The 54,094-nt window shown below is 69.5% G+C and carries 64 protein-coding genes (1 of these 64 cut by a window edge); 34 read left to right on the plus strand and 30 right to left on the minus strand.

Annotated features, from left to right (window positions below; genetic code table 11):
• Positions 1-146 precede the first annotated feature (146 nt).
• On the minus strand, positions 147-1,292 hold the full coding sequence (locus ACFWV3_RS37945) for an Mrp/NBP35 family ATP-binding protein (protein WP_382418760.1): 1,146 nt from the start codon (positions 1,290-1,292) through the stop codon (positions 147-149).
• A 103-nt stretch (positions 1,293-1,395) separates the two neighbouring features.
• Between ACFWV3_RS37945 and ACFWV3_RS37950 the strand changes: the two genes are divergently transcribed.
• Positions 1,396-1,863, plus strand: coding sequence for a MarR family winged helix-turn-helix transcriptional regulator (locus tag ACFWV3_RS37950; protein WP_382418844.1), 468 nt, complete (start codon positions 1,396-1,398; stop codon positions 1,861-1,863).
• Positions 1,860-2,258 carry an NUDIX domain-containing protein gene (locus ACFWV3_RS37955; protein WP_382418761.1) on the plus strand — a complete coding sequence of 133 codons (399 nt, stop codon included), beginning with the start codon at positions 1,860-1,862 and terminating at the stop codon, positions 2,256-2,258. Before ACFWV3_RS37950 ends, ACFWV3_RS37955 begins: the two co-directional genes overlap by 4 nt.
• A gap of 17 nt (positions 2,259-2,275) precedes the next feature.
• Here ACFWV3_RS37955 and ACFWV3_RS37960 read toward each other — a convergent pair whose 3' ends face one another.
• Genes ACFWV3_RS37960 through ACFWV3_RS37975 form a run of 4 tightly spaced genes read right to left on the minus strand, consistent with a single transcriptional unit; the run spans position 2,276 to position 5,188 of the window.
• Positions 2,276-2,761 carry a DUF1003 domain-containing protein gene (locus tag ACFWV3_RS37960; protein WP_382418762.1) on the minus strand — a complete coding sequence of 162 codons (486 nt, stop codon included), beginning with the start codon at positions 2,759-2,761 and terminating at the stop codon, positions 2,276-2,278.
• Positions 2,754-4,007, minus strand: coding sequence for a magnesium transporter MgtE N-terminal domain-containing protein (locus ACFWV3_RS37965; RefSeq protein ID WP_382418763.1), 1,254 nt, complete (start codon positions 4,005-4,007; stop codon positions 2,754-2,756). Before ACFWV3_RS37965 ends, ACFWV3_RS37960 begins: the two co-directional genes overlap by 8 nt.
• Before the next feature lie 15 nt (positions 4,008-4,022).
• Entirely contained in the window at positions 4,023-4,856 is an 834-nt protein-coding gene (locus tag ACFWV3_RS37970) for an aminoglycoside phosphotransferase family protein (RefSeq protein WP_382418764.1), read from the minus strand.
• A complete protein-coding gene (locus tag ACFWV3_RS37975; RefSeq protein ID WP_382418765.1) occupies positions 4,853-5,188 on the minus strand; it encodes a hypothetical protein in 336 nt (111 codons plus the stop codon). The genes ACFWV3_RS37970 and ACFWV3_RS37975 overlap by 4 nt, the downstream gene beginning before the upstream one ends.
• A gap of 110 nt (positions 5,189-5,298) precedes the next feature.
• Here ACFWV3_RS37975 and ACFWV3_RS37980 point away from each other — a divergent pair, with 110 nt between their 5' ends.
• Both ACFWV3_RS37980 and ACFWV3_RS37985 read left to right on the plus strand, forming a co-directional pair.
• Positions 5,299-6,258: an HpcH/HpaI aldolase/citrate lyase family protein gene (locus ACFWV3_RS37980; RefSeq protein ID WP_382418766.1), complete on the plus strand. Its 960-nt coding sequence runs from the start codon at positions 5,299-5,301 to the stop codon at positions 6,256-6,258.
• 145 nt (positions 6,259-6,403) lie between these two features.
• Entirely contained in the window at positions 6,404-6,580 is a 177-nt protein-coding gene (locus ACFWV3_RS37985) for a hypothetical protein (protein ID WP_382418767.1), read from the plus strand.
• Positions 6,581-6,582: 2 nt separating this feature from the next.
• Here ACFWV3_RS37985 and ACFWV3_RS37990 read toward each other — a convergent pair whose 3' ends face one another.
• Positions 6,583-6,978: a DUF4190 domain-containing protein gene (locus ACFWV3_RS37990; RefSeq protein ID WP_382418768.1), complete on the minus strand. Its 396-nt coding sequence runs from the start codon at positions 6,976-6,978 to the stop codon at positions 6,583-6,585.
• Between the two features lie 202 nt (positions 6,979-7,180).
• Here ACFWV3_RS37990 and ACFWV3_RS37995 point away from each other — a divergent pair, with 202 nt between their 5' ends.
• The 9 genes from ACFWV3_RS37995 (at position 7,181) to ACFWV3_RS38035 (ending at position 16,112) form a co-directional block, all read left to right on the plus strand.
• Entirely contained in the window at positions 7,181-8,377 is a 1,197-nt protein-coding gene (locus ACFWV3_RS37995) for an acyl-CoA dehydrogenase family protein (protein ID WP_382418769.1), read from the plus strand.
• Between the two features lie 80 nt (positions 8,378-8,457).
• Positions 8,458-9,279 (plus strand): hypothetical protein, encoded by an 822-nt coding sequence (locus ACFWV3_RS38000; RefSeq protein WP_382418770.1) that lies wholly within the window; start codon positions 8,458-8,460, stop codon positions 9,277-9,279.
• A 47-nt stretch (positions 9,280-9,326) separates the two neighbouring features.
• Positions 9,327-9,926 carry a hypothetical protein gene (locus ACFWV3_RS38005; protein WP_382418771.1) on the plus strand — a complete coding sequence of 200 codons (600 nt, stop codon included), beginning with the start codon at positions 9,327-9,329 and terminating at the stop codon, positions 9,924-9,926.
• Positions 9,927-9,978: 52 nt separating this feature from the next.
• Positions 9,979-10,539, plus strand: a complete 561-nt coding sequence (locus ACFWV3_RS38010; RefSeq protein ID WP_382418772.1) for a general stress protein — start codon at positions 9,979-9,981, stop codon at positions 10,537-10,539.
• Positions 10,540-10,706: 167 nt separating this feature from the next.
• A complete protein-coding gene (locus tag ACFWV3_RS38015; RefSeq protein WP_382418773.1) occupies positions 10,707-11,960 on the plus strand; it encodes an ABC transporter substrate-binding protein in 1,254 nt (417 codons plus the stop codon).
• The gene (locus ACFWV3_RS38020; protein WP_382418774.1) at positions 11,957-12,916 is read left to right on the plus strand and encodes a carbohydrate ABC transporter permease; all 960 of its coding nucleotides are present in this window, start codon (positions 11,957-11,959) and stop codon (positions 12,914-12,916) included. Before ACFWV3_RS38015 ends, ACFWV3_RS38020 begins: the two co-directional genes overlap by 4 nt.
• Positions 12,916-13,761 (plus strand): carbohydrate ABC transporter permease, encoded by an 846-nt coding sequence (locus tag ACFWV3_RS38025; protein ID WP_382418775.1) that lies wholly within the window; start codon positions 12,916-12,918, stop codon positions 13,759-13,761. Before ACFWV3_RS38020 ends, ACFWV3_RS38025 begins: the two co-directional genes overlap by 1 nt.
• 8 nt (positions 13,762-13,769) lie before the next feature.
• Positions 13,770-14,954 carry an ABC transporter ATP-binding protein gene (locus tag ACFWV3_RS38030; protein WP_382418776.1) on the plus strand — a complete coding sequence of 395 codons (1,185 nt, stop codon included), beginning with the start codon at positions 13,770-13,772 and terminating at the stop codon, positions 14,952-14,954.
• A 270-nt stretch (positions 14,955-15,224) separates the two neighbouring features.
• Positions 15,225-16,112: an SDR family NAD(P)-dependent oxidoreductase gene (locus ACFWV3_RS38035; RefSeq protein ID WP_382418777.1), complete on the plus strand. Its 888-nt coding sequence runs from the start codon at positions 15,225-15,227 to the stop codon at positions 16,110-16,112.
• Positions 16,113-16,269: 157 nt separating this feature from the next.
• Here ACFWV3_RS38035 and ACFWV3_RS38040 read toward each other — a convergent pair whose 3' ends face one another.
• Entirely contained in the window at positions 16,270-16,770 is a 501-nt protein-coding gene (locus ACFWV3_RS38040; protein WP_382418778.1) for an SRPBCC domain-containing protein, read from the minus strand.
• The gene (locus ACFWV3_RS38045; RefSeq protein ID WP_382418779.1) at positions 16,767-17,069 is read right to left on the minus strand and encodes an ArsR/SmtB family transcription factor; all 303 of its coding nucleotides are present in this window, start codon (positions 17,067-17,069) and stop codon (positions 16,767-16,769) included. The genes ACFWV3_RS38040 and ACFWV3_RS38045 overlap by 4 nt, the downstream gene beginning before the upstream one ends.
• A 119-nt stretch (positions 17,070-17,188) precedes the next feature.
• On the opposite strand from ACFWV3_RS38045, the gene ACFWV3_RS38050 reads away from it, so the two are divergent.
• Complete coding sequence (locus ACFWV3_RS38050) at positions 17,189-18,181, plus strand: hypothetical protein (protein ID WP_382418780.1); 993 nt, start codon at positions 17,189-17,191, stop codon at positions 18,179-18,181.
• 670 nt (positions 18,182-18,851) lie between these two features.
• Here the strand turns inward: ACFWV3_RS38050 and ACFWV3_RS38055 are convergent.
• A complete protein-coding gene (locus tag ACFWV3_RS38055) occupies positions 18,852-19,706 on the minus strand; it encodes a chromosome partitioning protein ParB (RefSeq protein ID WP_382418781.1) in 855 nt (284 codons plus the stop codon).
• A complete protein-coding gene (locus ACFWV3_RS38060) occupies positions 19,696-20,364 on the minus strand; it encodes a metallophosphoesterase (RefSeq protein ID WP_382418782.1) in 669 nt (222 codons plus the stop codon). The genes ACFWV3_RS38055 and ACFWV3_RS38060 overlap by 11 nt, the downstream gene beginning before the upstream one ends.
• Positions 20,365-20,428: 64 nt before the next feature.
• Between ACFWV3_RS38060 and ACFWV3_RS38065 the strand changes: the two genes are divergently transcribed.
• On the plus strand, positions 20,429-21,517 hold the full coding sequence (locus tag ACFWV3_RS38065; RefSeq protein ID WP_382418783.1) for a DUF2332 domain-containing protein: 1,089 nt from the start codon (positions 20,429-20,431) through the stop codon (positions 21,515-21,517).
• On the opposite strand, the gene ACFWV3_RS38070 is transcribed toward ACFWV3_RS38065, so the two are convergent.
• Entirely contained in the window at positions 21,501-21,878 is a 378-nt protein-coding gene (locus ACFWV3_RS38070) for a hypothetical protein (RefSeq protein WP_382418784.1), read from the minus strand. The genes ACFWV3_RS38065 and ACFWV3_RS38070 overlap by 17 nt on opposite strands.
• A gap of 138 nt (positions 21,879-22,016) precedes the next feature.
• A complete protein-coding gene (corA, locus tag ACFWV3_RS38075; protein WP_382418785.1) occupies positions 22,017-23,096 on the minus strand; it encodes a magnesium/cobalt transporter CorA in 1,080 nt (359 codons plus the stop codon).
• A gap of 283 nt (positions 23,097-23,379) precedes the next feature.
• On the opposite strand from corA, the gene ACFWV3_RS38080 reads away from it, so the two are divergent.
• Both ACFWV3_RS38080 and ACFWV3_RS38085 read left to right on the plus strand, forming a co-directional pair.
• Positions 23,380-23,883, plus strand: a complete 504-nt coding sequence (locus tag ACFWV3_RS38080) for a MaoC family dehydratase (RefSeq protein WP_090099673.1) — start codon at positions 23,380-23,382, stop codon at positions 23,881-23,883.
• Between the two features lies 1 nt (position 23,884).
• Entirely contained in the window at positions 23,885-24,880 is a 996-nt protein-coding gene (locus ACFWV3_RS38085; RefSeq protein WP_382418786.1) for a DUF2332 domain-containing protein, read from the plus strand.
• A 29-nt stretch (positions 24,881-24,909) separates the two neighbouring features.
• On the opposite strand, the gene ACFWV3_RS38090 is transcribed toward ACFWV3_RS38085, so the two are convergent.
• Positions 24,910-25,323 carry an NUDIX hydrolase gene (locus tag ACFWV3_RS38090; RefSeq protein WP_382418845.1) on the minus strand — a complete coding sequence of 138 codons (414 nt, stop codon included), beginning with the start codon at positions 25,321-25,323 and terminating at the stop codon, positions 24,910-24,912.
• A gap of 81 nt (positions 25,324-25,404) precedes the next feature.
• On the opposite strand from ACFWV3_RS38090, the gene ACFWV3_RS38095 reads away from it, so the two are divergent.
• The 4 genes from ACFWV3_RS38095 to ACFWV3_RS38110 all read left to right on the plus strand — a co-directional run bounded on the left by ACFWV3_RS38095 (position 25,405) and on the right by ACFWV3_RS38110 (position 27,772).
• Positions 25,405-25,623, plus strand: coding sequence for a hypothetical protein (locus ACFWV3_RS38095; protein ID WP_035913535.1), 219 nt, complete (start codon positions 25,405-25,407; stop codon positions 25,621-25,623).
• Between the two features lie 64 nt (positions 25,624-25,687).
• Positions 25,688-26,248 carry a PH domain-containing protein gene (locus tag ACFWV3_RS38100; RefSeq protein ID WP_382418787.1) on the plus strand — a complete coding sequence of 187 codons (561 nt, stop codon included), beginning with the start codon at positions 25,688-25,690 and terminating at the stop codon, positions 26,246-26,248.
• A 36-nt stretch (positions 26,249-26,284) separates the two neighbouring features.
• On the plus strand, positions 26,285-27,145 hold the full coding sequence (locus tag ACFWV3_RS38105) for a PHP domain-containing protein (RefSeq protein WP_382418788.1): 861 nt from the start codon (positions 26,285-26,287) through the stop codon (positions 27,143-27,145).
• Positions 27,146-27,157: 12 nt separating this feature from the next.
• Positions 27,158-27,772, plus strand: coding sequence for a MarC family protein (locus ACFWV3_RS38110; protein ID WP_382418789.1), 615 nt, complete (start codon positions 27,158-27,160; stop codon positions 27,770-27,772).
• Here ACFWV3_RS38110 and ACFWV3_RS38115 read toward each other — a convergent pair.
• Positions 27,769-28,071, minus strand: coding sequence for an arsenate reductase family protein (locus ACFWV3_RS38115; protein ID WP_382418790.1), 303 nt, complete (start codon positions 28,069-28,071; stop codon positions 27,769-27,771). The two genes, ACFWV3_RS38110 and ACFWV3_RS38115, sit on opposite strands and share 4 nt — an antisense overlap.
• 213 nt (positions 28,072-28,284) lie before the next feature.
• Here ACFWV3_RS38115 and ACFWV3_RS38120 point away from each other — a divergent pair, with 213 nt between their 5' ends.
• A complete protein-coding gene (locus ACFWV3_RS38120) occupies positions 28,285-29,124 on the plus strand; it encodes a RecB family exonuclease (protein ID WP_382418791.1) in 840 nt (279 codons plus the stop codon).
• A gap of 30 nt (positions 29,125-29,154) precedes the next feature.
• Positions 29,155-29,475, plus strand: coding sequence for a hypothetical protein (locus tag ACFWV3_RS38125; RefSeq protein ID WP_382418792.1), 321 nt, complete (start codon positions 29,155-29,157; stop codon positions 29,473-29,475).
• A 471-nt stretch (positions 29,476-29,946) separates the two neighbouring features.
• On the opposite strand, the gene ACFWV3_RS38130 is transcribed toward ACFWV3_RS38125, so the two are convergent.
• The 10 genes from ACFWV3_RS38130 to ACFWV3_RS38175 all read right to left on the minus strand — a co-directional run bounded on the left by ACFWV3_RS38130 (position 29,947) and on the right by ACFWV3_RS38175 (position 38,599).
• Positions 29,947-30,591 carry a response regulator gene (locus ACFWV3_RS38130; RefSeq protein WP_382418793.1) on the minus strand — a complete coding sequence of 215 codons (645 nt, stop codon included), beginning with the start codon at positions 30,589-30,591 and terminating at the stop codon, positions 29,947-29,949.
• A 357-nt stretch (positions 30,592-30,948) separates the two neighbouring features.
• Positions 30,949-31,836 carry a type II secretion system F family protein gene (locus ACFWV3_RS38135; protein ID WP_382418794.1) on the minus strand — a complete coding sequence of 296 codons (888 nt, stop codon included), beginning with the start codon at positions 31,834-31,836 and terminating at the stop codon, positions 30,949-30,951.
• A gap of 1 nt (position 31,837) precedes the next feature.
• Entirely contained in the window at positions 31,838-33,436 is a 1,599-nt protein-coding gene (locus ACFWV3_RS38140; RefSeq protein WP_382418795.1) for a VWA domain-containing protein, read from the minus strand.
• Complete coding sequence (locus ACFWV3_RS38145; RefSeq protein ID WP_382418796.1) at positions 33,433-34,785, minus strand: CpaF family protein; 1,353 nt, start codon at positions 34,783-34,785, stop codon at positions 33,433-33,435. The genes ACFWV3_RS38140 and ACFWV3_RS38145 overlap by 4 nt, the downstream gene beginning before the upstream one ends.
• Positions 34,782-35,939: a CpaE family protein gene (locus ACFWV3_RS38150; protein WP_382418797.1), complete on the minus strand. Its 1,158-nt coding sequence runs from the start codon at positions 35,937-35,939 to the stop codon at positions 34,782-34,784. Before ACFWV3_RS38150 ends, ACFWV3_RS38145 begins: the two co-directional genes overlap by 4 nt.
• 8 nt (positions 35,940-35,947) lie before the next feature.
• On the minus strand, positions 35,948-36,697 hold the full coding sequence (cpaB, locus tag ACFWV3_RS38155; protein WP_382418798.1) for a Flp pilus assembly protein CpaB: 750 nt from the start codon (positions 36,695-36,697) through the stop codon (positions 35,948-35,950).
• A 16-nt stretch (positions 36,698-36,713) separates the two neighbouring features.
• A complete protein-coding gene (locus ACFWV3_RS38160) occupies positions 36,714-37,793 on the minus strand; it encodes a TadE/TadG family type IV pilus assembly protein (RefSeq protein WP_382418799.1) in 1,080 nt (359 codons plus the stop codon).
• Positions 37,784-38,182 (minus strand): TadE/TadG family type IV pilus assembly protein, encoded by a 399-nt coding sequence (locus tag ACFWV3_RS38165; protein WP_382418800.1) that lies wholly within the window; start codon positions 38,180-38,182, stop codon positions 37,784-37,786. Before ACFWV3_RS38165 ends, ACFWV3_RS38160 begins: the two co-directional genes overlap by 10 nt.
• Positions 38,183-38,252: 70 nt before the next feature.
• Complete coding sequence (locus ACFWV3_RS38170; RefSeq protein ID WP_382418801.1) at positions 38,253-38,411, minus strand: Flp family type IVb pilin; 159 nt, start codon at positions 38,409-38,411, stop codon at positions 38,253-38,255.
• Positions 38,411-38,599, minus strand: coding sequence for a Flp family type IVb pilin (locus tag ACFWV3_RS38175; RefSeq protein ID WP_382418802.1), 189 nt, complete (start codon positions 38,597-38,599; stop codon positions 38,411-38,413). The genes ACFWV3_RS38170 and ACFWV3_RS38175 overlap by 1 nt, the downstream gene beginning before the upstream one ends.
• 204 nt (positions 38,600-38,803) lie before the next feature.
• On the opposite strand from ACFWV3_RS38175, the gene ACFWV3_RS38180 reads away from it, so the two are divergent.
• The 3 genes from ACFWV3_RS38180 (at position 38,804) to ACFWV3_RS38190 (ending at position 41,254) form a co-directional block, all read left to right on the plus strand.
• On the plus strand, positions 38,804-39,412 hold the full coding sequence (locus tag ACFWV3_RS38180; RefSeq protein WP_382418803.1) for a prepilin peptidase: 609 nt from the start codon (positions 38,804-38,806) through the stop codon (positions 39,410-39,412).
• A gap of 100 nt (positions 39,413-39,512) precedes the next feature.
• A complete protein-coding gene (locus ACFWV3_RS38185) occupies positions 39,513-40,820 on the plus strand; it encodes an O-antigen ligase family protein (protein ID WP_382418804.1) in 1,308 nt (435 codons plus the stop codon).
• Positions 40,817-41,254 (plus strand): hypothetical protein, encoded by a 438-nt coding sequence (locus tag ACFWV3_RS38190; protein ID WP_382418805.1) that lies wholly within the window; start codon positions 40,817-40,819, stop codon positions 41,252-41,254. The genes ACFWV3_RS38185 and ACFWV3_RS38190 overlap by 4 nt, the downstream gene beginning before the upstream one ends.
• A 3-nt stretch (positions 41,255-41,257) precedes the next feature.
• On the opposite strand, the gene ACFWV3_RS38195 is transcribed toward ACFWV3_RS38190, so the two are convergent.
• The 3 genes from ACFWV3_RS38195 to ACFWV3_RS38205 are packed head-to-tail and all read right to left on the minus strand — an operon-like array spanning position 41,258 to position 45,113.
• A complete protein-coding gene (locus tag ACFWV3_RS38195; protein ID WP_382418806.1) occupies positions 41,258-42,136 on the minus strand; it encodes an alpha/beta fold hydrolase in 879 nt (292 codons plus the stop codon).
• Between the two features lie 8 nt (positions 42,137-42,144).
• Positions 42,145-43,488 (minus strand): hypothetical protein, encoded by a 1,344-nt coding sequence (locus ACFWV3_RS38200; protein WP_382418807.1) that lies wholly within the window; start codon positions 43,486-43,488, stop codon positions 42,145-42,147.
• Positions 43,489-43,493: 5 nt separating this feature from the next.
• Complete coding sequence (locus tag ACFWV3_RS38205) at positions 43,494-45,113, minus strand: DEAD/DEAH box helicase (protein ID WP_382418846.1); 1,620 nt, start codon at positions 45,111-45,113, stop codon at positions 43,494-43,496.
• 279 nt (positions 45,114-45,392) lie between these two features.
• Between ACFWV3_RS38205 and ACFWV3_RS38210 the strand changes: the two genes are divergently transcribed.
• Both ACFWV3_RS38210 and ACFWV3_RS38215 read left to right on the plus strand, forming a co-directional pair.
• Positions 45,393-46,034, plus strand: coding sequence for a ferritin-like fold-containing protein (locus tag ACFWV3_RS38210; protein WP_382418808.1), 642 nt, complete (start codon positions 45,393-45,395; stop codon positions 46,032-46,034).
• 43 nt (positions 46,035-46,077) lie between these two features.
• A complete protein-coding gene (locus ACFWV3_RS38215; RefSeq protein WP_382418847.1) occupies positions 46,078-46,302 on the plus strand; it encodes a DUF3107 domain-containing protein in 225 nt (74 codons plus the stop codon).
• Positions 46,303-46,367: 65 nt separating this feature from the next.
• Here ACFWV3_RS38215 and ACFWV3_RS38220 read toward each other — a convergent pair whose 3' ends face one another.
• Together ACFWV3_RS38220 and ACFWV3_RS38225 are read right to left on the minus strand one after the other, a co-directional pair.
• A complete protein-coding gene (locus ACFWV3_RS38220) occupies positions 46,368-46,676 on the minus strand; it encodes a DUF4873 domain-containing protein (RefSeq protein ID WP_382418809.1) in 309 nt (102 codons plus the stop codon).
• The gene (locus tag ACFWV3_RS38225) at positions 46,676-47,359 is read right to left on the minus strand and encodes a TetR/AcrR family transcriptional regulator (RefSeq protein ID WP_382418810.1); all 684 of its coding nucleotides are present in this window, start codon (positions 47,357-47,359) and stop codon (positions 46,676-46,678) included. The genes ACFWV3_RS38220 and ACFWV3_RS38225 overlap by 1 nt, the downstream gene beginning before the upstream one ends.
• Before the next feature lie 61 nt (positions 47,360-47,420).
• Between ACFWV3_RS38225 and ACFWV3_RS38230 the strand changes: the two genes are divergently transcribed.
• On the plus strand, positions 47,421-48,308 hold the full coding sequence (locus ACFWV3_RS38230) for a diiron oxygenase (RefSeq protein WP_382418811.1): 888 nt from the start codon (positions 47,421-47,423) through the stop codon (positions 48,306-48,308).
• The gene (locus tag ACFWV3_RS38235) at positions 48,281-49,063 is read left to right on the plus strand and encodes an alpha/beta fold hydrolase (protein ID WP_382418812.1); all 783 of its coding nucleotides are present in this window, start codon (positions 48,281-48,283) and stop codon (positions 49,061-49,063) included. The genes ACFWV3_RS38230 and ACFWV3_RS38235 overlap by 28 nt, the downstream gene beginning before the upstream one ends.
• Before the next feature lie 419 nt (positions 49,064-49,482).
• Here the strand turns inward: ACFWV3_RS38235 and ACFWV3_RS38240 are convergent, their stop codons facing one another.
• A complete protein-coding gene (locus ACFWV3_RS38240) occupies positions 49,483-50,112 on the minus strand; it encodes a TetR/AcrR family transcriptional regulator (RefSeq protein ID WP_382418813.1) in 630 nt (209 codons plus the stop codon).
• A 125-nt stretch (positions 50,113-50,237) separates the two neighbouring features.
• On the opposite strand from ACFWV3_RS38240, the gene ACFWV3_RS38245 reads away from it, so the two are divergent.
• From ACFWV3_RS38245 to ACFWV3_RS38260, 4 genes are all read left to right on the plus strand, one after another.
• A complete protein-coding gene (locus ACFWV3_RS38245) occupies positions 50,238-51,194 on the plus strand; it encodes an alpha/beta fold hydrolase (protein WP_382418814.1) in 957 nt (318 codons plus the stop codon).
• 40 nt (positions 51,195-51,234) lie between these two features.
• Complete coding sequence (locus ACFWV3_RS38250; protein ID WP_382418815.1) at positions 51,235-52,233, plus strand: DUF3152 domain-containing protein; 999 nt, start codon at positions 51,235-51,237, stop codon at positions 52,231-52,233.
• Between the two features lie 79 nt (positions 52,234-52,312).
• Entirely contained in the window at positions 52,313-53,485 is a 1,173-nt protein-coding gene (gene moeZ / locus ACFWV3_RS38255; RefSeq protein WP_382418816.1) for an adenylyltransferase/sulfurtransferase MoeZ, read from the plus strand.
• A 132-nt stretch (positions 53,486-53,617) separates the two neighbouring features.
• Positions 53,618-54,094, plus strand: the 5' portion of a protein-coding gene (locus tag ACFWV3_RS38260; protein ID WP_382418817.1) for a TIGR02569 family protein. 321 nt of this gene lie beyond the right edge of the window; only the first 477 of its 798 coding nucleotides appear in the window; the start codon lies at positions 53,618-53,620; its stop codon lies beyond the right edge, outside the window.

Raw genomic sequence — 54,094 nt, forward strand, 5'->3', positions numbered from 1 at the left:
GCCCCGAAGTCAAGCCCCAATCGCGGATCGTCGCGGAGCGGCGATGAACACCCTCGCTTCGTCCGAGGTGCACGCCCACGCTGGAACAGGCACGGAACCACCAAAGGCGACCACGCTGGAACTCGCACGGTGACCGAGCCGGCGAACTACCGCCCAGCAGGAGAAACGTTCAACAACCGCCCAGCCAACCCACGCGACCGCACGCTCAACTTCTTGGCCACCTCAGTCAACACACCAGCCGCAGCAGACTCCGGCACCGCCTGCACGATCGGCGTCCCAGAATCCCCGTTCTCCCGCAACCGAGGATCCAGCGGCACCTGCCCGAGCAACGGCACCTCAGACCCGATAGCCGTGGTCAGCGACGAGGCAACCGCAGCCCCACCACCGGACCCGAAGACCTCCATCCGAGACCCGTCCGGCATCTCCAGCCAGGACATGTTCTCGATGACCCCGGCAATCCGCTGCCGAGTCTGCAAAGCAATGGACCCAGCCCGCTCAGCCACCTCGGCAGCAGCAGTCTGAGGCGTCGTCACCACGAGGATCTCCGCGTTGGGCACCAACTGGGCCACGGAGATCGCAACGTCACCGGTGCCCGGCGGCAGGTCGAGCAGCAGAACGTCCAGGTCACCCCAGAACACGTCCGCGAGGAACTGCTGCAAAGCCCGGTGCAGCATCGGCCCGCGCCACACCACCGGCGTGTTGCCCGGCGTGAACATCCCGATCGAGATGACCTTCACGCCGTGCGCCTGAGGCGGCATGATCATCTTCTCGACCTGCGTGGGCCGGCCGTCCGCGCCGAGCATGCGCGGGATCGAGTGGCCGTAGATGTCGGCGTCCACGATGCCGACCGACAGGCCGCGGGCGGCCATCGCCACGGCCAGGTTCACGGTGACCGACGACTTGCCGACGCCGCCCTTGCCGGACGCCACGCAGTAGACGCGCGTCAACGAGCCGGGCTGGGCGAAGGGGATGACCGGTTCCTCGGTGCCGCCGCGCAGGGTCTTGCGCAGCTCGGTGCGCTGGGCGTCGCTCATGACGTCCAGGTCGACCCGCACGGAGGAGACGCCGTCCAGGGCCGAGACGGCCGCGGTGACGTCCTTGGTGATCTTGTCCCGCATCGGGCAGCCCGCGACCGTCAGGAAGATGCCGACCGCCACGACGCCGTCCGCGCCGACCTCGACGTCCTTGACCATGCCGATCTCGGTGATCGGGCGACGGATCTCGGGGTCCTGCACGCCGGAGAGCGCCTTGCGGACGTCCTCGACCGTGGGGAGGGGCTGCGTGGTGGTCACCGATCCATGCTACGTCCGGTTCGCGCCCCTCCTACCGGCCGGTCACTTTCCAGTGCAGGCCCAGGTCGTAGTGGGGACGGAGCTGTCCGTAACATCGACGCCCGTGCCGGAATCGGGTAGTTCCCGGTTGCCCACCCGTGTCGAGCTCGGGGTGTGGCGATCGTTCCTCCGCGCGCATGCACGGATCACGAGGGTCCTCGAGGCCGAACTGATTGCTGAGCAGCGCCTTTCGCTCGCGGCGTACGACGTGCTGGTTCAACTGGCCGAGACGCCTTCCATGCGCATGCGCATGACTGAACTGGCCGATGCCGTCCTGCTGTCCCGTTCTGGCGTGACCCGCCTGGTGGACCGCCTGGAACGCGCAGGCCTCGTCGGGCGCGAACGTGCCGACGGTGACGGACGCGGCATCGTGGCCGTGCTCACACCGCTCGGTGCCGAACGTCTGCGCAGCGCCTCCACCACCCACCTCGCGGGCGTGGCCGAGCACTTCGGGGAGAGCTTCGGCCCCGGCGAGCTCGAGGCCTTCGGCCGCACCTGCGACCGCCTGGCCGCGGACGACCTGTACCCGTGATCACGGTGGTGGGCCTGGTGCACGTCGAGGCTGGCCGCCTCCTCGTTGTGCGCTCACGCAACAAGAAGGCCTTCTACCTCCCCGGCGGCAAGATCGAGCCCGCCGAGACCTCCGTCGAAGCGCTTCGCCGGGAGGTCCGCGAGGAGCTCGGGGTCGAACTCGACCGGCCCGAGATCCTCAAGCGCTACGTCGCACCCGCGTACGGCGAGGGCGAAGGCGCGATCGTCGACATGACCTGCTTCACGGCACAGTTGCAGGCCACGCCTCGACCGTCCGGCGAGATCGCCGAGCTGACCTGGGTGACGCGCGACGAGTACCGCGCACACGCCGAGACCGCACCCGCGATCCACGACGTCTTGGACGACCTGGTCGCGAGCGGACAGGTCAGCGCCTGACTTTCAGGGCCTGATCTTCAGGGCCTGACCTTCTTCAGGTTGTTCTGCTCCTTCACGAGCTTCTCCAGCTCGCCCCGGATGAAGTCGCGTGTCGCCACCTCGCCGACCGCGAGCCGCAGCGCCGCCAGTTCCCGCGCCAGGAACTCCGTGTCCGCCTTGGTCTGCGCCGCCCGCGCCCGGTCCTCCTCCAGCGACACGCGGTCGCGGTCGTCCTGCCGGTTCTGCGCGAGCAGGATCAACGGCGCGGCGTAGGCGGCCTGGGTCGAGAAGGCCAGGTTGAGCAGGATGAACGGGTACGGGTCCCAGCGCAGCGACACCGCGACGAGGTTCGTCACGATCCACGCGACGACGATCAGCGTCTGCCAGAACAGGAACTTGCCGGTGCCGAGGAAGCGCGCGAGCCGTTCGGAGAACTGGCCGAACGCGTCCGGGTCGATCGACAGGCGGAAGCCGCGGGGTTCGCGCGGCTGGTCGAGTCTGCGCCGCGGCAGCAGTTCAGGCATGGCTCAGTCCCGTCTCGCGCCAGTTGTCCGGCAGCAGGTGGTCCAGCACGTCGTCGACGGTGACCGCGCCGAGCAGGTGCTCAGTCTCGTCGAGCACGGGGGCGCACACCAGGTTGTAGGTGGCGAAGTAGCGCGTCACGTCGCTCAGCGACGCCCCCGGTGACAGGTACGCCATGTCCGTGTCGAGGACGCCGGCCACGAGGTCGAACGGCGGTTCGCGCAGCAGGCGCTGGATGTGCACGCAGCCGAGGTAGCGGCCGGTCGGGGTCGCGGAGGGGGAGCGGCAGACGAAGACCATCGACGCCAGCGCCGGGGTGAGGTCGGGGTTTCGCACCCGTGCCAGCGCTTCCGCGATCGTCGCGTCCGGCGTGAGGATGATCGGTTCCGGGGTCATCAGGCCGCCGGCGGTGTCGAACGAGTACTCCAGCAACCGGCGGACCGGCGCGGACTCCTCCGGCTCCATCAGCTCGAGCAGCCGGTCCTTGGTGCCCTCGGCCAGCTCGCCCAGCAGGTCCGCCGCGTCGTCCGGGTTCATCGCCTCCAGGATGTCCGCGGCGCGTTCCTCGTCCAGGTGCGACAGGACGTCCTTCTGGTCCTCTTCGGACAGTTCTTCGATCACGTCCGCGAGCCGTTCGTCGTCCAGCGCGTCCGCGACCTCGTGGCGGCGCTTGGGCGGCAGCTCGTGCAGGGCGTGTGCGACGTCGGCCGCGCGCATGCCCTCGAACACGGCGACCAGCTGCTGCGCGCCCTGCGGCTGGCCCGCGATCTCGTTGACGCTCAGGCCGCCGACGTCCTCCCAGTTCCACACCTGCACCGGGCCCTTGAGGCTGAACCGGCCGGTGCGCCCGCGCCCGGCGACGCGGACCATGCGCCAGTCGCGGGTGCGGGTGAGCTCCATCGCGGCGTCCACGACGACCGCCGTGCCGCCGTCGTCGAGCTGGATCCTGGCGTCGAGCAGCTCGCCGATCACCAGCACCTCGTTGACGCGCTGGTGGAACGGCCGCAGGTTCACCGACCCGGTCGCGAGCGTCACGGCGTTCGGCTCGATCGAGGTGAGCCGCAGCATCGGCACGAAGATCCGCCGGCGCGTCACCAGCTCGACGACCATGCCGAGCACGCGCGGCGGTTGCCGGTCGATGCGGAGGCTGATCACGACGTCACGGGCCTTGCCGATGGGTTCGCCGTCGGGGCCGAACACGGGAAGCCCGGCCAGCTGAGCGATGAAGATCCGATTCACAGCCACCACACCGACCAGGCTAGATCAGGTGCGGGCCGCCCACCGGGCGATGTCGGCGCAGATCACCGCCAGGTCGCCGAGGTCCTCCTCCAGGCACCAGATCCAGTTGGCGACGGCCCGGTGCAGCGTCCAGTCGCGGGCCTTCGCGACGTCCAGCTCGCCCGCGTCGCAGACGGCGAGGAACCGGTCGGTGAGTCCCCTGGGGCCGTCCAGCTCGTCGAACCTGTTCCACAGCAACGGGATCACGCAGTACTCGGGGTCGCCGGACAACGGCTTCGGGTCGATCACCAGCCACGGTTCCCGGTCGCCCCGCAGCACGTTCTCGTAGTGCAGGTCCTCGTTGACGAGCGTCCTGCCCATCGGCCTGGTGCCAGCCTCGCGGGCGGCGTCGAGCAGGTCGCGCGGGACGGCCGGGTGGTCCCGCAGCGTGTTCCGGAAGCGGCGGATCTCCGCGGGGGCCTCGATCCCGCGGTGGCGGCGCAGCAGGTCGCCGATCACGCCGATCGCGAGGTCGATCGGTTCGTCGTCGAGCGAGTGCTGGTCGAGGCGTTCCAGCAGCAACGCGCCGAGCTCCTCGTCGTGGCCGAGCAGCTGGACGGCGCCGTTGCCGTCGTAGAGCCGGAGCGCCAGCGGCTCGTGCTCGGTCTCCTCGTCGACCCACGTCAGTTTGAGCACGGCCGGATGTCCGTCGGCGCGGCGGACCGGGAGGACCACGGCGCAGAAGCCGTGCATCAGCGGGCCGTCCGGGGTGAGCTGCCAGCGGGCGCACGCCTTGGTGGCGAGCGTCGGCAGCTTCGCGACCCACTCCGCGGCGCCGTCGCCGAGACCATCACCGAACCCGGCCGGCACCGTGATCATGCGCTGAACTCCAGGCGGTACACGGCTTCCCAGTCCGGCTTGGTGTTGAGGCGCGCGGTTTTCAACGCCTGCGTCGTCTCCTCGTCGGGCTCGGCCAGCTGGGCGGTGGCCTTCGCGTCGATCAGGTGCGAGTGCGTGGTGGGGGAGCGGACGGTGACGGTGACCTGGGCGCCGTCGGTCAGCGGCACCTCGGGTTCGGAGCCGCCGCTGATGACCCAGAGCGCGTCGTCGCGCCAGTGCGCGTGCACCAAACGCGGTTCGTGGCCGGGCGAGGTGATCCAGACGGCAGCCGCCTTCCGCAGCGCGGCGTCGAGTACGCGAGTGATCTCCACCGGTTCAGACTGCCAGGGTTTGTGAAACGGGACTCAGCGGATGTGCGGTCGGTGCCAGGCCATGCCACTGTGGCGCTCGTAGTTACCGGCCGGTACGAGGAGGTACTCCAGTGGTCGACCAGCAGCGTCCCCGCCGCTCGTGTCTGGCGGTGCCCGGCTCGAGCCAGAAGATGATCGACAAGGCGCGCACGCTGCCGGCGGACCAGGTGTTCCTGGACCTGGAGGACGCCTGCGCCCCGCTGGCCAAGCCGGACGCCCGCAAGACCATCGTCGCGTCGCTCAACGAGGGCGGCTGGGACGGCAAGGCCCGCGTCGTGCGCGTCAACGACTGGACGACGGAGTGGACCTACCGCGACGTCACCGAGGTCGTCGAGGGGGCCGGTGCGAACCTCGACTGCATCATGCTGCCGAAGGTCCAGACGCCGGAGCAGGTCGTGGCGCTCGACTTCCTGATCACCCAGATCGAGAAGACCATGGGCTACGAGGTCGGCAAGATCGGCATCGAGGCGCAGATCGAGAACGCCCTGGGCCTGAACAACGTCAACGCGATCGCCACCGCGTCCCCGCGCGTCGAGACGATCATCTTCGGCCCTGCGGACTTCATGGCGTCGATCAACATGAAGTCGCTCGTCGTCGGCGAGCAGCCGCCCGGTTACGACGTCGGCGACGCCTACCACTACATCCTGATGCGGATCCTGATGGCCGCGCGGGCCCACGACAAGCAGGCCATCGACGGTCCGTACCTGCAGATCCGCGACGTCGACGGCTACAAGCGGGTTGCCGGTCGTTCAGCGGCGCTGGGCTTCGACGGCAAGTGGGTGCTGCACCCCGGCCAGATCGAGGCGGCCAACGAGGTCTTCAGCCCGAAGCAGGACGACTACGACCACGCCGAGAACATCCTGGACGCCTACGAGTACTACACGTCCGAGGCGGGCGGGAAGCGCGGCGCGGTGATGCTCGGCGACGAGATGATCGACGAGGCGTCGCGCAAGATGGCGCTGGTGATCTCCGGCAAGGGGCGCGCGGCGGGCATGGCTCGCGCGAACGTGTGGACGCCGCCGGAGGACTAATTCTGTTACGGATTGTGCGTGAATTCACCCTGAAAATGACCGGACGTGTTCGACCGTCACGGGTTGCGATCAAAACGGGTGAGTAAACGCACAATCCGTCACCGAAGTTTGCGATCACGCCCCGGTGCGGGTGCATGCTCGTCGCATGTCACGTTCGAGTAACGGCAAGACGGGCAGACGCCTGCGGCTCTTCAAGCGCCGCGAGGACGACCTGCTCGAGCGCAGCTTCCGCAGCTGCCCCGGATGTCACGCCGACGTCCACGTGTTCGCCGACGTCTGCCGCCACTGCGGTGGCGCCCTGGACGTCGCCCTCGCGGGCTGAGGTCAGTAGGTCGACCCGTTCGCGGCCGCGATGAGCGCGATGACGATGAACGCCGCATAGGCCAGCCAGCCGGCGATGACGAGGTAGCCGACGATCAGACCGGCGACCGCCATGCCGTGCCCGTCCTCCTCGCCCCGCTTGATCTTCGCCATCGCGATGTGGCCGAAGATGACGCCGACGATCGACGTCACGCCACAGGTGACGAACCCGACGCACGACAGCACGAGGGCGAGGACCGCGTTCGTCTGCGGCTTGGGCGGGACGTAGCCGTAGCCGTAGCCCGGCTGTCCGTAGGGACCGGGCTGACCGTAGGCGCCCGGCTGGCCGTAGGGCTGCTGGGCGTACGGGTCGGGCTGGCCGTACGGGTCCTGCTTCGGGTTGTACGGGTCGTAGGTCATCGCTGGTCCCCCTAGGTGTGGTGAGCCGGGATCTTAAGCTCCACACCCTTCTTTCGTCGCGGACGGGTGCGCGATTACACCTGTCAGGAGTGCTGTTTCGGTACAGCTCCCGCGGGGCTGTTGCGGAGAGCACACCCCGGTCGCAAACGAGCGTTAACCGGTCCATACTCGCCGGTAACTCTTGCTTCGGAAGGGAAGTGCGATGGCGCGCCTCGCCCAGACAGCGGGTCTCACGGACATCCAGGAAGAAATCCTCGCGACCGTGCGCACGTTCGTGGACAAGGAGATCATCCCGCACGCCCAGACGCTGGAGCACGGCGACACGTACCCCGCCGACATCGTGGACGGCATGAAGGAGATGGGCCTCTTCGGCCTGACGATCCCGGAGGAGTTCGGCGGGCTCGGCGAGTCGCTGCTGACCTACGCGCTGGTGGTCGAGCAGATCGCGCGCGGCTGGATGAGCGTCTCCGGTGTCATCAACACCCACTTCATCGTGGCGCACATGCTCAAGCAGCACGGAACGCCCGAGCAGAAGCAGAAGTACCTGCCGCGCATGGCCGCCGGTGAGGTGCGCGGCTCGTTCTCCATGTCCGAGCCCGAGCTGGGGTCCGACGTCGCCGCGATCCGCACCAAGGCCGTCAAGGGCGCGAACGGCTACGCGATCAACGGCCAGAAGATGTGGCTGACCAACGGTGGCACGTCCAACCTGACCGCCGTGCTGGTGAAGACCGACGAGGGCGCCGAGAAGCCGCACCAGAACCTCACGACGTTCCTGGTCGAGAAGCCGGAGGGCTACGGCGAGGTCCTGCCGGGCCTCACGATCCCCGGCAAGATCGACAAGATGGGCTACAAGGGCATCGACACCACCGAGATGGTGTTCGACGGCTTCGAGATCGCCGAGGAGCAGGTCCTCGGCGGCGTCACGGGCCAGGGCTTCCGGCACATGATGGACGGCGTCGAGGTGGGCCGGGTGAACGTGGCCGCCCGTGCGTGCGGCATCGCGATCCGCGCGTTCGAGCTCGCCATCGAGTACTCGCAGCAGCGCAAGACCTTCGGCAAGGCCATCGCCGAGCACCAGGCCATCGCGTTCAAGCTCGCCGAGATGGCCACCAAGGTCGAGGCGGCGCACCTGATGATGGTCAACGCCGCGCGGCTGAAGGACTCCGGGCAGCGCAACGACGTCGAGGCCGGCATGGCCAAGCTCATCGCGTCGGAGTACTGCGCCGAGGTGACGCAGGAGGCGTTCCGCATCCACGGCGGCTACGGCTACTCCAAGGAGTACGAGATCGAGCGCCTGATGCGCGAGGCCCCGTTCCTGCTGATCGGCGAGGGCACGTCCGAGATCCAGAAGACGATCATCTCCCGCGGCCTGCTGCGCGACTACCGGACGCGGGGCTGACGGTTCCCCCGTTAGGGGCCAAAGATTCACGAGTCTGGCCCCTAACGGCAGGTCCTCGTGAGAAGTAAGGTTCGCTCACTTTGAGCACAGACCTGACCCTCCCGAGACCGGTGTCGCCGCCGCACGTGGTCCGTCTGGAGCTGGACACGTTCTCCGGCGTCGACCGGCCCGCGCTGGCGAGCTGGTTCGGCGCCCTGTTCACCGACCTGCTCGCGCCGTTGTGCCCGGCGTCGATCGAGGAGCTCGTGTCGGTGGCCCGCGGCTACCGCCCGTCGGACACGACGCCGTGGGGCCCGCCGGGGTACGCCCGCCTGCTGCTCTCCTCGGGTGAGTTCACCCCGTCGTCGTGGGCGGCCGCACTGGCCGACCTGCCGTCGTTCCTGCGCGTGCAGCTCGTCCAGCTCGACTCGCAGGGCCTGCCGCTGGTCGAGGACGGCTGGTCGGCGGAGATCCTGCTGAAGGACGACCCCGCGTTCCCGCACCAGGTCGTGGTGACGGCGTCGCGCTCCCTGTTCCGCGGCTGGATCTCCCTTGCCACACAACAGAACTGGCTGTCCGCGCTGCGCTCCGGCGCCGCGCTGGTGCGTGCCTGCGGCGGCTGGATGACGCTGGACCGCGCGGGCGTGCGGACCGCGCACGAGGTCGCCGTCGGAGTGGGGCTGGACGAGTCGTTGTTCATGGCGGCGGAACTGGCCCGCGGGCCGCACTGGGCGACGCTGCTCGGACCACGTCAAGTCGCTGCTTTGGGTGGTGTGCAAGAGGTCTGCGCCTCCGCACCGTGTTTCGCCGTGGAGCACCTCGGCGGCGGACGCATCCTCCTGCAGCTGACCGAGCACGTCGACGAGGTGCCGGACGACGCGGTGCAGAAGCTGGCCGAGTTCCTCGGACCCGTCCTGCACTGAGCTGAGCCGTTCTGCACCGAACGGTCATCGGTGGGACTCTGTCGTTCGTGAGGCCCTCGCTGAAAACCGACGTGCTCGTAGCCGTGGACACCGCCCTGCGCTCGACCGGGTTCGTCCGCCGCGGGCACGTCTGGCTGGAGGACCGCGGTGACGGCGTCGCCGGCTGGCTGGGGTTCGGCGTGGCCGGGTCGCTGGAGCTCACGCCGTTGGTGGGGGTGTGCTTCCGCCGGTACGACGAGGTGTGCCGCGCCCTGGGGGTCGGCATCCCGACGACGCCGGTGGTCTCGGTGCCATTGGGATTCCTGATGGGGGACAAGCCCGTCTGGCGGTGGGAGTTCAAAACGGGCGGCGACCACGCGCCTGCCGCCGCGTCGCTAGTGGCCGCGTTCGTGAAGTTCGGCAAGCCCTACGTCGACAAGAACGCGAAGTGGGACGCGGTCGCGAAGGACCTCGTTGCCAAGCCCGAGTCGTTGCTGGACTTCGACCGGGCGCGCAAGCTCGCGATCATCCACGTGCTCGGCGGGAACCGGAGCGCGGCTGTCGAGGTGCTGAAGAAGGAACGGGAGCGGATCGCGGACGAGGTGGACGCGTACGCGCGGTCCTACCGGGCCTTCGCCCAGCGGTTCGAGATCGCCTTCCCGGCCTAACCCGGCAAAACACCCGTAGGCGTCTCAGCACGGCGGACCGGGCTTTGGCAGGATGGAACGATCAGCGCGTCCGACAGAGGTGGTCCCTGTGACGAGTCCGTTCGCCGGCCCGAACCGACCCGGTGTCCCGCCCCGCCTGCCCACCCCGCCCACCGGGTGGCCGGTCGGCTCGTACGCCACGTACGAGGAGGCGCAGCGCGCCGTCGACTTCCTCGCGGTGGAGGACTTCCCGGTGCAGGACATCACCGTCGTCGGGGTCGACCTCATGCTCGTCGAACGGGTCACGGGCAAGCTCACGTGGGGCCGCGTGCTCATGACCGGTGCCGCGAGCGGCGCGTGGTTCGGTCTCTTCGTCGGCCTGCTGCTCACCCTCTTCAGCCCGGAGGCCGGCATCACGGCCGGGCCGGTGCTGACCGGTCTGATCACCGGTGTGTTCTTCGGACTCGTGTTCGCCGCGGTAGGGTACATGTCGGCGCGCGGCAGGCGGGACTTCCAGTCCGCCTCCCAGCTCGTCGCGGGCAGGTACGACGTCCTGTGCCACCCGAAGTCGGCCGAGAAGGGTCGTGACCTGCTCGCGAAGCTCGCGATGCGGCCGGTGAACCCGGGTTCTTGAGGTTCCTTTGAGGCCATTGGTTCTGAATCGTTGCTTCCCTTGGTTGCGGCAGGTGATCACCGGGCCTAGGTTCGGTTGACCGGTCCGCCCGGTGCGGCCGGTGGCACGACGAGGTGCCCGGCGCTGCGGTCTGGCTCCTCCGTGCAGTCGGGAAGGAGGCTGGGCCGATGGGTGCGAAACGGCGCTATCGGGCCGCCGCCGGCGTGGGGGCCGCATTGCTCGCGGCGTCCACGATCACGGCGTGCGGCTCGGACGGCGGCGGGATCACCGTCAACGTCTACAAATATCCGCAGGAGAACTTCCAGGCCGTCGTGGACAACTGCAACGCGAAGGCCGGCGGACGCTACAAGATCGTGTACAACAAGCTCCCGCGTGAAGCGGACGGTCAGCGCGAGCAGATGGTGCGCAGACTCGCGGCAGAGGACGACAGCATGGACGTCCTCGGGCTCGACGTCACGTGGACCGCGGAGCTCGCCAAGGCCGGGTGGATCAAGGAGTTCACCGGCACGGCGAAGTCGCAGGTGTCGGAGGGCACGCTGCCGGCTCCGCTCGCGACGGCGACCTACGAGGACAAGCTGTACGGAGCACCGGACAACACCAACGTCCAGCTGCTCTGGTACCGCTCCGACCTCGTGCCGACGCCGCCGAAGACGTGGGACGAGATGATCTCCATGGCCGAGGCGCTGGTGGCGGAGGGGAAGCCCGGCCAGATCGTGGCGCAGGGCAAGCAGTACGAAGGGCTCGTCGTGCTGTACAACACCCTCGTCAACTCGAACGGCGGCAAGATCCTCGACGAGAACGGCACCAAGGCCATCGTCGACGACAAGGCCGTCGAAGCGCTGGCGGCGCTGAAGAAGCTCGCCACGTCCAAGGCGATCGACCCGTCGTTCTCCAACGCGGCCGAGGACAACGCGCGCCTCGCCATGGAGAACGGCAACGCGGCGTTCCAGCTCAACTGGCCGTACGTCTACGCGGCGGCGCAGAAGAAGCCGGACTTCGCGAAGAACTTCAAGTGGGCGCCGTACCCCGCGCTCAGCGGTGACACCGCCAAGGTCACCGTCGGCGGGATCAACTACGCCGTCAGCAACTACACCAGGCACAGCGAAGAGTCGTTCGACGCCGTGTTGTGCTTGCGCAGCGCGGAGAACCAGAAGCTCGCCGCGATCAAGGACGGTGTGCCGCCGACCATCAGGGACGTCTACGACGAGCCCGAGATGGCCGAGGCGTACCCGATGCGCGACGACATCAAGAAGACGCTCGAGAACGCGAGCGCACGGCCGGCCACGCCCGCGTACCAGAACGTGTCGACCGTGATCTCCACGATCCTGTCGCCGCCCGCGAGCATCGACCCGCAGGCGACGGCGGACCGGCTGCGCAAGGAACTGCAGGACGCTCTCGACTCCAAGGGAGTGCTGCCGTGAGCCAGACGACGACCGAGGACGCGACGGCCACCGGAGCCACACCGGCACCCGTCGCCACGAAGAAGAAGGCCGCGCTGAGCGAGGGCAAGCGGGCCGAGCGCAGGCTCGGCTGGCTGCTCTGCGCACCCGCCGCCATCACCATGATCGCGGTGACGGGCTGGCCGATCCTCTACTCGCTGCTGCTGTCGATGCAGAGGTTCGACCTCAAGTTCCCCGACCGGACCGAGTGGATCTGGTTCGACAACTACGTCACCGTGCTCAGCAGCCCGTACTGGTGGAACGCGGTGTGGGTGACGGTCGTGCTGACCGTCGTCACCGTCGCGATCGAACTGGTGCTGGGCATGTCGCTCGCGCTGATCATGCACCGGGCGCTCGTCGGCCGGGGCATCGTCCGCACGACGACGCTGATCCCGTACGGCATCGTCACCGTCGTGGCCGCGTTCTCCTGGCGCTTCGCCTGGACGCCCGGCACCGGCTACCTCGCCGAGGCGCTCGGCGGCGACCCCGTGCTGACGGAGAAGGTCCCCGCGCTGATCGTCGTGAGCATCGCGGAGATCTGGAAGACCACGCCGTTCATGGCCCTGCTGCTGATGGCCGGTCTGGCCCTCGTGCCGGACGACCTGCTCAAGGCCGCCGCGATGGACGGCGCGTCCGGCTGGCAGCGGTTCATCAGGATCACCGTGCCGATCATGAAGCCGGCGATCCTGGTGGCGCTGCTGTTCCGCACGCTCGACGCGTTCCGCATCTTCGACAACCTCTTCGTGCTCACCGCGGGCTCGCAGGGCACGTCGTCGGTGTCGATGCTGACCTACAACAACCTGATCAAGGGCTTGAACCTCGGTATCGGATCCACGATGTCCGTGCTGATCTTCATCATGGTCGCGATCATCGCGTTCGTGTTCATCAAGCTCTTCGGCACCGCTGCCCCCGGCAGTGACGACGGGGGGAAGCGCTGATGGCTGGCATCGGAGGAGCGGAGACCACCGGCAAGAAGGTCGGCTGGGGTGTCCTCAACGCGGTCGTCGTGATCTACGCGCTGTTCCCGGTGCTGTGGATCGTGTCGCTGTCGTTCAAGTCGTCCGCCACGCTCGCGGACGGCAACTTCATCCCGCGCGAGTGGAGCCTGGAGAACTACCAGAACATCTTCTCCACGTCCGAGTTCACGCGGGCTCTGATCAACTCCATCGGCATCGCGATCATCGCGACCGCGATCGCCGTGGTGTTCGGCACGATGGCCGCCTACGCCATCGCGCGGCTCGACTTCCCCGGCAAGAACCTGCTGGTGGGCGTCTCGCTGCTGATCGCGATGTTCCCGCAGGTCTCGCTGGTGTCCCCGCTGTTCGAGATCGAGCGCTCGCTCGGCCTCTTCGACACGTGGCCCGGCCTGATCCTGCCGTACATCACGTTCGCGCTGCCGCTCGCGATCTACACCCTGTCGGCGTTCTTCCGCGAGATCCCCTGGGAGCTCGAGAAGGCGGCCAAGATGGACGGTGCGACGCCGGGGCAGGCGTTCCGTCGCGTCATCGCGCCGCTCGCCGCGCCGGGCGTGTTCACGACGGCGATCCTGGTGTTCATCTTCTGCTGGAACGACTTCCTGTTCGCGATCTCGCTCACCTCGACCGAGCAGTCGCGGACCGTGCCGGTGGCGCTGTCGTTCTTCACCGGCAGCTCGCAGTTCGAGGACCCGGCCGGGTCGATCGCGGCGGCCGCCGTGGTCATCACCATCCCGATCATCCTCTTCGTGTTGTTCTTCCAGCGCCGGATCGTCGCCGGCCTGACCTCCGGCGCCGTCAAGGGGTGAGTTGACCAATGGCAGAGATCGTTCTGGACAAGGTGACCAAGAGGTACCCCGACGGTGCCCTGGCCGTGCAGGAGGTCAACCTGGAGATCGCCGACGGCGAGTTCATCATCCTGGTCGGACCGTCCGGCTGCGGGAAGTCCACCACGCTCAACATGATCGCGGGCCTGGAGGACATCACCGACGGCGAGCTGCGCATCGGCGGGCAGCGCGTCAACGAGAAGGCGCCCAAGGACCGGGACATCGCGATGGTGTTCCAGTCCTACGCCCTCTACCCGCACATGACGGTGAAGGAGAACATGGCCTTCCCGCTGCGGCTGGCCAAGGTCGACAACGCCACGGTCGAGAAGAAGGTCAAGGAGGCCGCGGAGATCCTCGACCTCGCGCAGCACCTCGACCGCAAGCCGTCCAACCTGTCCGGTGGCCAGCGGCAGCGCGTGGCGATGGGCCGCGCGATCGTGCGCAGCCCCAAGGCGTTCCTCATGGACGAGCCGCTGTCCAACCTGGACGCCAAGCTCCGCGTGCAGATGCGCACCTCGGTGTCGCGCCTGCAGAAGCAGCTCGGCACGACCACGGTGTACGTGACGCACGACCAGACCGAGGCGATGACCCTCGGCGACCGGGTCGTGGTCATGCGCGGCGGTGTCGTGCAGCAGATCGGCGCGCCGCAGTTCCTCTACGACAACCCGGCCAACCTCTTCGTCGCGGGCTTCATCGGCTCGCCGTCGATGAACTTCGTGCCGGCGACGCTGGAGAACGGCGCGCTGCGGTCGGTGATCGGCGACGTCACGCTGACGGACCGGGTGCGCCGGCTGGTCGAGTCCGCGGACGCGCCCCGCGAGGTGATCATGGGCATCCGCCCGGAGCACTTCGAGGACGCGGAACTGGTCGACGCGGCCGCGTTGTCGGCCGGCGGCAAGTTCACGTCGCAAGTGGACGTTCTCGAGTCGATGGGCTCCGACAAGTACGCCTACTTCAACCTCACGGGCGAGCAGGCGGCGTCGGCGGAGCTCCAGGAGCTCGCGGCGGACGCGGGGTCGGACGACGTGCCGGGTGACGGCATCTCGCTGGTGACGCGCCTGTCGTCGGCGTCCGGCGCGGTCGAGGGCGCTTCGTCGGAGATCTGGTTCGACGCCGACAAGGTGCAGCTCTTCGACCCGTCGAGCGGAAAGAACCTGACGTACACGGAACGGTGAATTCTCGTTAAAGAACGGGCCGTCTTCCCTCGGGAAGGCGGCCCGTTCGTGTCACTCGATCGGATTAGGACCAAAGCCTCCGGTCCACATGGGCCGATCAGTCGGGGCCAACTGCCGGGCCGAACTCGTTCGGCCATTGGGCGCTCGGCAGCGTCATCTCATCGAAACCATGTACTACGCCGCAACGTTGCGTCCGCACGCTTGTCCCAGGCGGGTGCAGAGCCACAGGGGGGTTCCGAACCGCCGCCGAGTGAGGAAAGAGAGCGTGCAATGGGGATCCTGGACGGCAAAGCGGTCGTCATCACCGGGGGCGGCCGAGGTCTCGGCGAAGCCTATGCGATGCACGCGGCCCTCGCGGGTGCGTCGGTGGTGGTCAACGACAACGATGGTGACCTGGCAGAACGGGTCGCGGAACACATCAGGGGCTACGGCGGCCGCGCCGTGGCCTCGAACCACACGGTCGCCGATCCCAGCGAGGCGGCCAAGATCGTGGACCTGTGCGTCGACGAGTTCGGCCGCGTCGACGGCCTCGTGAACAACGCGGGGCTGAACTACGAGACCGCGCCGTGGGAAGACGATCCCGAGACCATCAAGCACGTGGTCGAGGTGAACGTCCTGGGCGTCATCTACGTCGGAATCGCGGCGATGCGGGCGATGCGCGCCACCGGTGGTGGCTCGATCATCAACATTTCCTCGGGCGCCTCCTTCGGCCAGCGGAAACTCGCCACCTATTCGGCGACGAAGGGCGCCGTGGCGTCGTTGAGCTACTCCTGGGCGCTCGACCTCGAGTCGGAAGGAATTCGCGTGAACGCCGTGTGCCCCGTGGCGCACACGCGGATGGTGTGGAAGTCGGAACGTTCCCTGCGCGCCATTCCCGCGGACCGGACGCCGGGCAAGGTGGCACCGCTGGTGCTGTTCCTGCTCTCCGACCGCGCGGAGGGCATCACCGGCCAGGTCATCCGCTGTAACGGCCGTCAGCTCCACATCGTGGGGCAGCCGTACTTCAAGCAGCCGATCCTGGAGAGCGACAACTGGGACACCGCTTCCGTGGAGCGGGCGTTCACGGGCGTCCTGCAGGCCCACCTCGAGCCGTACGGGTTGGAGAAGAGGATGCCTCCCCGGCTCCGTGCGCTGGTGGAGCCGTCGCAGACCGCCTGAGCCCGCAAGGGGAAAGGGGAGGCGTCGCCACGCCCTGGGCGGCGCCTCCCGCTCTGCTGTCGACCTGCGGCCACTGTCGTCGAGTTCGTGGATCCACTGACCGGGGGAGATGCGCGGGAAGTGTGGGATCCGGACGCACGGACGTGGCGCTGAGTCCTCACCGCCAGGCCGGGTACGCCGGCGCCACCTCCGCGTACCGCTCGGACCAGTTCGGCAGCACGCCCTCGTCGAGGTGCGCATCAAGGCGGTCGAAGAACGCGTGCGTGCCCGGTGCGAACCCCAGCGCGTTGCGTTCGGACAGTCCGGTGTGGGTGAAGGTCAGCAGGGTGGCGTCGCCGTCCGCCCTGAGCTCGTAGCGCACGACGCTGTCCTCGACGATCCGTTGCCGCCACTCGTGTTCGAAGACCGCGTGGCCGTTCTCCGGTGGCTGCCAGGTGAGGATGCGGCCGGTGACCCGCTTGGCCTCCGGTGGGGCGGGCGGGTCGTCCGGCTCGACGACGATGGTGTCGTCGGCGATGTGCGTGGTGCCGAGCCAGGCCCCGCGTTCCTCCGGGTCGGTGATCGCGGCCCAGACGCGGTCGATGGGGAACTTCAGCCTGCGCTCGAAGGTCAGGACCGCGTGGGTGCCGGTCGGGGTGACGGTGCCGAGGTCGGTCACTGGTTCTCCAGGTGCTGCTCGAGTGCTGCCAGGTGGTCGCGCCAGTAGCGGCGGTACGGGGTGATCCAGTCGTCGACGCGCCGCAGGCCGTCGGGCCGGAGCGCGTAGATGCGGCGCTGCCCGTCCGGGCGCACCTCGACCAGGCCGGTCTCCCGCAGGATGCGCAGGTGGCGGGAGACGGCGGGCTGCGTCAGCGCGGGCAGGCTGTCGACGAGCTCGCCCGCGGTGCGCTCCCGTTCGGCCAGCAGACCGAGCAGGTGGCGGCGGTTCGGTTCGGCCACGGCTTCGAAGACGTCCACCCCGCTTGCATAACTTGTCGCGTATATAAGCGCAAGTGGATATGAGAGTTCTGAACGCGTTTGCGCACGTCACACGGATGGCTCCGGAAAATGTCAGGGGTGCCTGTCACCATCGGGACATGGCCGAACGTAGACCCAGAGTCACCGACTGGCGACTCGTCGTGCAGTCCCGGTTGGACCGGGTCCGCGCGGATCTGGCTGCGCTCGGCCCGTCCGACCCGGTCGATCCCGAGGGCGACGTGTGGCGCCGCACCGCCGAGGAGCGGGCGGCGGTGGTGGAGGCGATGCTGAGCGACCGCGAGCCGTGGTGGCGCACGGTGCCGTCGTGGTGGTCGGGCTGGTACATCGAACGGGCCTGGCGCGCCCTGCACGAGGCCGAGGTGGCGACGATCTCGGCCGAGCGCGGGTTCCTCGGCCGGCTGCCGGGCCTGCAGGCACGCGTGGCGCAGTACCTGGACGACGACGATCCGCGCCGCCGTGCCCTGGAGGCGTTGCGGCCGGGGGAGTTCACGCCCGCGGTCGAACGCGCGATCGTCGTGGACGCGCTGAGGGCGGCCTACGACAACTCGGACTTCGCCCACGCGGGCTCGCGGGCGTTGCGCAACAAGCTGATCGCGGCCTCGCTGGTGCTGTTCGTGATCAACACGGTGCTGGGCGTCGTCGGCATCGTGAAGCCCGGCATCATCCCGCTCTGCGTGGACCCGAAGGAGAACGCGCTGCCGACGGTGTGCCCCGGCGGCACGACGAAGGCGTCCGGGGTGGACGTCTGGCTGGTGCAGGTGCTCGGCGCGTTCGGTGCCGTGCTGGCGGCGGTGGTGCTGCTCTTACGCCGCCGGCCATCGCTCTCGCCGTACGTGATGATCGGCTACCAGGCGCTGATCAAGATCATGCTCGGTGCGGCACTGGCGGTGGTCGGCATCCTGGCGCTGGGAGCAGGCGTGACGAGCGGGCTGATTGGCATCCCGTCCGCCGCGGCGCTGCTGTTGTGGTCGGTCATCTTCGGCTACGCGCAGCAGATCGGCACCCGGCTGCTCGACAAGTACACGGACGAGGTCCTGGACCAGGCCCGCCCCTTGCCGGAGGCGGACGGAGTTCGGGTGGCACCTCGGTAGTTTCGACCGTTCGTCGATCGGCGAACGGTCGAAACGCCCCTGGGCTTCACCGCGTTTGCACGCTTTTCGCGGTCTCGCCTACCCGCTAAACGGTGCATACACAGGATGGTTGACAACAGTGGTCACCGGGTGCCGGTGACGTCCTCCGGAGCGGGTTCAACCGCTGGACTTGTCGGCAGAGCTGCTCTTCGCGGCAACGGAAGCCGCCACTGGTAGACGTGCTTTGCGATGTCCGGCAGGTCACACGGCTTGGCGCGTTTCGTGAACTCGCGCACCGTGAGGTACCTGAACGCGGCTGTTCCAACGCCTGAGAGAGCCACGGCTGCGGCGGCGATGATCTCGACCACAATCGAGGGCCCTTTCGCCTCGTCTGGTCGAGGAGGCAGTGCCTCAGCTCGACCAGTGCGTTCACTGGTTCGAACCGAGGTCGGCCTTGGCAGCAGGGGCCTCGCACTCCGCCAAGGGGAACCAGGCGGGCGAGAAGGCGAACTCAGGTAGAAGTGCTCGTGGATCCTGCGGTGCTCTCGGGCGCTGTAAGCCCGGTCCTCCCCACTCCTCGGAACAGGCCGACAACTCTGCCGTGCTGCCAGCCTCGCCTTTGATGATACCTGAGTGGTGGCCGTTGACGGGCGAATCTTCGGCCACGGCAAAGGCTTACGCCTGGGACGACCTAACCGCGCCGCCCGTGCGTCTCCTCCCGCACCGCGTTGATCACCTCGGCGTCCCACCGGTGCGTCCTGATCAACCGGTACCGCTCCGCCGCCACCCACATGTACGCCTCGGTCTCGGTCCGGTCCCCGACCATGTCCGCCTGCCGCAGCATCGCCACGACGGGCTTGTACTCGTCGGCGTACCACCGCCGCGCGATCTCCGAGCGGTCCAGGAACGACCCGGTGTCCTGCATCAGCCGGAACCCCCAGGCCTCGACGTGCTCACCGAGCTCGGCGTAGTCCCAGGGATCGGAGAGCACGACCGCCGCACGGGCCTCGCCGCTCAACGGCACGCGGTCCAGGAACAGGCGCCGGTAGTCCTTCACGATCAGGTCGCCGCGATACCGGATGCCGGACGAGTTGATCCGCGTGACCACCTGCGTCACGTAGGCGTCGATCACCGACAGGCCCAGGGCGTGCGCCACCGAGACGCGGTGGTGGCCGTCGATGATGAAGTGCAGCTCGCCGACGCGGTAGACCTCGATCGGCGGCACGGTCTCGCCCCGGCGCGCGGCCAGGGCCAGGCGTTGCCAGCGTTCGCGGACGCGGCCGGAGGTGGGACGGAAGCGGCGGTCGAAGTCGCGGGTGCGGTCGACGCTGCCCACGATCGAGTCCAGCCGGATCGACTGCAGGCCCAGTCGTTTCTCGGACACCATGCCCAGTGCCTCCACGACCTCGTGGAACGGCAGCATGATGTTCACGTCGTCCGGCTCGCGGCGCAGCCAGGCCGCCAGGCGCGACATCACCTGGCGGCGGCGGGCTCGCAGGAAGTCGTTCTCGGCGTCGGCCACGGGGAAACCGGTGTCACGTCTCATCGCGACCTCCCGAGATGTCCAGGACCTTCTGCGGAACCACGTTGATCACGCGGGTCGAGCCCAGCACGCGGTCGGGGCGCGGCACGCCGTGCGGGTGGATGTGGCCGTGCAGCAGGAACGACGGCCGCAACCGCGACACCAGGCCGTGCAGGCACTCGAACCCCCGGTGCGGGGCGTCGGGTTCGTCACCGCACCCCGACGGTGGCGAGTGGGTCAGCAGCACGTCCACGCCACGTCCGTCCCGCAGCCTGCGCCACCCCGCCAGCCGGGACACCCGGCGGGCTCGGCGGGCCTGCTGCCGTTCCGTCCACTGGTTCGGGCCCTTGTTGTAGCGGATCGAACCACCGAGGCCCGCGATGCGCAGGCCGGCGACGTCGACCACGCGTTCGTCGGCGTTGACCGCTCCGGCCGGGCCCGGCCAGCGCACCGGCACGCCTGACCTGGTCCACAGACCGCGCACGTTCGAGTAGCCCGACAGGTCGGTGTCGTGGTTGCCGGGGACGAACACCAGCGGTTTCTCCAGCGCGTCGGCCAGGAACGCCAGGTAGTCGAACGGCAGGTCGCCCGCCGCGAGCACGAGGTCCACGTCGATCGCCTGCACCTGGGAGGTCCACAGCTGTTCGACGACCTCGTCCGCCACCGCGAGCACCCGTACCATTCCAGCAGCGTAATGAGGTTCTTCCCGGATGACGCGGGACAGTTCGCCCACTAGCGTCGATGCCGTGCTTGCCGAGCTGTTCGCCGCGGCCGCCCACGGCTGCCGCGACCGCAGTCCGCTGACCCAGCGACTCCTGGACGACGCCGCGGCCGACCTCACCCGCGGCGGCGTCACCGCCGCGATCATGGCGGGCTCCGAACGCGACCGGCACGGCACCGTGCCCGGCCTGCGGTTCGCGGGCGCCGTGCACCGGCTCGTGCTCGAAGGCCGTGCGCCGGACCTCGCGCAGCACTACCCGACCGTCGGCGGACAGCCCCACCTGCCGACGTTGTGGCAGGACGCGCTGCCCGCCCTGCACACCCACGCCGACCTGCTCAGACGCCGGGTCCAGGCCACCGTCGTGCAGACCAACGAACCCGGCCGCAGCGCGCCCCTCTACGGCGGCCTGCTGGTCGCCGCGCAGGAGGCGGCGAGGGCGGCGGAGAGGACCGTGCCGTTCTGCGTCCGGCTGCTGGAGGTCGGCGCGAGCGGCGGGCTCAACCTGCGCCCGCACCACGTCGGCTACCGGCTGGAGGACCGGGTCCTCGGCGACCCCGGCAGCCCTCTCGTCCTCGACCCCGAGTGGACCGGCAGGCCGCCCGCCGACCTCGCCCACCGGCTGCGCGTAGTCGGACGGGCCGGCTGCGACCTCCACCCGGTCGACGTGTCCACTGAGGACGGACGGCTGCACCTGAGCTCGTTCGTCTGGGCGGACCAGGTGCGGCGGTGGAACCGGCTGCGCGACGCGCTCGACCTCGCCGCGACCGACCCGGTGAAGGTCGAGCAGTCGCCCGGCCCGGAATGGCTCGCGAAGCAGCTGGCCCGCGCCGAACGCGACGTGCTGACCGTCGTGTGGCATTCCGTCGTGTGGCAGTACGTCTCGCCGGCCGACCGCGCGATGGGCAGGGCCGTGCTGGCGGACGCGGCGATGAAGGCGACGCGCACGAGTCCGTTGGCACTGCTGGTCTTCGAGCCCCGCCGCGTCGACGATCCGGACGTCGGGTACCGGTTCGAGCTGCTGCTCAAGCTCTGGCCCGCCGGGATCTCGCTGAACCTCGGGCACGGCGCCGGCCACGGCACGCCGTTCACCTGGGACGTCACCCCGTGGGAGTGACCACCGGGTTCACCACGAACCGCCCGTCCTGCACCTCGACGGGCAGCCGGAACTCCGCGCGGGTGCCGGCGTGCGTGTACTCGACGACGACGGCACCGTCGCGGTAGGAGCCGCGCTCCACCTGCGCGGCCTGGAGGTGCTCGACGGTCGACTTCGCGACGTCCTCGCCGCCGAGCGCGAGCATCGGCTGCAACCGGTGGAAGTCGTGCGCGCGCAACGCGTTCGTCACCTCCGCGGCCAGCTCGTCCGGCGACGGCTTGCCCGGCTCCGGCCAGGAGGCGATCGACACGAACACCATCAGCAGCCAGCCCACGGCGAACACCATGATCCAGAACCGCAGGTTGGTCAGCCGGCGGCGCACGTCAGGGCGTTCCGCTGATCAGCACGAAGACGGTGGTGATCCAGCAGAGCAGGAACGCGAGGATCCAGAAGCGGATGTTGGTGAGCAGTCTGGTCATGACAAACCTCTTCTACAACAACAAAGCGAACGAAATCGGAACTAGAGCCAGCGATTTCGGCGCAATATTCGGTAGAGGGTCAGGCAGGCCACGAGGACCAGGCTCATGATCAGCGGATAGCCGAACTTCCAGCGCAGCTCGGGCATGTAGTCGAAGTTCATGCCGTACACGCCGACGACCATGGTGGGCACGGAGATGATCGCGACCCACGAGGTGATCTTGCGCATGTCGGTGTTCTGCTGCAGCGTGATCTTCGCGAGCGTCGCGTCGACCAGCGTCGTCAGCAGCTCGTCGAACGCCGTGACGCGCTCGGCCACCTCGGTGAGGTGGTCGTCGACGTCGCGGAAGAACGCCCGCACCTGCTCGGGGATGAGCGGCGTGTAGCCCTCCGCCAGGCGGCGCAACGGGTTCGCGAGCGGCATGACCGCGCGGCGCAGCTCCACGACCTCGCGCTTGAACATGTAGATCTGCTCCGCGCTCACCTCGGTGCGCGGCGCGAAGACCCGTTCCTCCATGCGGTCGATGTCGTCCTCGACGTGGTCGGTGACCTCGAGGTAGTTGTCGACCACCTGGTCGGCGATCGCGTGCATCACCGCGGCGGGACCGATCTCCAGGCGCTCCGGGTCGTCCTCCAGCACGTGGCGCAGCTTGGAGAGCCCGGAGTGGTTGCCGTGCCGCACGGTGATGACGAAGTCCTTGCCCAGGAACACCATGATCTCGCCGGACTCGACGATCTCGTTGGCGGTGTCGGGCGACTCGTTGGTCACGTAGCGGACGGTCTTGAAGACCATGAAGAGCGTGTTGTCGTAGCGCTCCAGCTTCGGGCGCTGGTGCGCGTGCACCGCGTCCTCGACGGCGAGCTCGTGCAGCCCGAACGTCTCGGCGATGCCCTCGATCTGCTCGGCGTCGGGCTCGTGCAGGCCGATCCAGACGAAGCCGTCCTTGCGCTTGCGCACCTCTTTGACGGCGTCGGTGTGCGTCCACCGGCCGGGCAGGCGCTTGCCGTCGACGTACACGGCGCAGTCGACCACGTAGTGCGACAACGGAACGGGAACGTGCGGGACGTGCCCTGCGGGGCCGCGCTGGTTTCCTCGTCCGCGGATCGAGGGCAGGCTGGGCATGGTGAGTTCCTCCAGGTACACGCCGACGTGAGGTGCAGATGCACGACGGGCGCCCTGACCGGGAAGCTCAACCGTTCCAGAACGGGCTAGAGGGCCACCTCGGTGAGGACGCGCTTGGTACTGGCAGGGTGGGGGTCCTTGCTCATTTAGGGGTCCTCACCTCCTCGGGGCGAAGTCACTGGTGGTGGAAATCCTCACACACCGGTTGCCGAGGGTACTCCCTCCGTGTGAAGACTGTCTCCCCACCCGGGACAGATCTCGATCACACGTAGTTGGAGGCGCGGTGCAGTTCGGTCGGTACTACGAGGAGTTCGAGGTCGGCGCGGTCTACAAGCACTGGCCGGGCAAGACGGTGACGGAGTACGACGACCACCTGTTCTGCCTGCTCACCATGAACCACCACCCGCTCCACATGGACGTGAACTACGCGGAGAACACGACGGACTTCGGCAAGAACGTCGTCGTCGGCAACTACATCTACTCGTTGCTGCTCGGCATGTCCGTGCCCGACGTCTCCGGCAAGGCGATAGCGAACCTCGAGATCGAGTCGCTGCGGCACGTGAAGCCGACGTTCCACGGTGACACGATCTACGGTGAGACCGAGGTGCTCGACAAGACGCCGTCCAAGTCCAAGGACGACAGGGGCGTCGTCTACGTGGAGACTCGCGGCTACAAGCAGGACGGCACGGTCGTGTGCATCTTCAGGCGCAAGGTCATGGTGCCGAAGCAGTCCTACGGCGAGGCCCGCGGTGGCGAGCAGCCGGGGCGCCCTGAACCCAAGGAGTGAAGTGACTTCTCTGGACCTCGCACAAAGCCGACTGCGCGCGTTCGCGGAGGAGGCCGCGGCCACCTCGCCGCTCTACGGGCACCTGGCGTCGCGTGCCGCCGAGGATCCGGAGGTCGCCGACCTGCTGACCGCCGCCGGTGAGGACGCCGCCACGGGCGAGCTCCTGCTGGCGGCGGCGCATCGGCTCGTGCAGGCCGAACCGTTCCACCAGCTGTCGAACTACTACCCGTCGCTCGGCGGCACCTACGGCGCGGACGAGAGCACCTGGCCGTTGTTCCGCGACTTCCTGCTGGAACGCGCGGACCGCGTGCGGGCGCTCGTCGCTTCGCAGGTGATCCAGACCAACGAGGTGCGGCGCGCGGCCCTGCTCTACCCGGCGGTCGCCGCCGCGGCGAAGCAGGCGGGCGGGCCGATCGGGCTCGTGGAGGTCGCGACGACGGCGGGCCTGCTGCTCGGGCTCGACCAGTACTCCTACCGCTACCAGACCGCGGAGGCAGGTCAGGTCGTCGCCGGGCCCGCCAAGGCCGCGCTGGGCCTGCACTGCGCGCTGGAGCTCGCGCCCGGCGCCGTGCTACCGAAGCTGCCGAAGACGGTCAAGGTGGCCGCGAAGGCTGGCATCGGCGTCGCGCCCGCCGACCTGGCCGACGAGGACGCGTACGCGTGGCTGGAGGCCTGCGTGTGGGCGGACCAGCCGGAGAAGCTGCGCCTGTTCGGCGTGGCCGCCGGGGTGCTGCGCAAGAACCCGCCGCGGCTGGTGGCCGGCGACCCGGTCGCGGACCTCGCCAAGGCGGTCGAGCCGATCGAGGCGCCGATCGTCGTCATCACGAGCGGCTCCGGGCTCGACCTCGTGCCTGCTTTGTCTGCTTTGGGCAGGTCAGCGTGGTGGGCGGCGCACGAGGACGGTGAGCTGCGGTTGGTCCAAGTGCGTGAATCCGAGGTCTCGACGACCGTTCTCGCGACCACCGAGGCCCACGGGCAACGTCTCGTTTGGCGCTGAGCGGCCGTCCTCGATCGCGTGAACCCTGATCAGGCCTTCGGCAGGCAGTTCCACTCTGAGAGCGCTTCCAGGAGGCCTTCGGTCGTCTCGAGTGTGGCCAAGGTCGCACTGTCGACCCACGCGGCATCCGATGCGTCGTCGCCCGCTTGGAGCACACCCGACGTGACCTGGCATTCGTAGTCGAAGATCGCGAAAACCCCGTTCGGGGCCGGACGCTGAACGCTGCCGACCAGTCCGCCGACGGTGACGGAGAGTCCCGTCTCCTCGAAGACTTCCCTAGTCACAGCGACTTCGTCCGTCTCTCCAGACTCCACGCGCCCGCCCGGTATCGACCACATGCCTTCACCTGGAGGATTGGCGCGTCGCACGAGCAGTAGTCGCCCGGTCGAGTCATGGACGACTGCTCCTACACAGCGGATGGAGCGCTCGTTGCTGGCCGTCACGATCACGAAGCGTAGTCGCACCGGATCGGCGGTGCTGTCCACTACCCCGGCTGCGGTACAAATCTCCCAAGGTGCTGAATCGTGCTGTACAACGGTCACGAACGGCGCCAAACGGGTGCGAACGCGGACGGGGTGGACACCGTGAACTTGAAGAAGATTCTCACTTTCGCCGGAATCGCCTTGTTGCTGTTCTTCCTCATCGCGGAGCCACAGCAAGCGGCTCAGCTGGTGACGAACATCCTCAACTCGCTGCGAACTGCGGCTGAGGCCCTGATCACCTTCGTGCGACAATTGTTCTAGTTCCGCGCGAGCGGCGCGGGGCAGGGACAGGGCACTGGCTGGTACCAGAAAGGGCTGGTAGCGCATGTTCGCACCACGTGATCCGGACGACTACCTGTTGTCGAGCGAGCGTCGGGTCATCCGGGTGCGCAGGCACTGGTCCTACCTGATCTGGGACGTCCTGGAGGCGGCGGCGCTGCTCGCCGGCTTCATGATGATCTCCTACCTCGCGCCGGCCGACGCCAGCCTGATCCAGAACCTGTTGTGGTACGGGGCGCTGATCGTGCTGCTGCGCCTCTCGTACTTCATCATCGAGTGGTGGGTCGAGCGCATCGTCGTGACCGACAAGCGGTTCATGCTGACGTCGGGCGTCTTCGAGACCAAGGTCGCGATGATGCCCATCAGCAAGGTCACCGACCTCACCTACGAGCGCACCGTGGGCGGACGCATGTTCGGCTACGGCACGCTCATCGTGGAGTCGGCCGGTCAGATCCAGGCCCTCAACCGCCTGGAGTTCCTGCCGGACCCCGAAGAGGTGTACGACGCCATCTCGGAGCTGACCTTCGGCGACAAGAAGGCCCAGGCCGAACGCTTCTCGATGATCAAGGCTCAGCGGGCCGCGCGCGGCAAGAAGATGGTCCCGTAGCGGAGCCGGATTTCCACGTCGTCCACACTGGACGACGTGGTCATCGATCTGCACACCCATTCGTCCGAGTCCGACGGCACCGACAGTCCAGCGGATCTGGTGAGAGCCGCGGCGCTGGCCGGACTCGACGCGGTGGCGATCACGGACCACGACACCGCCGCCGGCTGGGCGGAGGCCGAAGCGGCGTTGCCCCCCGGCCTGCGGCTGGTCCGCGGCGCCGAGCTGTCGTGCTCGTCGCCTGACGGCTACGGCCGCACCATCACCGTTCATCTCCTGGCGTACCTGTACGACCCGACGCACGCCATGCTGATGAAGGAGCAGTCCCGCCTGCGCGAGGAGCGGCGGCACCGGCTGCAGAAGATGGCCGAGATGATGCAGGCCGACGGCTTCCCCATCGACCCGGTCGACCTGATGTCCCGGCTGCCGTTCGACGCGCCCGCCGGACGCCCGCACCTCGCCCAGGCGCTGATCCGCGCCGGCGTCGTGTCGTCCGTCGACGAGGCGTTCGCGACGTTCCTGACCGGCGGCCAGTACTACGTGGGCCGCACGGACACCCCCGTCGAGCGCGCGATCGAGATGATCACCGAGGCCGGCGGCGTCACCGTGCTCGCGCACCCGTTCGCCCGGTCCCGCGGCCCCGTCGTGGCGCCGTCCGTCGTGCGCTCGCTGGCCGAGCTGGGACTCGGCGGCGTCGAGGTGGACCACCCGGACCACGACCTGGAGACGCGCCACGCGCTGCGGCTGCTCGCGGACGAGCTGGGCCTGCTGGTCACCGGGTCGAGTGACTACCACGGCACGAACAAGACCGTCCGGCTCGGCGCGGAGACGACGGCACCGGAGATGCTGGATGCTCTGGCCGCGAAGGCGACGGGCGCCGAGATCCTCGTCGGAGCTTAGGGCGGTGTCACCGTGTTCAACGTGCGGCTCTTCATCGAGGCCTCGATCACGCTGCTGGTGATCATGGACCCACCCGGCACCGTGCCGGTGTTCCTGGGCCTGGTCGGCCGCAAGTCGCGGGACGCCCGCAAACGAGCCGCGCGGCAGGGCGTGCTGGTGTCGTTCCTGGTGATCACGCTGTTCGCGGTCGCCGGCAACTCGATCCTCGCGTACATGCACATCGGCATCCCCGCCCTGCAGGGCGCGGGCGGGCTGCTGCTGTTGCTGATCGCCCTGGACCTGCTGACCGGCAAGGGCGCGACCAACCACCCCGAGGTGGAGGACGTCAACATCGCCCTGGTGCCCCTCGGCACGCCGTTGCTGGCCGGGCCGGGCGCCATCGCGGCGACGATCGTGTTCGTGCGCCAGGCGGACGGCACTCTCGGGTCCTACCTGGCGCTGGCCGCGGCGATCGTGGCCGTGCACCTCGTGCTGCTGGGGACGCTGCGGTCCGCCGGGCTGCTGATCAAGGTGTTCAAGGAGAGCGGGATCCTGCTGATGGCCAAGATCGCCGGCCTGCTGCTGGCCGCGATCGCCGTGCAGCTGGTGGCGTCGTCGGTGCAGGGGTTCATCACGTCCGGCGTCTAACGCTCGATGCGCGCGCCGTCGCCGTCGATGATGATCGGGCGCTCGATGAGGCTCGGGTTCGCGACCATGTGCGCGATCCACTGGCCGCGGTCGTGTTCGAGGTCCGCCGGGTAGGCGGGTTCTTTGGTGCGGGCGATCTCCCACGGCTGCTTGCCGAGCTTGGTCAGGACTTCGTCGAGCTCTTCGGCCGTGGGGACGTCGTCGAGGTAGCGGCGTTCGGTGTAGTCGACGCCTGCGTCTTCGAGCCGCTGCTTGGCCGCGCGGCTCTTCGAGCAGCGCGGGTTGTGCCAGATCTCCATAGCTTCGCAATCTAGCGAGTCCGTGACGGTCGTCCGGATGCCCGGCGATCAAGCGAGTTCGTGTCGGTCGTCCGGTCAACCGCTCGTGCCGAACTCGGCGAAGCCCAGTTCGGCACGAGCGATTCGGCCGGACGACCGACTTGAGACGAACTCGCCGCCCCTGCGGAGCGGGGGCATCAAAAACTGTCGGGGGTCCTGAGTAACTTGGTTGGGGTGGAACAACTCGGCTTCGACTTCGGCACGACGGCGCCGCGCCGGCTCGTGCGCGTCACGCCTGCGAAGCTCTCGACGTGGACGGACTGCCCGCGCCGCTTCCGGATGACGTACCTCGACCGCCCCTCGCCACCGAGGGGCGGAGCCTGGGCGCACAACACGCTGGGTGCCGTGGTCCACAACGCGTTGAAGGCCCTCTTCGACCTGCCCGCCGAACGCCGCACACCGGACCAGGCCGTGGCGCTGGTGAACCGGCAGTGGAAGTCCGAGGGCTTCCGCGACGTCGACCAGGCCGCCGAGTACCGCACGCGTGCCTGCGGCTGGGTGCACGAGTACGTGTCGTCGCTGGACGTCGACTTCGAGCCGCTGGGCGTCGAGCGCTGGGTGTCGTCGCCGACCGAGCGGATCGTCGCCGAGGGCAGGGTCGACCGCATCGACTACCGCGACGGCGAGCTGGTGATCGTCGACTACAAGACGGGCCGGCACGTCCTGACCTCCGACGACGCCCGCGGCTCGCAAGCGCTCGCCTTATACGCACTCGCCGCCCGTCGCACCCTGCGCAAGCCGTGCCGCCGCGTCGAGCTGCACCACCTGCCGTCCGGTTCGGTGGCGGTGTGGGAGCACACGGAGGAGTCGCTGGCCCGGCACGTGCGCAGGGCGGAGGAGGCGGCCGACGAGATCGACCTGGCCACCGAGACGCTGAAGGCGGGCGGTGACCAGGAGATCCTGTTCCCGCCGGTGACGGGCCGCCAGTGCCAGTGGTGCGACTTCCGCCGGAGCTGTCCCGAGGGCCAGGCGGCCGCACCACCGCTCGAACCGTGGGACCTGCTGGCTCCGTAGCGTTCATGTGCTCGCCGTAGGGTGGCGGGCGTGGAAGTGGAAGCAGCCGTGGAAGAGAAGGCAGCAAAGCGGCCGTCGCGGATCTACGGGGTCCTGCGCGCTGTGAGCGGCGTGCTGGCCGTGGGCCTGGTGCTGCTCGCGCTGGGCAACATCGGCGTCCAGTTCTACGCGAACTCCCGCGACCTCCCGGGCCCCGGCACGCTCTCGGTCGTCGCGCACGTGGTGGCGGCGCTGGCGGCGGTCGGCGGCCAGATCGTGGCGGACCGGTACGCGGACTGGCGGGCGCCGGTGTCGTCGTTCGGCGTGCTGGTGGTGGCCGGGGTGACCCTGTGGGTCTTCTGGTGGGCCTAGGTCTTTCTGACCGTCGGTTCCGAGTTATCCACAGGGTGCTGTTGGCTTGACCTGCGGGTTCCTGGTTTTCGGTAGCCTGTGGACAACCGGGGAACCGAAATCGCGATTTCTTCGTTCCGCATAGGAGGAATCGCGGGGGCGGGGGTCGGGTCGGGCAGAGGACGGGCTCGAGGTGGCCGGGCCTGTGTGGCCGGGTTTGAGTGGGTCGCCGGGTTCGGGACCGGCTGTGGTTGGAGATCAGGCACTGGGTTCGGTACCGGGGACGTGGTTCGAGACCGGGCCGCGGAGAGTCGAGCGACCGCGCCCGCGCGATGCGGGCAAGCTGGCAGCCGCGTGCCGAGAGCCGCGCGCCGTGCCGGGAGCCGCGTGATGTGCCGGGAGCCGCGCGATGCGCCGGAAGCCGCGTGATGTGCGCGGGCTCGGGTCGGGAGTCAGGTTGGCGGGCTCGCGCGGGAAGGTGAGGGCGCCGGCTCAGGCCGTGGCCGTGTCGTTCTGGATCAGGCCGGCGCGCAACGCCGTCATCAGGGCCTGGGCCCGGTTGGAGGCGTGGAGCTTCTCGTAGAGGCGTGCCACGTAGGTCTTGGCGGTCGACGGCGAGACGTACAGCAGGCCCGCGATCTGCGGGATGGAATTGCCGTCCCGCAGCAGCGCGAGCACCTCGGACTCGCGCGGGCTCAGCGTCAGGCGGGTCGCGGCCGACTGGCGGCGGGCCATGGCTTCGGCCAGGCCGGTCGCGGTGAACGACGAGGCTGCCACGGCCGCGTGTCTGATGGCGCACAGGATCTCGTTCTCCGGCGCGGTCTTGCCCACGAACGCCGACGCGCCCGTTTCCAGGGCGCGGAACAGGACGTCGTCCTCGCCTTGGGCCGTCAGGACGACGATGCCTAGCGCGGGGTAGCGGTCGCGCAGGTCGCGGGCGAGTCTGAGGCCGTCGGCGTCCGGCAGGTGCACGGCCAGGGTGACGACGGTCGGTGCGTGTTCGGCGATGACGTTCAGGGCCTTGGCGGCCGTGTCCGCCTCGCCCACGATTTCCAGGTCGGTGCTGGTGGCGGCGAGCGTCCTCAAGCCGACTCGGGTGAGCGTGTGTCCGTCGACGACGACAACGCTGGTCTCCATGAGCTGTCCCCTCTCGGCTGAAGGTTCATCCCGCTTGTCGTTCCGGGTGAGCTGGTTGGTTACACCGAAAGGGCTAATAGAGCCTTTGGACCTTGGTCGGCAGGGGCCTGCGGGCGTGGAGAACGGCACTGGCGCCGGCGCGGCGGAACTGGCGCGGCGGCACTGGCGCTGAAGCGGCAGCTGCCGGCGCCACGGCAACGGCGGTGCGACGCCCTCGGCACTGACCGATGCCTGGCGTCGGCGCGACGGTCCCCGGCATGGCAGCACCGGCGTGCCAGTACCGGCGCCGCCACAACGACACCGGCACCAGCGACCGCAGAAACCCGAGGTTCAACCCCAACCCCGCCCGGCCTTCGGTCACAACCCCGTCAACACCCGCGCGATGCTGATCGCCCCCGGCCCGATGATCACCACGAACATCGCCGGGAACAGGCACACGATCAGCGGGAACAGGATCTTCACCGGCACCTTCTGCGCCATCTCCTCCGCCCGCTGGCGTCGGCGCAGGCGCATCTCGCGCGCCTGTTCGCGCAGCACCGCGGCGATCGGCACGCCCAGTTCGCCCGCCTGGGTCAGGGCCGAGACGAAGGCGCGGAGCTCCGGGACCGTGGTGCGGAGGGTGAGGGCTCGCAGGGACTCGTTGCGGGACTTGCCGATCTGCATCTCCTGCAGCACTCGGGCGCATTCGCGGGCCAGCGGGCCCGTGGTGTTGCGGGCGACCTGGGCCAGGGCGGCGTCGAAGCCCAGGCCCGCTTCCACGCACACCGTGAGCATGTCCAGGGCGTCCGGGAGGGCCCGGCGGATCGACGTCTGGCGTTTCTGGCCCGCGTTCAGCAGCAGGAGGTCGGGCAGGAAGAAGCCGAACGCGGCGACCACCAGAAAGCCCGTGACGAACCAGCCGACCGACCCGACACCCAGCAGGCCGCCCACCACGCCGCCCAGCAGCAGGCACAGGCCCTTCGCCGCCAGGACGCGGTCCGGGGTCCAGGTCGGCGGGTTGCCGGCCAGGTCCAGGCGGCGTTGCAGGCCCGCCGCCACGCCCGACGGGGACAGGCGCAGGGCGATCGAGCGCAGCCAGCTCGGGGAGGCGGCCGCCGTGGCGGCGGTGGCCGGCGGTGCGGCCGAGTAGCTCGTCTCGATCAGGGCGAGCGAGCCGGCGGCGGTCGCACGTGGTCTGACCACGAAGGCCGCGGCTCCCAGGAACACCGCCAGAACGAGGCAGCCGAGTCCCAGCACCAGTGCCATGTCACACCTCCACGCGCACGAGCTTGCGCATCCACAACGAGCCGAGGACGACCATCACGCCGGCGAACGCGAGCATCACGATGCCGATCAACGTGGTGTAGAGCGGGCGCATGTAGTCCGCACGGAACCAGAACAGGAACACCGCCAAGAAGACCGGCAGACCCACCAGGACGTACGCGGACAGGCGGCCCTCCGCCGACAGCGCGCGCACGTGCCGCCGTGTCTGGGAACGATCGCGCATGGTGGTGACCGTCGTCATCAGCACCTCGGCGAGGTTGCCGCCCACCTGGCGCTGGATGCGGATGGCCATCACCACCCACGTCAGGTCGGCGCTGCGCATCCGCAGGGCCACGCGGTCCAGCGCGTCCTCCAGCTCGGCGCCGATGCGGGTGGCGGCGAGGGCCCTGGAGAACTCGCCCGCGGTGGGCTGGGTGTCGTCGCGCACCACGGCGTCGATCGACTGGGCCAGCGAGAAGCCCGACCGCAGCGAGCTCGCGACGAGCTGCAGGACGTCCGGGAGCTGGTCGGCGAACGCGGCACAGCGCTTCGCGGTGCGGGCGCGCACGACCAGTGCCGTCACCAGCCACCCGCCCAGCGCGCCCACCGGGAGGCCGAACCACCACGTCGTCGCCACCGTCAGCAGTGCGGCCAGAGCGGCACACGCGCAGATCCGCAGCAGCGTCCACTCCGCCGCGCTCGCCTTCATGCCGGCGAGGTCGAGGCGGTCGGCCAGCCGGGCGGCGCCGACGTCGCTCATCACCCGCCGCGTCCACACCACGGCCGTCTGCGCGGCCTGGCTCTCCTCCTGCTCGACGGGTTCCTGCGCGCCGTAGAGCTCCAGGTGGCGCTCCAGCTTCTTCCCGACGGACGTGCGCCGGGGCGTCAGCACCATCACCGCGACGAAGAACACCACGAGGAACGTCCCGGCGATCAGCGCACCGGCCTGCCAGTTCTGCCCGGCGACCGGAGCGGGCACCGCCACAGGGGCCGGAGCAGCCGAGACGACAGGAGCCGGCGGCACGGCGGAAGGCACTGCCAGCGCGGCGAAAGCGGCGGCCAGGGCACCGGCGTCGGAGGCCGTCAGCAGACGCCCGCCCGCGGCGGCGGCGATCCGGCGCAGGGCGTCGTCGCTGTACTGGAAACCGATGACGTCGGTCGGCACACCCGCGGCGGCGACGGCACCCACCGCGGCGTCCACAGTGGACTTGCTCACGGTGTCCTCGCCGTCGGACACGACGACCATCCGCCGTTCCGAGATGCCCTGCAACGCCGACAACCCGACCGGGACGGCGTCGAACAACGACGTGTCACCCTTGGCCTGCAAGCGGTTCAGCGCCTCGGCGAACACGGAGCGGTCCGCGGTCGGCGGGAGGACGAGCGACGGCTGCGAGGAGAACGCGACCAGCCCGACCTGCACGTCGGCGGGCAACGAGCTCACGTAGGTCGCGATCGCCTGCCGCGCCACGACGATCCGATCCGGTGCCATCGAGCCGCTGGTGTCGAGCAGCACCACCACCCCGCGCGACGGTGCCGCGACGGCGAAAGCGCTGAACAGCAGCGAAAGCACGACACCGACCAGGAACCCGGCGAGAAGTCTCATCGCGGACCTCCTGCGAACAGGTGCGGGGGAACGTCGACGCCCCGGTCGCGCAGCCGTTCCACGAAGTGCGGCCGCAACCCCGTCGACCTCAGGCCGCCGCGGTAGAACCCGCGCTCGTCGACGCCCGCGTGGAAGTCGAACGTGAAGATGTCCTGCAGCGTCACGACATCGCCCTCCATCCCGATGACCTCGGTGATGTGAGTGATCCGCCGCGTGCCGTCCTTGAGCCGCGACTGGTGCACGATCAGGTCGATCGCGGACGCCATCTGCTCCCGGATCGCCCGCGCCGGCAGGTCCACGCCCGCCATCAGCACCATGGTCTCCAGGCGGGACAACGAGTCGCGCGGCGAGTTCGAGTGCACGGTCGTGATCGAGCCGTCGTGGCCGGTGTTCATGGCCTGCAACATGTCCAGCGCGGCGCCGTCGCGCACCTCGCCGACGATGATCCGGTCCGGCCGCATCCGCAGCGCGTTGCGGACCAGGTCGCGCACGGCCACCTCGCCGCGCGACTCCACGTTCGGCGGCCGCGCCTCCAGCCGCAGCACGTGGTCCTGGCGCAGCTGGAGCTCGGCCGCGTCCTCGATCGTCACGATGCGCTCGTCCGGCGGCACGAACGACGACAGCACGTTCAACGTCGTCGTCTTGCCGGAGCCGGTGCCGCCGCCGATCAGGACGTTCATCCGGCCGTGCACGCAGGCCTGCAACAGGAACGCGGTGGCCGGCGTCAGCGTGCCGAACCCGACCAGGTCGTCGACGGTGAACGGGTCCGAGGCGAACTTCCTGATCGTCAGCACCGAACCGTCCAGCGCGATCGGCGGCACCACGGCGTTCACGCGGCTGCCGTCGGGCAGGCGGGCGTCCACCATCGGCGAGGCCTCGTCGACGCGGCGCCCGACCTTGGCGACGATCTTGTCGATCGTGCGGCGCAGGTGCGACTCGTCCGCGAACGCCACCGGCACCGGCTCCAGCCGGCCGCCGCGTTCGACGTAGACCTGGTCGAAGCCGTTGACCATGATCTCGGAGATGCTCGCGTCACGCAGGTAGGGCTCCAGCGGGCCGTGGCCCAGGATCTCGTCCAGCACCTCCAGCGCGATGCGGGCGCGGTCGGCGTTGGTCAACGGCGTCTCGTCGCGCTCCAGCACGGCCTGCAACGTCTGGCGCACACGGGTTTCGAGCTCCCGTTGGTCGAGGTGCGCGTCGTAGAGCTTCGGGCCCAGCACCTCCAGCAGCCCCGCGTGGACGCTGCGCTTGACCTCGGCGAACGGGTCCGCGGCACGGACGTTGCGGCGCGTCACCGGGGTGGGAGACGCGGACTCCCGCTGGGCGGCGATGCGGTTGGCGAGGCTCATCGGAACCACCTCTTCGAGGACTTGGCGGCGGCAACGGGCTCGGCGAGCACGTGCTCGCGGGCGAACCGCGCGATCGCCTCGCTCACCGGGTGCCTCGGCTGGTCGAGGACGATCGGGTTGCCCTTGTTGACCGAGATCGGCACGTCCCTGCTGGACGGCACGTGCGCGCGGATGTCGCTGCGCACCACGCGGTCGATGTCGTCCATCGTCAGGCCGACCTTCGAGTCGGACCGGTTCAGCACGACCGACCTGATGTCGTGCGAGTAGGACAGCAGGTCGAGCATGTCCAGCGTCACGCGCAGGTTCTTCAACGACGGCACGTCCGGCGTGGTCAGCACGACGTGGTGATGCGAGGCGTCCATCGCCGCCAGCACGTGCTCGCTGAACGCCGACGGGGTGTCGACCACGACGAAGTCGAACATCGTCGGCAGCACCGCCAGCAGCTCGCCCACGAGCGACGCCGGGATCCGTTCCGCGTCACCGGGCTCGACCGGCGCGAGCAACGCGCTCAGGCCCGGCCGGCACGCCGTGAGCAGCGACGATGCTCCCGTCACGTCGACGTGGCCGAGCATTCCGAGCCCGTGCACGATCGTGCGGACCGGTTCGGCGCGCAGGCAGATGCCGACGTCGCCGAACGCCAGGTCGAGGTCCACCAGGCACACCGACCGCGCGCCGCCGGCCGCGAGCACCGACGCGAGGTTCACCGCCAGCGTCGTCTTGCCGCAGCCGCCCTTCGCCGCGAACACCGTGATCACCTGGCCGTGCCTGCGCTCCTCGGCCCGAGGTCGGGGGACCACCCCGGTCACCTGCGCGGACAGCGCCCGCGACCGGGCACAGGCATCGGCCAGGGACGTGCGGTCGTCCCGTGCGACGACCTCACGAACACCCGCGCGCAGCGCTTGCGTCAGCACGACGACGTCGAGTGCTTCGCGCACCAGCACGACACCGGCCGCGGGCCGGTCGACCCGAAGTGCCTCGGCGAACGCGAGGGCGTCGTCCAGGCCGATCGAAGGGCCGACGACGACGAGCAGCTCGGCGGGGTCCGCGGCGAGCAGCCGGCCGGCTTCCGCGAGGTCCGCGGCGGTGACGACCGCGCTGCCGGCGGCGGGGGAGAGCTGTCCGGCCCCGGCGGCCGGTTCACACAGGATCGTCATGGCGCGCCTCAGTTCCCGAACAGTGAGCGGTTGTCGACGCCGTTGCCCGGCGCGATGTCGGACTTGCCGCCGAGCAGCGCGAAGTAGAGCGTTCCCGTCTGCTGGCCGTGGATGAGCTTCTCCGCGTCCGCCTGCTTCACCGCGACCGTCACGATGGCCTTGCCGACGTCGCCGTCCTCCGCCGCCTTCTTCTCGTCGACGACGGAGAGGACCTCGAGCCCGGTCAGCAGCAGCCGGGTGGACTGGTTGCGCTCGTACTGCTTGGACAGGCCGTCACCGGCGGGGGTGTTGCCCTTGCCGTCCATCACCGTGAAGGTGTCGAAGACCGCGACCTTCGACCCCTTCTGGATCAGGCCGCCCGCCCGCTGCCACGCCTCCGTCGGCACGGTCACCGCGATCATCCCGTCGGGGATCGAGATCCCCTTGGCGAGCGAGGCCTCCTCGGTGAACGACGACCTCGTGAGCAGCTGCCCCTCGGCGAGCTCCGACGACGTGACCAGCTTCGCGAACGACGAGTCCACTTCGGACAGCACGTTGCCGGGCACGCTGCTCTTGGGCATCTGCTGCTGTTCCACCAGCTCTTTCAAGGACTCCGAGCTGGTGCCCGCCGGGATGCGCTCCTTCGCGACGAGCACCGTGACGGCCTGCTGCCCGGCGATGGCGCGCGAGTCGGCGCCTTTGACGTAGAGGAACACCCCGGCGGCGCCGCAGATGGCCAGCACCACCGCCAGGACGATGATGAATGCGCGGTTCTTCATGACTGCTCCTGGAGTTTCAGCCGGTGAGCTGGACGATGCGGACACCGAGGTCGGGGCCGCCGATGGTGCCGGAGTTCGGCATCAGGCCTTGGACGAAGTAGCCGGCGATGCACTTGTCCGAGCCCTTGCACTCGTTCTTGTTCGTCAGCCAGTCCTTCTGCGACGCGCCGGGAAGCCAGTACCCGGTGATGACGAAGCCCGCGAAGCCCGACAGCGTGTACGTGCCACCGGTGCCGGTGCCGGTCACCTTCGTGTAGACGGGCAGCCAGACCGCGGTGTGCGAGGACCACGACGCGGCCAGCGCGGTCTTGCAGTCCTTGCCGGCCGAGGCGCCGGTGTCCGCGCTGTAGGTGTTGTTCGTGATCAGCACCGAGCAGTCGTCGTCGACCTCGTCGACCCAGCCGAACTCACCGGGACCGTCCGACCCCGCGGGGCCACCGGGACAACCCGTGCCGCTCGTGGTGTGCAGCTTGAGCACCCGGTGCGCGGACAACGGCGGCGTCGCAGGGGGAACCGGGCCGAACACGGTGCCGCCGGAAGTCGCCGTCGACCACTCGCACCACGAGATGGTGAACGCGATCGTCGTCGCGGTCTTCGGCGGTCCCCACGTGGCGCGGGCACAGGCGTGGACGCGGGTCCCGGCGTAGGAGTCGTTGCCCAGCAACGACCTGGAGAACGCGGGTGGCAGCAGTGTGTCCCCGCTGCCGGTCTGCGTCGAGGTGTGCACGTCCACGTACTTGGTACCGGAAGCCGGTTTCGCGGGACAGTCGACCATCTTGCCGGTCGAGGCCGGGCATGCCGACAGCACGCTGTTGCCGTCGAACCCGCACACCTGCTCCACAGTGGACACGCCGTCCTTGGCGTTGTGGTTGGCGTAGTAGTTGGCCTTGTTCACCATGCAGGTCGAGGCGCCGGTCGCACAGCCGCGGGCGACGGCGAGGGCACCCGCGTCGGAACCGTTCTGCAGCTCCGCGCGCTCCTGGTAGAGCATGCCGGCGTCGATGACGATCGCGCCCATGCCCAGCAGCACGCCGAACCCGAGCAGGATGGAAATGAGCACGCCGAGCGCGCCGCGGTCGTCCGCCTTCACTCGCATGGCATGACCCCCTTGGCGCTCAAGGTGATCGGCGAGCCGAAGCTCGCGCCGCCGAGCATCCCGGCGAGGTCGCCGACCGGGGTGATGAAGCTGAACGTGTAGGTGGCCTTCACCTCGGCGCTCGCACCGCCCGCGGACCCGGCAGGGCACGAGGTGACCGAGACACCGACGCCGGACAGGCCGGTCGCGGCGTTCTGCGTGCGGGTGGCGGCGCCGGACTGCTTCAACGCGGCGACGCGCACGCCTTCGCGGGCCGCCTGGGTGAGGGTGATCTGGGCGTGCAGCGCGCGCCCGAAGTCGACGATGCCCATGACCAGCACGAGCAGGATCGGCATCAGCAGGGCGACCTCGACAGCGGTCGCGCCGCGATCGCGAGCATCTCTCTTCATGACCGCTCCGAAGTGGGTGCGCGGCCGGCTGGGGGAAGGGGGACCGCCGGCCGCGCGGGAACAGGAGACGTCAGACGTCGACGAGGTCGGCGATGAACTCGTACATCTCGTTCATGTTCACGCCGACGGCCGTGATGGCCACCATGGCGGCGACCACGATCAACGCCAGCATCAGGCCGTACTCGACGGCGGTGGCGCCGCGGTCCGCTTCGTGCTGACGTCGGCGCATCAGAGCTTGCCGGCGATCTCGTTGAACAGGGCCAGCAGGTTCGTGCCGAGCAGCGTGACACCCGCGATGATCACGATGGCGATCAGCGCGACCATGAGGCCGTACTCGACCGCCGTGGCGCCGCGGTCGTCTTCGCGCTTCGCGGTGCGGGTGAGGAACGTCTGCACGTAGCTGAGGAAGGTGAGCATCGCGGTCTCCTGGGGGAAGGGTCCGAATCGGGACACCGCCACTCTGAGTGACCACCGTGCTCGTTCGGTATCGGCCGAAGAGACAGGCCGAAAGCGCTGATCGGACGACGTTGTCGGCCGGAAGGGGGACACGCCGTCGGCCCGCCGGTCAGACCTGCCATCGTCACGTTCCGTCGAGATCGTACGCGACCTACCGTCGAGCGCATGATGGTTCTCTGGGCGGCAGGAGGTGCCGTGGGCGGCCTCGTCTCGGGGGTCGCGCTGCGCGAGGTCGTCAACCGGTTCACGCGCACCGGCATCGCGTTGCCGGCGGTGTCGGCCGCCGTCCTGGCGGTGCTCGCGGTCAAGTTCGCCGGTTCCGCGGAGGTCCTCGCGTTCGCGGCGCTGGGCGCGGTCGGGGTCGCGCTGGCGTTCGTCGACGCGGCCGAGCGCCGGCTGCCGGACGTGCTGACGCTGCCCGCGTACCCGCTCGTGCTGGCCCTGCTGACGGTGTCCGCGCTGACCGGCGGCACGTTCGGCGCGCTCGGCCGCGCGGTGCTCGGCGGGCTCGCGCTCGTGGTCGTCTACCGGGTGCTGGAGCTCGTCAACCCAGCTGGAATGGGCCACGGCGACGTGAAGCTGTCCGGGGTCGTCGGCATGGCGCTCGCGTGGCTCGGCTGGCCGGTGCTGCTGCTCGGCGCGGCGCTGGCGTTCGTGCTGTCCGCCGTGGTGTCACTGGTTCTGCTGGCCCTGCGCCGGGTCACGCTCAAGAGCACGCTGCCGTTCGGGCCGTTCATGTTGCTCGGCGCGTTCGCGGCGGTGTTGCTGAGCTGACGGGCGGAACTCGCACTTCCGCCGAGCCGGTTCGTCACCTACTGTGTGCTCTCGATCCGCTTGGGGAGGCGGGTCGGGACTTCTGGGGGAAGTAATGGCTGTGGGGGAAGTCGTTGGCGCGCGCCGGGAATCGGTCGCGTTGCCCCTTCCGGTGTTGCTGGTGCTGGCCGCGTTCGCCGCCGCCGTGGTCGCGCAGGGTGGGTACTACCTGCCAGGACGGGTCATGTCCTGGCTGCTGGTCGGCGTGGCCGTCGTGCTGGCACGTCCTCGGCACAACCTCGTCGCCGCGCTGGGTGGCGTGCTCGCGTTGTGGGCGCTGGTGCGCGGGCTGCTCGAGGGGGACGTGCTCTCGGGAGTGCCCACCGCGGCGGCCGCCGGTGTGTTCGTCGGCGCTGTTCTCGTGGTGGCGCAGACTGATCAGGACCAGCGCGAGGTGCTCGGCACGGTCGTCGCCGGCGTCGGCGCGCTGGTCGGGCTGACCGGGTGGGTGGCCGTGGTGTTCCGGGTGCCGTCGTGGACGACGGTCGCGGAGGGGTTGCTGCGGGCCGCGTCGACGCTGACCTACCCGAACGCCGCCGCCGCGGTGATGGCGGCGGGCGTGGTGCTGTCGCTGGTCCTGCGGCCGACGCTGCTCACGGCGGGCGCGGGTTTCCTGCTGTGCACGGGAATCGGCGCGACGATGAGCCGGGCCGGGGCGGTCGCGCTGGCGGCCGGTCTGCTCGTGCTGTGCCTGAGCTGGGGCTGGAAGAGGACGATCGTCGCCGCCCTGCCGCCGTTGCTGGGCGCGGTCGTGGCCATGGCGGCGTTGCTGCCGTCCATGCGGGTCGCCGACGAGCCGAAGCCGCTGCTCGCGGTCGGTGGACTGGTCGCGGGAGCCGTGGTGGCACTGGGCCTGCGCCGGCTCGGCCGGTTCGCGCTCCCGCTCGCGCTGCTGCTCGCGGCCGGTGGCGTGGCGGCCGCGCTCGCCTTCGCGGACGGGCTCGCGACGCGGCTCTCGTTCAGCTCGCCGGACCGCGCGGGGGCCACCGGCGCGGCGCTGGAACTGGTGGCGCGCAGGCCGGTGCTGGGCGTCGGGCCGGGAAATGGATCTTTTTTCTTCGAGCACAGCAACCAGGGCACCCGTGTGATGCGTTACGTGCACAACGAGTACCTCCAGGTGCTGGTGGAGCTCGGAGCCGTCGGACTGGTGCTGGCACTGGGGGTGGTGGTCGTGGTGCTGATCGCGCTGTGGCGGGGACGTGGCACCCCGCTGTGGCCGGGAGCGCTGGCGGCCGTCGCCGTCCTGCTGGTGCACAGCGGTTTCGACTTCCTGTGGCACCTGCCCGTGGTGCTCGTCGTCGCCGGCCTCTGCGCCGGTCTGGGGTTTCCGTCCACGAGGGGCGGAAAGGTTGAGGGGGTAACAGGATGAAGAAGCTCTCCGGGGGCAGAACCCTGGCCGTCGTCGCGGTTGCCGGTGGCGCGGTCCTCGCGTCCATCGCGCCCGTCATGGCGGACGTGAGCGCGCAGTCGCCTTCGCTCGGCGCCGTCAGGGTCGAGACGCCGGCGAAGTGGAAGTCGCTCGGCGCGGTGCTCGAGACCCAGGTGACCTACTCCTGCCCGGTCGGCACGCAGTCGCCGTACCTGCAGCTGAACCTCACGCAGTCGGTGCTCGGCGGCATCGCGTCCGGCGGCGCCTACCGGGACAACCTGAACTGCACCGGCGGGTTCGAGACCATCACGGTCAACGTGACGGCGGAGGGCCGGTCGTTCAGCCTGCTCACGCCGGTGTTCGCGAAGGCCGAGGTGCGGGGCTACCCGAACGTGGCCGCGCGGGACGAGCGCGAGATCCGCGTCAGCCTGTAACCACTAGGAGGTCAGCCAGGCTCGCCACGTCGGGAGCAGGGTGGCCATGAGCTCGTGCGGTGCCTCGGTGTTCGGGGAATGCATCACTCCGGGGAGCACGGCGAAGTCGGCGTCCAGCCGTTCGGCCATGTCGCGCTGAGCGGCTGGGCTCCACGCGTCGTCCGCGTCACCGCACACCACCAGGCACGGCGTGCCCGACGACCGCAGTGCGCGGGCCAGCTTCGCCACCTGGTCCGGCTCGTGGCGCAGGCCGTTGCCCATGCCGAGCAACGCCGCGGCGGGCGACTTCAGGAACCGCGCGCGGTAGAAGTCCTTCAGCTCCTGCGGAACCAGGGCCCACGCCGGGTTCTGCGCCGACCGCAGCTCGTTCAGCTTCTGCGTGCCCTCGACACCCTGCTCGGCCAGCACGTGCTCGCCGACCTCCAGCACCGCGCGGCGGTCACCCGCGGGCAGCTCCGACGGGCCGGACGACATCAGCGTGAGCCCGACGACCGGGGCGCCCGCGAACACCGCCGCCCGGCACACCAGGCCGCCGTAGGAGTGGCCCAGCAACAGGACCCGGCGGCCGTCCGCGGCGATCTTGCCGATCAGCTCGGCGAGCACCGACCCGAGCGGGCCGGGGCGGTAGAGCGCCTCGTCGTCGGGACCCTGCGAGTCCTGCTGGCCCGGCAGGTCGATCGCGACGACCTCGAAGCCCGCGTCCGAGATCGGGTCGAGCATCGGCGCGAAGTCCTCTTTGGACCCCGTGTAGCCCGGCACCAGCACCACCGTCGTGCGCATCGCGTCGTCGCCCAGCGCGGGCGCGCGCAGCGCCGCGATCGTGCCGTAGCGGCCCGGGAGGTCGACGCGGTGCGCCCGGTGCGGGCTGATCTGCGAGTACACGTGACGCACTATCGCAGTGCGACCAGGGTTTCGCCACGCTGCTCGAGCACCACGGGACCCGCTGTGGCGAGTTGCACAGGGCCCGAGTAGTCCCCGCGGTTCACCTTGATCGTCCCCACGACGGCACCGGTGGCCTGCTCGTACACCCGCAGACCGTCCTTCACCGGGATCAGCGCGCGGCCCGCGAGCGTCGTGCCGGCACCCAGCGCGCCATCGGCAGTCCACAGTGGAGTGAGCGTGTCCTGCGAGAGGGCGATCGTCTTCGAACCGGAGAACCAGAAGACGTTCGTCTTCGTCGAGAACGTGCGCGCCACGTGGTTCGGCGGGTCGACGAAGTCGGCGTCCGGCACGTCGAGCGGGGTGTCGCTGATCTGCGTGCCGTTCTCGGCGTCGAACACGAGCAGCCGGCCGGGGTTCGGCACCGCGACCGCGACGAGCTTCTCCGTGACGCCCACGACCTGCACGTTCTTGCCGCCGGTGAGGACGCTCGCGAACACCTTCGGCTCGTCGGACTTGTCCGGGTTCGGCTTGAGCACCGAGATCCGGTCGAAGGCGTCCTCCGGGCAGCGCTCGACCATCGCGAACCGGCCGGACGTCACCGCGACCGACCCGTAGGTGCAGCCGGCCCGCGGCTGCTTGCCGGGGTTCACGATCGCGCGCAGGGTGCCGTACTCGAGCGAGCGCACCAGGTCGTCGCGCCGGTAGACCTCGAGGAACTTCGACCCGGTGGTGATGAGGTGCGACCCCTCGTTGAGCAATGCCGTGCCCGGTTCCGCGTCGCCGTTGCGCTGCGCCCGCCGCTCGCCGGTCACCCCGTCGAGCGAGGTGAGCTCCGAGCAGTTAGTGCCCTTCGAGTACAGCGCCATCGCGCGGCCCCAGCCCGTGCTCACCACGCACAGCGGCAGGTCGCGCTCGTAGGTCCACCGGACGTCACCCGTCAGCGGGTCACGGCCGTGGACCGTGCCGCCGTCGCCGGTGACGATCGCCGAGGGCTTCTCCTCGCCGGTCTGGACCGACGGCGTGAGCACGACCACGGGGGACTGCGTCGCACCGCTTTTCGCCCGCCACACCTCGGCGAGCGACGGCGGCAGCGCGGCGACCTCGGGCAGCTGCTCCCACGACGACGGCCCGGTGACCGACGTCGTGGCACGAGCGTCGCTGAACGCCCAGGTCAGGACGGACGCGACGAGCGAGACGACGGCGATCACCGCGACGGCGATGAAATCGGCGCGGGTGCGCCAGGACCGGGCGGGCGGGCGTTCCTCGACGGGCCCTTGCTCGGACGCTGCTGCGTGCGCGGGCTCGTCGAGGACGTCCTCGACCTCGGTGACGTCGGAACCGGGGGACGACATGGTGATCAGTCTGCCGAAGGAGCGGCCTGTTCGGCAGAGGTTCGGCGACGACGGCGCCGGCGCGGCTTGTCCGAGGCGGGCTTGTCGGCCGGTTCGGACGTCGCCGCCTCGGCCTGCTGGCCCTCCTGCGTGACGCCGCCACGGCTGCGCGTGCGCGCCCGCGAACGCTTCGGACGGGTCTCCTCGTTCGACTCCGACGCCTGGTCGGCGCCACCGGGACCGGAACCGGAGCCCGTGCGGCGACGGCGCTTGCGCTTGCCGGCGTCGAGGTTCTCCTCCTCCTCGGCGTCGAGACCCGCGCGGGTGCGGTGGCTCAGCGGCAGCCGGCCCGTCGAACCCGAGGGGATGCCGAGGTCGTTGTAGAGGTGCTCCGACGTGGAGTAGGTCTCGACCGGCAGCGGCTGGCCGAGGCCGAGCAGCTCGTCGACGACCTGCCAGCGGTGCGTCTCGTCCCAGTCGACGAACGTGATCGCGACGCCCGTGCGCCCGGCGCGGCCCGTGCGGCCGATGCGGTGGACGTAGGTCTTCTCGTCCTCGGGGCACTGGTAGTTGATGACGTGCGTCACGTCGTCGATGTCGATGCCGCGCGCGGCGACGTCGGTGGCGACCAGCACGTCGACCTTGCCGTTGCGGAACGCCCGCAGCGCCTTCTCCCGCGCGCCCTGGCCGAGGTCGCCGTGCACGGCGGCCGCGGCGAACCCGCGTTCGGTCAGGTCGTCGGCGACCTTCTGCGCGGTCCGCTTGGTGCGCGCGAAGACCATCGTGAGGCCGCGGTCGCGGGCCTGCAGGGCGCGGGCCAGCATCTCCGGCTTGTCCATCGAGTGCGCGCGGTAGACGAACTGCGAGGTGTTCTCGTGCGTCTGGCCGGCGTCGTTCTCCTCGGCGCGGATGTGCGTCGGCTGCGTGAGGAACGTGCGGGCGAGCGTGATGATCGGGCCCGGCATGGTCGCGCTGAACAGCATCGTCTGGCGCTGGTCGGGGACCATGTTCAGGATGCGCTCGATGTCGGGCAGGAAGCCCAGGTCGAGCATCTCGTCGGCCTCGTCGAGCACCAGCATGCGGACCTTGCCGAGCACCAGGTGGCGCTGTTCGGCCAGGTCGAGCAGGCGGCCGGGCGTGCCGATGACGACGTCGACGCCCTTGCGCAGCTGCGCGATCTGCCGCTCGTAGGGGATTCCGCCGTAGATGGCGGCGACCTTCAGGTCCAGGTGCTTCGACGCGTCCGTGAGGTCGTGCGACACCTGGAGACACAGCTCACGGGTCGGGACGACCACGAGGGCCTGCGGGGTGCCGTCGCCGGGGGTCTCGACGCGGTGCAGCAGCGGCACGCCGAACCCGAGGGTCTTGCCGGTGCCGGTGCGCGCCTGGCCGATGACGTCGTCGCCGGCGAGGGCGATGGGGAGCGTCAGCTGCTGGATGGCGAACGTGCGCTCGATGCCGGCTTCGCTGAGCGCCTTGACGATCTCCTCGCGCACGCCCAGCTCGGCGAACGTGGGGGCTTCGGTCTCCACCGGGGCGTCTGCCAGCAGCGGGTGCGACGTGTCTTCCTCGGGAACTCCGGCCTCGCTGTGTTCCAGGAGGACCGGGTCCAGATGTGCTTCTACTTCAGCGGTCAGGGTGATCAGCCTCTCTCGTACCAAGCGCGTACGAGCCCTGCCGGGCCTCTCGACCGCGCTCTGTGGAGCAGCTGCGGGAAAGGTGTACGCGCACCATTTCGTGCGCCTCGCGGCGGTTCGTCACACTCGTCACGCCGGGCGTCCAGGGCCATTCTACCTGCCCAGACGCATTTGACCACCCAGCGCGACGAATCCGATCACCGAGAGCTGCCCGAGGGGGTGCGATCGGCCGCGGGAACGCGGCGATCGGCAGGTGGGCGGGGGCCCGGCCGCACTAGGCTCAGCGGCATGGGTGTTGCGGAGGGTGTCGTCGATCTCCTGGGAGCGCTTGCCTACGGCGAGCTCTCGGCGTTCGACCGCATGACAGAGGACTCGCGTTCGGCGCCGACGCTGGCGGGCCGCGCCGCGCTGGCGCAGATGGCCGCCGCGGAGATCGGTCACTTCACACTGCTGCAGAAGCACCTCGGGGCGGAGGGCATCGCCGTCGAGGACGCGATGGACCCGTTCGTGAAGGGCTTCGACGCGTTCCACGAGTCGACGAGCCCCAAGTCGTGGCTCGAGTCGCTCGTGAAGGCCTACGTCGGCGACGGGCTGGCGGCCGACTTCTACCGCGAGATCGCCGAGTGGCTCGACGAGCCGACCAAGGAGCTCGTGCTGCACGTGCTCGCCGACACCGGGCACTCGGCGTTCGCTGAGCGCGAAGTCCAGGCCGCCGTCGAGTCCGATCCGCGGGTCCGCGACCGGCTCGCGCTGTGGGGCCGCCGGCTGCTCGGCGAGGCGTTGACGCAGGCCCAGTACGTGGTGGCGGAGCGGGACGGCCTCTCGGAGCTGATCATCAGGGGCTCCGGGGACCTCGCCGGGATCGGTCAGCTGTTCCGCCGGCTCCAGCAGTCGCACGCGCGGCGCATGACGCAGTTGGGTCTGGGCTAGGTAGGCTCGGCCGTAGATTTTTCTCTTGAGCACGGAGGTCAGCGTGGAGGTCAGGATCGGCGTCGCGGACAGCCCGCGGGAACTCGTCGTGACCGTGGAGGCAAACCCGTCCGAGGTCGAGGCGCAGGTGGCCGACGCGGTGTCCGGCAAGGCCAGCGTGCTGTCGCTGGTGGACGTCAAGGGCGCGCGGTTCGTCGTGCCCGCTGGCCGCGTCGCGTACGTGGAGATCGGCCCGCAGGACTCGCGCAAGGTCGGGTTCGGCGCCTGAGATCGTGAAACGCGAAAGCCCCGGCCGGATCGGCCGGGGCTTTCGCGCGTCTTCAGCGTTCGTCTTCAGTGCTCTGCGGGTTCCTCGATCTTGTACGGCGGCGTCGAGGTGCCGCCGACCCGGTAGCGGCCCCACGGGTCCTGGTCGGTCAGCGTCCCTTCGGCCTCGCCGGTCGGCGTGCGCAGCAACGCCTTGCGCGTGCCCGCTTCGACACGGGTCGTGACCTCGTCGTTCTTCTTCACGCGGCCGTACCAGTGGTAGCGGCCGTCGATCGGCTGGAAGTAGCCCCGCAGCTCGACCTCGACCGCGATCTCCCCGGTGTCGAAGACGAGGGTGGCCGGGCCGGTGTAGCCCTCTTCGTCGTGCTCGCTCATCAGTCCACCAATCGCAGCGGGGTGAGGGGCATTTCCGGGTCTGCCTGGACGCCGGCCGAGCGCAGCAGCCCGTCGATGGCGTGCCAGATGATCGTGGCGAGGTAGTCGCTCAGGTTCTCGCGGGACATGGTCTGGCGGTCGAGCCACCAGTCGCCCGCGTTCTGCACCATGCCGACGAGCGCGTGCGCCCACGGCTCGGCGCCGCCGGAGTCCATGTCGAACGCGCGCAGGTAGTCGCCGAGGATGCGGGCCAGCGTGGTCGCGATGAGGTTCTTGTCCTCGGCGACGACGTCCTTCTCCACCGGCCGGTCGACGAACGAGCCCTTCACCACGAACCGGTAGAGGTTCGGGTTCTCCTCGATGACCGACAGGTAGGCGTCGACGATGCCCTCGATGCGGCCGCGGATCGGGCCCTCGGCCAGCAGCGCGGGACCCATCCGGTCCATCAGCAGCTCGGTGGCCTTCTGGCCGACCGCCAGGTACAGGTCGGACTTGTCGGTGAAGTGCCGGTAGAGCACGGGCTTGCTGACGCCCGCCTCCGCGGCCACGTCCTCCATGCCGACGTCGGGGCCCTTCTTGGCCACCACGGCGATCGTGGCCTCGACGAACTCCGCCCTGCGCTGCTCGCGGTGACCCTTCCACCGCTCACGTCGCGCGTCCGGCCCCTTGACAGTGCGTGCCATGTGACGCACGCTACCAGAAGTAACCGTTACCTCAAGTAACACTTACCGGGGAGGGCAACCGATGAGGGTCGCCGATCGGGAGAAGACCGCGGAGAGGCTGCTCAAGTCGTCCGCCGAGAAGTTCTACGACCCCGAGGTGGACATCGACTGGTCCGCACCTCTGGTGGACGACCTCTTCTACATCCCTGAACAGCGCATCTCGCTCTACGGCACGCCTCTCTACGACTCGCTGACGCGCGAGCAGCGCATCGAGCTGTCCAAGCACGAGCTCGCGTCCATCGCGTCGGTCGGCCTGTGGTTCGAGCTGCTGCTGATGCAGATGCTGGTGAAGGTCGTCTACAACACCGACCCGACCACCCGGCACGCCCAGTACGCGCTGACCGAGGTCGCCGACGAGTGCCGGCACTCGACGATGTTCGCGCGCCTGGTCGAACGCGTCGGCTGCCCGGCGTACGGGCCTTCGCGCAGCACGCACCGGCTCGGGAAGCTGCTGCCGGTCATCGGCTACGGCCCGGCCATGTACGGGTCGATCCTGGTCGCCGAGGAGATCCTCGACCGCCTGCAGCGCGAGGCGATGAACGACGAGACCGTCCAGCCGATCGTGCGGATGGTCAACCGCATCCACGTGCTCGAGGAGGCCCGTCACGTGCGGTTCGCGCGCGAGGAGCTGACGCGCGGCATGGCGGAGCTGCGCGGCTTCGAGAAGCCGTACCAGAAGTGGCTGATCGGGTTCGTGTCGATGATGATCACCCGCGCGATCATCAACCCGCGGGTGTACGCGGCCGTGGGGCTGGACGTGCGGGAGGCGCACCGGCAGGCGCTCGGGAACCCCAAGTTCCAGGAGACCATTCGCTGGTCGGGGGAGCGGATCATGTCGTTCCTGGATGAGGCCGGACTCGTCGGAAAGCCGGGGATGCGCTCGTGGCGCCGCTCGTTCTTGATCGGCTGAACGTCGTCACGTCGGGGGACTTGGCTTCCGACGTGACCGCCGTGTTGTTGCACGGGTGGACCATGGACCTGACCACGTGGGACCGGGTGGCCGCCGCGTTGCCGGGGCGAGTGGTTCGGTACGACGTGCGTGGGCACGGGCGGTCGGACGGGTTCACCGGGACCATCGCCGAGCTTGCCGACGACCTGGCTGCCGTGATCGAGGAATGTGCTCCGTCGGGGCGGGTGGTGCTGGCCGGGCACTCGCTCGGCGGGATGACGATCATGGCTCTCGCCGAGCAGCGGCCGGAGCTGTTCTCTCGGGTTTCCGGGGTGGCGTTGATCGCCACCTCTTGTGGGGATCTGCCGGCGTTGAGCTTCGTCGAGAAGGTTGCCGGGCGGTGGCTCGGCAGACGGCCGAAGGTGGGGTTCGGGCGGTGGTTGGCGCCTGGGCTGCGGGTGACCTTTGGGCGGCGGCCGTCTTGGGCTGATGTTCGGGCTGCTGCTGTCATGGCTGGGAACACGTCCGGGGCCGCGTTTGTGGGGATTCGGGAGGAACTGACGCTGCATCAGCGGCGGGAGGCTCTTGCTGTGCTTTCGGACGTCCCGACCGTGGTGATGGCCGGGTCTTGGGATGTTTTGACGCCGTTGCGGCATTCGCGGGTGTTGGCCTCGGCGTTGCCGTCGGCTGAGTTCGTGATTTATCCGAAGACCGGGCACATGTTGCCGTTGGAGCGGTCTGCGGATGTTGCTCGGCGGATTGCTGCGTTGATGTGAGTTTTCAGGCGCGACTTGGTCGAGTGGTTGCGTTTTGGTGGGCGCGTTCCGGTTTAGAGAGCGGGGCGCTGCCCCGGACCCCGCCAATCTGATCAAAAACCGGGGCCGGCGCCGCTCGCGGGTTGATGGCACGCCTGTTTGTGCTGGGCGGCTGGCTGTTGCGTAGGTGCTTGCGTTGGTGGGGTGGTTTCGTCACGAGTCGAGTCAGAGCGGGCCACATCCAGGAAGGGGTGTCAAGCGGGCGAAAAGCGTGCCCGCTTGACACCCCTTCCTGGATGCAGCAAGAGCTGTGCCACGACTCGTGACGAAACCACCCCACCCGGCTTCGCCGGAAAAGCCAAAGCAAAAGCCAAAGCCAAAGCCTGACTGCTCGGCTTCGCCATCGCCGCTCGCCTGCGGCGTCGCGAGATGTCCGGTGGTCAGTGCTGCAGCGGGAAGCCGCCGCCGATGCCCCGCCACGCCAGGTTCGAGATCAGTGCCACCGCGTCTTCCTTCGCCACCCGGCGGTTGTCGGCCAGCCAGGAGCGTGCGGTGACCTGCGAGAGGCCCACCAGGCCCACTGCCAGCAGGCGGGCGCGTTCCGGGTCCAGGCCCGCGTCGGCGGTGATGGTGTCGGTGATCGCGTCCACGGAGTCGGTGGTGGCGCGTTCCACGGCCTGCTGGACGGCGGGCTCTGAGCGCAGGTCGGACTCGAAGACCATGCGGAAGGCCTGGCCCTCGCCGTCCACGAAGTCGTAGAAGGCGGCCACGGCGGCGCGGACGCGGAGCTTGTTGTCGGACGTCGAGCCGATGGCGGTGCGGACCCTGCTCACCAGTTCGTCCACATGGGACTCGAGCAGGGCCATGTAGAGCTCGAGCTTGCCGGGGAAGTGTTGGTACAGCACCGGCTTGGACACGCCTGCGCGTTCTGCGATCTCGTCCATCGCCGCGGCGTGGTAGCCGTTGGCGACGAACACGTCCTGCGCCGCTGCCAGCAGTTGAGCGCGGCGTGCGGTGCGCGGCAGGCGAACGCCCCTGCCTGCGGGTGCGCTCTGCGCCGTCTCCGTCATGGTGCCTCCAGCACGAGTAATCCTGCCTTCGGCCGGGGTTGCCGGGCCGGGGCGTGAGCCAACCTTACTCGCTGGTAGCCCACATCCGGGAACCATCCGAGCGTTCTTTCCCGCATCCTGGTCGGGTGAGCACGTTGATTCCCGCCCCGCTGTCCACGGCCGAACTCCCGCCCCTGGACACCTCGCAGACGCCGTGGCCCGGCGAGTTCTGCCAGATCGACGACCACGAGGTGCACGTCAGGGTCACGCCCGGCGGTGACGGGCCTCCCGCTGTGTACGTGCACGGGCTCGGCGGCTCGGCCACCAACTGGACGGACCTCGCGGCCCAGCTGAAGGACCGCGTGCGCGGGTACTCGCTCGACCTGCCGGGGTTCGGGCGGTCCGAGCCGATTCCCGGTTACGACTTCAGCCTCGCCACGCACGCCCGCACGGTGATCAAGTACCTGGAGACGCTCGGCGAGCCCGTGCACCTGTTCGGCAACTCGATGGGCGGCGCGATCTCCGTCATCGCCGCCGCGACCAGGCCGGACCTGGTCAGGACGCTCACGCTCGTCAGCCCGGCCGTGCCGGACCTGCGGCCGCGTCTCGACCGCATGTCCGACCCGCGGATGGCCCTCGCGGTGCTGCCGGTGATCGGGTCGAAGGTCCGCCGCGAGCTCGCCAAGCTCACCGCGCACGACCGCACGCGGCAGATGCTGGAGCTGTGCTTCTCCGACCCCAGCCTGGTGCCGGACAACCGCATCGAGGAGTCGATCGCGGAGAACGAGGAGCGCGCGCGGCAGAAGTGGGCAGGGCAGGCGCTCAACCGCAGCACGGTCGGGCTGATGACGAACTGGCTCACGCCGGGGCCGAAGTCGTTGTGGCGGATCCTCCCGCTGGTCAAGGCGCCGACGCTGGTGCTGTGGGGCGAGCACGACCGGCTCGTCAGCGTGCGGAAGGGGCCGAGGACGGCCAGGCTGCTGCCCCAGGGACGACTGCTGGTGCTCCCCAAGACCGGCCATGTCGCCCAGATGGAACGGCCGGCGACCGTCGCCAGGGCTGTGCTGGGCATGTGGGAGGCGGTGGACAGGCACACATGGTGACGAACGACGGCCATACGGGGGATGTGGGACCCTGGAGGGCGTGAATCGCGCCCCCGAGCGAGGACGTCCTGCTCCGCCCGCTGACCGCTACCGTCGCGGCGAGCGCCGGACCAGCGCGGAACCGCTTGCGGCCGCCTGGGAACCCGAGGGCACCGCGGCCATGCGGCGCCCCCGCAAGCGCCGCGGCGTGCGGAAGCTCGTCGCCAACTACGGGTGGCGGATCTACGCGATCCCGGTGCTGCTCGTGCTCACCGCGCTGGTGGTCCTGGACACGGTGCAGCCGAAGGCGCCCGTGAACGGCGGCGGGAACAACACGAACGCCGCCGAGACGCCCGTGAACAACACCCCCGAGCCGCCCGCCTCCGAGGTGCCCGGCAAGAAGCCGCAGCTCAACGTGCCCACCGCGGAGCTGCCCGCCGGTCCGCAGTTCTCGCAGGACGGCGTCGGCACGTTCAAGGTCATCGGTCCCGGCGGAGCGCGCGTGGGTGACGCGACCGCGCAGAAGTTCCGCAAGTACGCGATCGCCATCGAGGACGGCGTGAAGCCCGCCGACTACAACGACGACGCGACGGCGTTCGCCCGCACGGTCGAGGGCATCCTGTCCGACCCGCGCAGCTGGATCGGCACCAAGCAGGTCGCGCTGCAGCGGGTCGAGGCGAACCAGAACCCGGACTTCACGGTCGCGCTGAGCACCACGAACACGACGCACACGCTCTGCGGCAAGGAGATCCCGTTCGAGACCTCCTGCTTCAACCCCGGCCAGAAGCGCGTGATCATCAACGTCGCCCGCTGGGTCCGCGGCGCGATGGTCTACGGCTCCGACCTGGCCGGCTATCGGACGTACGTGATCAACCACGAGGTCGGCCACGCGCTCGGGAACGGCCACGCGGCCTGCCTGGAGAACGACGCGCCGGCGCCCGTGATGATGCAGCAGACGTTCGGCGTCGCGAACGACTTCGTCTCGCAGCTCAACGCCGGCCAGGACGTCGTGCCCGCCGACGGCAAGGTGTGCAAGCCGAACGCGTTTCCCGCAGGTTGAGACGGCTTTCCAACCGGGAAGAGTCGAGGCAGGGTAGACGTTGTCTCGGACACGGAGACATTCGTCGAGGAGGAGCAGCATGGCGCTTCCGCCGCTCGTTGAGCCAGCCGCGGAGCTGACCAAGGAAGAAGTCGCGCGCTACAGCCGGCACCTGATCATCCCGGACGTCGGGGTGGACGGGCAGAAGCGGCTGAAGAACGCGAAGGTGCTCGTCGTCGGCGCGGGCGGCCTGGGCAGCCCGGCACTGCTGTACCTGGCCGCGGCCGGGGTCGGCACGCTCGGCGTCGTGGACTTCGACGTCGTGGACGAGTCGAACCTGCAGCGCCAGGTCATCCACGGCCAGTCCGACGTCGGCCGCCCCAAGGCCGAGTCCGCGCGCGACTCGGTCGCCGAGATCAACCCGTTCGTCAAGGTGGTCCTGCACCAGACGCACCTCAACTCCGAGAACGCGCTGGAGATCTTCCGCGACTACGACCTGATCCTCGACGGCACCGACAACTTCGCCACCAGGTACCTGGTGAACGACGCCGCGGTGCTGCTGGGCAAGCCGTACGTCTGGGGCTCGATCTTCCGGTTCGAGGGCCAGGTCAGCGTCTTCTGGGAGGACGCCCCGAACGGCCAGGGCCTCAACTACCGCGACCTCTACCCGGAGCCGCCGCCTCCCGGCATGGTCCCGTCGTGCGCCGAGGGCGGCGTGCTGGGCGTGCTGTGCGCGTCGATCGGCTCGATCATGGTCACCGAGGCGATCAAGCTGCTCACGGGCATCGGCGACCCGCTGCTGGGCCGCCTGATGGTCTACGACGCGCTGGAGATGTCGTACCGGACCATCAAGATCCGCAAGGACCCGGAGTCGCCGAAGATCACCGAGCTGATCGACTACGACGCGTTCTGCGGTGTCGTGTCCACGGACGCGCAGCAGGCGGCGGCGGGCAACACGATCACGCCGCTCGAGCTCAAGCACAAGCAGGAGTCCGGCGAGGACTTCCTGCTGGTGGACGTCCGCGAGCCGCACGAGTACGAGATCGTGAAGATCCCGGGCTCGGTGCTCATCCCGAAGGACAAGATCCTCTCGGGTGAGGCGTTCTCGGAGCTGCCGCAGGACAAGCCGCTGGTGCTGCACTGCAAGTCCGGCGCCCGGTCGGCGGAGGCCCTCGCGGCCCTGCACAAGGCCGGCTTCAAGGACGCGGTGCACGTGGGTGGCGGCGTGCTGGCGTGGGCCCGCGAGGTCGACCCGAGCCTGCCGACGTACTAAGAGTGGTTGGTGCTTTCGGGTGCTTCGGCACCCGAAAGCACCCATGATCCGTTCGGCTTTTCGAGTGGCGGCACGAATCACCGTGTGTCGTGATCCACCACCCGGACGGTCTAAGCAGGTACGGTCCCGACCGTGACCCGGTCCCCCGAACCGCCCCCTGCGCACGTGCGTGCGGCGTTCGGGGCCCGTGACGCCGAACCAGAGCTCATCGACGGCGGTCCGGCGTGGCGTTGCGGCGACGCGACGATCCGCCCGGCGCCCAAGCCGGCCGAGGCCACCTGGATCGCGAAGACCCTCGACGGCCTCGACGTGCCGCACCTGCGCATCGGCCGTCCGCTCAGGTCCACCGACGGCCGGTACGTCGTCGGCGGCTGGTCGGCCACCAAGTTCCTCGCCGGCAGGGCGGAGGCGCGGCACGACGAGGTCATCTCCGTCTCCCAGCGCCTGCACCACGCCACGGCCGAGCTGCCGAAGCCCCGGTTCCTGGAGACGCGGACCGACGTGTTCGCCGTCGCCGACCGCAAGGCGTGGGGCGAGGAGGAGGTGCCGCTCGAGGCCGACCTCGGCGGCAGGCTCTTCGAGCTGCTGCGCGAGTACCAGAAGCCGCTC

The sequence above is a fragment of the Lentzea sp. NPDC059081 genome (assembly GCF_042738015.1).
Lineage (GTDB): Bacteria > Actinomycetota > Actinomycetes > Mycobacteriales > Pseudonocardiaceae > Lentzea.

Excerpts from the sequence above, each read along its gene's own strand:
- ACFWV3_RS38145 (WP_382418796.1), bottom strand. The coding sequence starts at position 34,785 with ATGAGCCTCGCCAACCGCATCGCCGCCCAGCGGGAGTCCGCGTCTCCC.
- ACFWV3_RS38060 (WP_382418782.1), bottom strand. The coding sequence starts at position 20,364 with ATGGTACGGGTGCTCGCGGTGGCGGACGAGGTCGTCGAACAGCTGTGG.
- corA (WP_382418785.1), bottom strand. The coding sequence starts at position 23,096 with ATGCCCAGCCTGCCCTCGATCCGCGGACGAGGAAACCAGCGCGGCCCC.
- ACFWV3_RS37995 (WP_382418769.1), top strand. The coding sequence starts at position 7,181 with ATGGCGCGCCTCGCCCAGACAGCGGGTCTCACGGACATCCAGGAAGAA.
- ACFWV3_RS37970 (WP_382418764.1), bottom strand. The coding sequence starts at position 4,856 with ATGATCACGGTGCCGGCCGGGTTCGGTGATGGTCTCGGCGACGGCGCC.
- ACFWV3_RS38200 (WP_382418807.1), bottom strand. The coding sequence starts at position 43,488 with ATGTCGTCCCCCGGTTCCGACGTCACCGAGGTCGAGGACGTCCTCGAC.
- moeZ (WP_382418816.1), top strand. The coding sequence starts at position 52,313 with ATGGCGCTTCCGCCGCTCGTTGAGCCAGCCGCGGAGCTGACCAAGGAA.
- ACFWV3_RS38210 (WP_382418808.1), top strand. The coding sequence starts at position 45,393 with ATGGGTGTTGCGGAGGGTGTCGTCGATCTCCTGGGAGCGCTTGCCTAC.
- ACFWV3_RS38130 (WP_382418793.1), bottom strand. The coding sequence starts at position 30,591 with ATGGAGACCAGCGTTGTCGTCGTCGACGGACACACGCTCACCCGAGTC.
- ACFWV3_RS38115 (WP_382418790.1), bottom strand. The coding sequence starts at position 28,071 with ATGGAGATCTGGCACAACCCGCGCTGCTCGAAGAGCCGCGCGGCCAAG.
- ACFWV3_RS38050 (WP_382418780.1), top strand. The coding sequence starts at position 17,189 with ATGGCCGAACGTAGACCCAGAGTCACCGACTGGCGACTCGTCGTGCAG.
- ACFWV3_RS38150 (WP_382418797.1), bottom strand. The coding sequence starts at position 35,939 with ATGACGATCCTGTGTGAACCGGCCGCCGGGGCCGGACAGCTCTCCCCC.
- ACFWV3_RS37990 (WP_382418768.1), bottom strand. The coding sequence starts at position 6,978 with ATGACCTACGACCCGTACAACCCGAAGCAGGACCCGTACGGCCAGCCC.
- ACFWV3_RS38170 (WP_382418801.1), bottom strand. The coding sequence starts at position 38,411 with ATGCGCCGACGTCAGCACGAAGCGGACCGCGGCGCCACCGCCGTCGAG.
- ACFWV3_RS38225 (WP_382418810.1), bottom strand. The coding sequence starts at position 47,359 with ATGGCACGCACTGTCAAGGGGCCGGACGCGCGACGTGAGCGGTGGAAG.
- ACFWV3_RS38240 (WP_382418813.1), bottom strand. The coding sequence starts at position 50,112 with ATGACGGAGACGGCGCAGAGCGCACCCGCAGGCAGGGGCGTTCGCCTG.
- ACFWV3_RS38140 (WP_382418795.1), bottom strand. The coding sequence starts at position 33,436 with ATGAGACTTCTCGCCGGGTTCCTGGTCGGTGTCGTGCTTTCGCTGCTG.
- ACFWV3_RS38100 (WP_382418787.1), top strand. The coding sequence starts at position 25,688 with ATGTTCGCACCACGTGATCCGGACGACTACCTGTTGTCGAGCGAGCGT.
- ACFWV3_RS38010 (WP_382418772.1), top strand. The coding sequence starts at position 9,979 with ATGGAACGATCAGCGCGTCCGACAGAGGTGGTCCCTGTGACGAGTCCG.
- ACFWV3_RS38030 (WP_382418776.1), top strand. The coding sequence starts at position 13,770 with ATGGCAGAGATCGTTCTGGACAAGGTGACCAAGAGGTACCCCGACGGT.
- ACFWV3_RS38135 (WP_382418794.1), bottom strand. The coding sequence starts at position 31,836 with ATGGCACTGGTGCTGGGACTCGGCTGCCTCGTTCTGGCGGTGTTCCTG.
- ACFWV3_RS38175 (WP_382418802.1), bottom strand. The coding sequence starts at position 38,599 with ATGCTCACCTTCCTCAGCTACGTGCAGACGTTCCTCACCCGCACCGCG.
- ACFWV3_RS38190 (WP_382418805.1), top strand. The coding sequence starts at position 40,817 with ATGAAGAAGCTCTCCGGGGGCAGAACCCTGGCCGTCGTCGCGGTTGCC.
- ACFWV3_RS37985 (WP_382418767.1), top strand. The coding sequence starts at position 6,404 with ATGTCACGTTCGAGTAACGGCAAGACGGGCAGACGCCTGCGGCTCTTC.
- ACFWV3_RS38015 (WP_382418773.1), top strand. The coding sequence starts at position 10,707 with ATGGGTGCGAAACGGCGCTATCGGGCCGCCGCCGGCGTGGGGGCCGCA.
- ACFWV3_RS38055 (WP_382418781.1), bottom strand. The coding sequence starts at position 19,706 with ATGAGACGTGACACCGGTTTCCCCGTGGCCGACGCCGAGAACGACTTC.
- ACFWV3_RS37960 (WP_382418762.1), bottom strand. The coding sequence starts at position 2,761 with ATGCCTGAACTGCTGCCGCGGCGCAGACTCGACCAGCCGCGCGAACCC.
- ACFWV3_RS38230 (WP_382418811.1), top strand. The coding sequence starts at position 47,421 with ATGAGGGTCGCCGATCGGGAGAAGACCGCGGAGAGGCTGCTCAAGTCG.
- ACFWV3_RS38220 (WP_382418809.1), bottom strand. The coding sequence starts at position 46,676 with ATGAGCGAGCACGACGAAGAGGGCTACACCGGCCCGGCCACCCTCGTC.
- ACFWV3_RS38180 (WP_382418803.1), top strand. The coding sequence starts at position 38,804 with ATGATGGTTCTCTGGGCGGCAGGAGGTGCCGTGGGCGGCCTCGTCTCG.
- ACFWV3_RS38160 (WP_382418799.1), bottom strand. The coding sequence starts at position 37,793 with ATGCGAGTGAAGGCGGACGACCGCGGCGCGCTCGGCGTGCTCATTTCC.
- ACFWV3_RS38035 (WP_382418777.1), top strand. The coding sequence starts at position 15,225 with ATGGGGATCCTGGACGGCAAAGCGGTCGTCATCACCGGGGGCGGCCGA.
- ACFWV3_RS38025 (WP_382418775.1), top strand. The coding sequence starts at position 12,916 with ATGGCTGGCATCGGAGGAGCGGAGACCACCGGCAAGAAGGTCGGCTGG.
- ACFWV3_RS38165 (WP_382418800.1), bottom strand. The coding sequence starts at position 38,182 with ATGAAGAGAGATGCTCGCGATCGCGGCGCGACCGCTGTCGAGGTCGCC.
- cpaB (WP_382418798.1), bottom strand. The coding sequence starts at position 36,697 with ATGAAGAACCGCGCATTCATCATCGTCCTGGCGGTGGTGCTGGCCATC.